Genomic DNA, 57,671 nt, shown 5'->3' with positions numbered 1-57,671 from the left:
GCCTTTAATAGATCCAGTATTTGAGCTTGAATCGTCACATCTAGAGCCGTTGTCGGTTCATCTGCAATTAAAATAGATGGTTTACAGGACAATGCAATGGCAATCATGACACGTTGACGCATTCCACCAGACAATTGATGAGGGAATTGTCTTACCACACGTTCCGGATTAGAAATACCTACCTGATTCAATAATTCTATTACTCTCTTCTCGCGCTGTTGCTTTGAGAGTTTTGAATGATACATGAGCCCTTCTGCAATTTGTTCTCCAATCCGCATTAACGGATTGAGAGCTGAAAGGGGGTCTTGAAAAATAAAACCTATATCATTACCGCGTAATCTATTAAATTTCTGTTCATTTAGTTTCGTTAAATTTTGATTATTATAAAGAATTTCACCCGTAACCTTTGTGTTAATTTCATTGTGCAAGCCTACAATAGTAGTTGCTAATGTACTTTTACCACAACCCGATTCCCCAACGATTGCTAATACTTCATTTTTTTTAAGCGAAAGTGAGACATCATCTACAGCAGCGTGGTAAGTTTCTTTAATACGGAAACTTGTAGTGAGATTTCTAATTGTTAATAGGTCATTTGCTGTATTCAAACAATCTCCCCTTTCTTAATAATAAAATTACGCTAATGTTTCAGAGTGTTTATCCTTCCGTTCAACTGACTGCATAGCCACCATTGCTCCTCGAATCAACAATGCAAATTCACGCTTTTGTTGAGGTGTCAACATTTTTAAATAAGTATCTAACTGTTTAACAGCTTCTATTTCTTCTACTGTAAGGATTCGATCACGCATTTCACTCATCCCTTTCATATTCGATTGACGTTGATACCGTCGTATAAGCTTTAAACTTGAATAAGTTTTCGTCTTATCACCTCATTGGGTTGAATATATATTCTATTGAGTTAAAAGTCAATGTGTTTCAATTAAAAAATATTGCAATGAGTTAAAAAGTAATATACGATAACTGTAAGAAAGGGGAAATACTTTTGAATGAGCGCTTAAAGTCACTAAGAAAGAGTCTTGGATTAAATCAAAAAGAAATGGGCCACAGACTGAAACTTTCACAAACGCATATTTCTTCTTTAGAAAACGGGGCTAGAGAGGTAACGGATAGAATAATTTCTGATATTTGTCGAGTATTCAATGTAAACGAAAATTGGCTACACACTGGCGAAGGCGATATGTTTGTCCAATCCGCTACTTTTTCCTTAGATGAATACGCACAAAAAAACCAGCTCTCTGAATTAGAACTGGATATCATTAAGAGTTATATGGATTTAAATAAAGAAGTGCGTCAAAGCATTCTTAACACCGCACAACAGATTTTTGGAAGACATGCAGAGACTACAGCTACTAAAATTGAGGTAGAAATAGCAAATTATCGTTCGGAAGTAGAGACTGAGAAAAAAACAAGAACGTTATCAGCTTCACAAAGGCGCGAAACCAGTTAAGAAAGTTCAACTATTGGCGATAAAAAAGGTTTTGAATGGTTAATGAGTGAATGGGCTTAACGACATTCGAACAAATCATTTACATCAGTGTTCTAATGAGATTGTGAAAACTCAGCCATCTCGTATTGTAATGGAACATTTAAATGTAAATTATATATCTGATCTTGTAGATGAAAGCTGGATAGAGATTTGAGCGCAGGCATTAACTTAGCAAATTATTCAATCTAAGGAGTTTAACTGAAACTCATCTACCCCTACCTACGAACATAAATATTCATGTAAATAAAAATTAGACACCTTTAAAAGTAAGAGCTAATTACTTTTAAAGGTGTCTAATTATCTTTAATAACAAATTCTAAGTTTAACCAATTACCTTCTTGATTTTGGATTTAATGCATCTTTTAATCCTTCTCCAATGAAGTTGATCGACAAAATAACTAGTGAAATGGCTGCTGCAGGTGGTACCCACATCCACAGCTTTCCTTTTAGTACCTCTGAGTTTCTAGCCTCAAATAACATATTGCCCCAGCTTGGAGTATCAGCTGGTACGCCAAATCCTAAAAAGCTTAAACTGGATTCAGCAACAATGGTTACGGCCATTAATAATGTTGCTTGTACAATAATCGTCGAGGCAACGTTTGGCAATAAGTGCTTAATGATTATTTTTGAAGGTTTACAACCAATTGATTGCGCTGCTAATATATATTCATTTTCCTTTTCAGCTAGCACCCTACTACGCACTATCCTTGCAACACTTCCCCAGGTTAAAAGGGAAATGACAATTATTAATGTCCATAAACCAGATACTTTTCCTGAAAGAATCGTATTTAAAACAATGACAAATACTAAAAATGGAAACATTAATACGAAGTCAGTAAATCGCATTAACATTTGATCTATTTTTCCCCCAAAATACCCTGAAATCGAACCAACCATAGTTCCGATTATAACAATAAAAAACATACAGCCTAATCCAACTACTAAAGAGGATCTTCCCGCGTAGAGCATTCTAGTAAAAACATCACGTCCATTCGAATCCGTTCCTAACCAATGCTCACTTGATGGAGGCAAACCAATTTTCATAAAATCGACACGTACAATATCTTTTGTTGTAATATATGGAGCTAAAAACGATAGAATGATAACTATTAGTAGAAAGATAAGACTAATCATCGCTAATTTATTTTTAAAGAACTTCCGTCTCGCTATCACCCATGGCGAGGGGCTTTTTTTCGGTGTTTTTGGAGTTAAAACTTCTTGATTAGTTACCATTGTCATAATACCCCCTCCTTAATCTAGTCTAATACGCGGATCTACCACACCATATAATATATCCGCTACCAAATTTCCAAAAAGTGTTAAAAACGAAAGTAACATAGTTATCGACATCATCACTGCATAATCTCTTCTTCCAACTGATTCTAAGAAGAGTGCACCTATTCCAGGATAAGTAAAGATCGTTTCTGTTATTACGGCACCACTAATCAATGTTGCGATATCAAAACCAAGAAACGTAATAATCGGAATGATCGAATTGCGTAAAATATGTTTGTTATAAATTTTTGATTCCTTTGTTCCTTTTGCTCTTGCAGTTCTGACAAAATCTTTTCTACTATTTTCAATAATGTCATTTCGTAAAAATTGTGTATAGGACGCTGTTCCCATTAATCCTAATATAAGTGCCGGTAATAAAACATGATGGAACCTACTCAAGTAATATTCCCAAGTTCCTGCTTCCATACCTACACCTATGGAGCCAGTGAAAGGGAACCATCCTAGTTTAAAGGAGAAAAAGTAAATAGCAACAATTCCTGCAACAAATGATGGAATTGCTAAAGCTAAATAATTATAAGTCGCAATCAAATTATCCCCAAGTGTATAAGGTTTTCTTCCAGCATACATCCCCATAATAAACGCAAAAATGTACGTGAAAATTAATGATGTTAATGCCAAGAATATTGTATTAGGTATCCTCTGAGCAATAATCTCTGCAGCTGGTTTTTTATAAACAGTCGATTTTCCAAAATCCCCTTGTGCTAAATTAGAAATCCATCTACCATATTGCTTGATAATCGGATCATTATAGCCTAATTTTTCTCTCATTTCTTCGATGTATTGTGGATTCGTATTAGACGGATTGATTTCTCCACCAAACGGATCTCCTGGCATCATTTTAGCTAAAAAGAATACCACCAACGAAATAAGGAGTAGCAATGGGATCATGCCTAGTAATCTTCGAAGTGTGTATTGAAGCATATGACGTCTCCTTATCTAGAAATTTACTAACTAGGCCCAATTCATGAAGTGGACCTAGTTAGTAGGTTTAGTTAGTTTACAATTTATTCCTTAATGTACCATTTGTAAACATCTGTTTGGAAACCAACAGCGTTGATATGAACACCTTCTAATCGTTTATTAATGCCATATAAATCAAAGTTTTCCCATAATGGAAGTGCTGGTAATTCTTCATTGAAGTATTTTTGCCATTCCACATAAGTTTGCTTACGCTTCTCTTTGTCAAATCCTTCTTCACTTAAGCCTTTATCTAATAATTCTTGGTTTTTAGCATCTACATAGCGACCATAGTTCCATTCTGCATTGTTACCCCATAATCCAGTTGGGTCAAGATCTGAACCAGTACTCCAAGAACCGAAGAATGCTTCTAATGCAGCATCATCATTATCTTTCATATCATTGTATAAGTTGAATTCTATTAATGTACCAGTAGCTAATTCTGTTTTCACTCCGATATCATTCCAACCTTGAATAATCGCTTGAGAGCGACCCTCAAAGGCAGCAGGACCTGCATAGTGACCAAACGAAATTTTAAATGGCTTACCTTTAGGATCTTCTACAAATCCATCGCCATCTTTATCTTCATAACCTGCAGACTTAAGTAGCTCTTTAGCCTTTTCTGGATTATATTCATATTGATTTAAGTCAGATTCCTCTGCAGCAATCCAGAAGGCACGCGGAATTACAGTATTCGCAACATCAGCTTTTCCTTCTAAGAAAGCATCGATCATTGCTGGACGGTTAATTGCGTATAATAGTGCTTGACGCAATTCTTTTGATTTAAACTTATCAAAATCTGCTACATTTTTAAGAGTAGCTTTATCACGATGACCAAAACGAAGACCGATATATGAGTAACTTACACCATTCGTTTCTTCAATGCGTACGTTATCTAATGCTGACAATTCTTTAACAGCTTGTGGTCTAATATCCATGATGTCAATATCTCCGTTTTGGAACGCACCAACTGCCAATGATGGGTCAATTACTTTTACAATTATCCCATCAAGCTGTGGCTTGCCCTTCCAGTAATCATCAAAACGCTCTAATTCAGAATATTCACCAGCTACAACCTTTTTCACTTTAAACGGCCCTAAGCCAACTGGATTTTCACGAACTTGTTTCGACTCGCTTAAGTCTTTAACAGCAATGCCTTCATAATGTTTTTTTGGCATTGGCTTATCCCAAAGATTTTCCAAATTATTTAATTTCACTTTTTCAAAAATAATTTTTACAGTGTAGGGATCAACGACTTCAATTCCTTCGATTTTGTCAGCTTTCCCTTCTTTTTTTGCTGTTGCACCTTTGATGTTCTCAACATAATTGAATCGTGGGCCATCGTAATCCTTATCAGCTAGTGTCTCTAATGCAAATACCCAGTCATCAACAGTTAACTCCTCACCATTGTGCCATTTTACACCTTTCTTAAGGTTAAACGTATACGTTAATTTATCCTCACTAATGTCCCAAGTTGCTAAATTAGGAACATATTCTAAGTTATCATTTACATCATAAATACCATCCATTGTGAAATTTTGGATATAAGAATCTACAATACTTCCATTAAAGGCAGGATCAAATACGCCTTCAGGTGCTTGGTCAGTACCAAAAGTTACAACTCCACCTTTTGCTGTTTCACTAGTCTTCGTGGAATCTCCCTTGTCTTTTTCCTTATCTTTGTCAGTTGTTGCGTTGTCGCTATTACATGCGGCTAAAAACAATGCCATAACTAGCATAAGCATGAAAGCCCATAATGCTGATTTTTTCATTCTTTATCCCCCCGTGAATTTTATTTTGAAAATAATTAATACACTATTCTCTTGTTATTTTTTAATATAAATGGCATGCAACTCTATGCCCCTGCTTCACCTCCTTTAAGGTTGGTTTTGATAATGAACACTCTGCCATAGCCTTCGGACACCGTGGATGGAAAGGACACCCCTTTGGCGGATTAGCCGGACTAGGGATATCACCTTCTAATACTATACGACTACTCTTTTTCCTTGGATCAGGTACTGGTATTGCGGATATTAATGCCTGTGTATAAGGATGCAATGGTTCCTCATAAATATGTTCCTTATCTGCAATCTCCACAATATTTCCTAAATACATAACACCGATTCGATCACTCATATGTTTTACAACACTTAAATCATGTGCAATAAATAAAAATGTTAAGTCAAACTCATCCTGCAACTCTTTTAGCAGATTAAGAACCTGAGATTGTACAGATACGTCTAAGGCTGAAACTGGTTCATCTGCTATAATTAGTTTTGGCCTAAGCGCAAGTGCTCTCGCAATACCAATGCGTTGACGCTGACCACCTGAAAATTCATGTGCATACTTGTAATAAGCATCTTCTGGTAAACCTACTTTTTGTAAAAGCTCCATCACTTCATTTTTTAAAGATTTCAGTGATTTTTTATGGAAATTCATGATTGGTTCAGCTATGATACTACCTACCATTTGCATCGGGTTTAACGATGCATAGGGATCTTGAAATACCATTTGGATATCTTTCCTTATTTCCCTTAATGATTTCCCATGTAACTTCGTAATATCCTGACCGTTAAAAATGATTTTTCCATCCGTTGAATCTAACAATCTTAAAATAGTGCGACCAGTTGTAGATTTTCCACAACCAGATTCGCCAACCAACCCTAATGTTTCACCGCTTTTTATGGAAAAAGAAATATTATCAACTGCTTTAACATGGCCAATCGTATGTTTGAAAAATCCACCTTTAATCGGGTAATAGGTTTTTAAATTAATTAACTCCAATAAATTTTCTTTATTTTGTTTCATTGCTGTTTGCTCCATGTTGTCAGCTCACACCCTTTCTAGAATTACTGCCTTCAAAAAGTAAACAAGAGACTTCATGATTGTCACCCACGTTGACAAGTTGCGGCGAAACTTTGCTACATTCAGGCAAAGCCGACGGGCATCTATCAACAAAACGGCAGCCTAGTTGAGGCATATTTTTTAAAGAAGGTACTATACCTTTAATAGTCGTTAACTCATTCACTTCTATATCTATCCTCGGAATCGACGCCATCAAGAGTTTCGTATAAGGGTGTTTGGGATTGTAAAACAAATTATCAACATTTGTCCGTTCTACAATCTTCCCTGCATACATAACAATTACTTCATCACACATTTCCGCAACTACACCTAAATCGTGAGTTATCAATACAATAGACATGTTATTTTTCTCTTGAATATTTTTCAATAATTCTAGTATTTGAGCTTGTACAGTTACATCAAGTGCAGTAGTTGGTTCATCCGCTATTAAAAGTCTAGGCTGACAAGCGATGGCAATAGCAATCATTACCCTTTGTCTCATACCGCCTGACAATTGATGAGGGTATTCATCTACAATTTTTTCAGCTCTTGGAATACCAACCTGTTTTAATAAATCAATCGCTTTATTTTTAGCCTCAGCCTTCGAAATCTTACTATGATTAAGCATAATTTCTTCAATTTGTGAGCCTATAGTAAAAACTGGGTTTAAGGATGTCATAGGTTCTTGGAAAATCATGCTTATATCTTTTCCCCTAATTTTATTCATCTCGTCGCTCGAATGACTTTCTATGTTTTTCCCATGGAATTTTATTTCCCCGCCAGTGATTTGACCAATTCCTTTAGGAAGCAGCTGCATAATAGAAAGAGACATTACACTTTTCCCACATCCAGATTCACCAACTACTCCAACGATCTGACCTGATTTAACCGAAAATGAAACATCATCCACTGCATGATATATTTCTCCATCTATATCAAAGCCAGTTTTAAGGTTTTTCACTTCTAACATTAAGCTCATTTTATATCACACCTTTTAAAAGTTTTTACTTAACTACTGCTGCAAATGTAGAGAGTTAGATACCGCGCGCTAAGAATTTTTCACAAAAATTCACTTTTAGGCATTCGTTTTATTGATTTAATATTCCGAAAAAAACGCCGATTTTGATAAACTTATTTCACAATCATATCGAAATAAAAAATCATCAATTTAAAATACTTTTAAAAAATATTATTTCTCCTTTATAAAGAATTAAAAATAAGTACCAAATAATATAATATTCAGATAATTAAGTATGCTATCATTTTATCTAGAAATCATACATATAATCAAGTGAATTTTTACATTTCTTATATTCTTATATACAAACTAAACCATACAACTATTCCGATTTTACTCAATAAATTTATTTTTCTCTTAAATGAAAACTTGCTTAATCTTCACTTTATCGGTTTAAAGTATTATTTTTTTATTATCACAATATAGTAAATAATTTATTTACTCTTTTTAAATCCCCCTCACAATATTTAAATTTATTAGAATTTTTTTATTATTAAAGCTTTTCAGACGATTTTTTATAATTTACCATAGTTATACTCATTACCCAATCACTATCAATGTATAATTTTTTCTTTTATCGCATTAACTCCCTGAAGCAAATAATGTTACCGCAAAAAAATAATTTAATCCAATTTCTCAAGAGATTTTTTTTACGGACTTCTTCTTCCTTTTTTTGTGTAAAAAAACAAATAATTTCTTTACTTAAAATAGATATTATTCTTGATTCCGGTTTAATTTGATGAAAGTACTATCCCTAGCGCAAAGATTATTTTTTCTTGCCCCTTTTGGTTAAGCAAGTTCAACACTTTTAAACAGGCCTATATACAATTTAATTTTTTGCTGCTTTTTATCGTGATTGCACTTTTAATCGCTGACTACATTTTCGTGTTTCCGAGTGTGATACCCATCTAAGAATCAAGAAGGAAAATTACTATTTACATTATTTCGGATATCCAATTTACCGAACATTTCTTAAGTTTTTCATAATACATTGGCGATTGACTCCCCTTATTTTAACGATGTGATTCGCTCATTACACTAAAAACGTAACAATATACGTTGGAGTAGAAATGTCTATATTGTAAAAAAAAAGAAAACAATTTATCATAAAACTATTAAAGTACTACTTCCTCTTATAGAGATTATATGTAAGAAAGGATAGGTGACATGTATACATATGAAAAATCGCGTTGTCCAATTGCTATTTGTATTTACAATAGCAGCAATTATGCTCATATTCTTAAATAAGTCCGTTATTCCCTTATCTACCTTAATTGGTTTACTATGGCCTATCACACTTATTGGGATTGCCTTCATTATTTTTATTGAAAATCGTTCCCCGCAAAGTACATTGGCTTGGTTTTTAGTATTAACCATTCTCCCTGTTATCGGTTTACTTCTGTACTTACTATTCGGAAGAAGTCGCTGGAGAAGAAAGAAACATTTATCTCGTTCAGAAGAAAAAAGAAAGTTATTCCGTGAACTTTTAGCAGGAAGAAGTTTTAATTTAGAACCCTCTTGCCCTTTAAATGAACGATCCACCTATTTAGCACAGGTTATCCAAAAATTTGGCGGCGGTCCTCTAGCTAATGATACAGCAACAAAGCTCTTAACAAACGGAGATGAAGCATTTACTGAAATCCTACAAGCGATTGAAAATGCTACACATCATATTCATATTCAATACTATATTTATCGATCAGATGAAATCGGCACTTCAATTCGAGATGCCTTAATAAGAAAAGCAAAATCTGGTGTGATCGTACGTTTTCTTTACGATGGACTTGGAAGTAGTAAATTACGTAGGAGTTTCTTACAACCAATGAAAGACGCAGGAATTGAAGTAGTCGAGTTTGATTCTATTCTTTCACCTTGGCTATTAGAAACCGTCAATTATCGTAACCACCGTAAAATTGTTATTGTAGATGGGGCAATTGGGTTTACAGGTGGACTCAATGTCGGGGATGAATATCTCGGTCGTTCGAAGAAGTTTCCTATTTGGCGTGATAGCCATTTAAAAATAGAAGGAAAAGCATTATATAAACTACAGTCCATTTTCCTAGAAGATTTTCTCTATGCCACTAGTAATTTAAATACTGCGTCTTGGAATCAATTTATGGATAACTCATACTTTCCAAGTCAAGGAACTCATCAGGCAGAAGGTGCCGTACAAATCGTTGCAAGTGGACCTAGCTCAGAAGATACAAGTATTCGGAATGCTTTATTGAAAATTATGGGCTCTGCAAAAAAATCCATTTGGATTGCTACTCCATACTTCATTCCTGATCAGGAAACATTAACATTATTACGTTTGAGTGCACTTTCCGGAGTAGATGTCCGTATTTTATATCCTGGAAAAGGCGATAGTATCATTAGTGATCAAGCATCCCAATCATACTTTACTCCACTCTTAAAAGCAGGCGTCTCCATTTACCGCCTTAAAGATGCTTTTATGCATGCTAAGATTGTACTTGTTGATGATGAAGTTGCAACAATTGGTACAGCAAATATGGATATTCGTAGTTTTGAGCTAAATTATGAACTCATTGCAGTCTTATATGAAACGAAAACGGTTCTAGATATTAAAAATGATTTTGAACAAGATTTTAAAGACTCCATAGAAATTACATGGGCGTCATTTCAAAAGCGAAGTATTCAAAAACGCATGCTTGAATCTCTTACGCGACTCATTTCACCGCTACTGTAAATGATTAAATAAAGTGTAGTTCTCCGTCAAAGCGAGGGGTTGATTTCCGTTCCGGCTGGGCGCTTTGTTGCTGCCGCTTCGCTTTCGCACAGAGCAAAGCTTCCTGGGGGCGTCCGATGAGCCGCTTCACTCGCGATGCTCGCTCCAGGGTCTCGGGCCAACACGATGTTGGTCACGAAGGCGTTATCACAGGATGTGATGTTCTTAGCCTTCGTTCCCCTATCGCTAATCCCCAAGGAGTCGCCCAGCCTCCACTCCAATCAACCACTTCACATATCGTGTATCTCTTATTGCGTGTTATTCTACTTTTTTTAAGAAATCACCTATCTCAAGCACTTCAACATTAGCAAAAATTCTTCTGACCTTTCAGACTGTAAACAAACTCGAAAATATATTGAGTCTGTAGACGGTCTTTATTATGACGCAATAGTTTTTCAACAAATGAAAGGGTGGTATGAATTTTTTCATACCACCCTTTTTTATAATCAATTATGCCTCGGCATAATTGCGTCCGGAATCAGCTTTGTGCTTGCACAAAGAATTAAAGCTCGCCCGCTTTTAATTTTCCATGCCAGTCTTTTAAGAATGGAATATCTTCTTCTTGAATAGCGCCTGATTCGTTCGCTGCTTCAATTAAATAATCGAAATTTGTTAGCGATACATACTGAATGCCTGCCTCTTCAAATGCTTGTTCAGCACGTGGAAGATTGTAAGTGTAGACACAAACAACGCCTAGTACTTCACAACCTGCAGCGCGTAAGGCTTCTACAGCTGTGATCGATGAGCCGCCTGTAGAAACGATGTCTTCTACTACAACGACTTTCTGACCTGCTGCGTATTTTCCTTCGATTTGGTTACCACGGCCATGCTCTTTTGCTTTAGAGCGTACATAAACCATCGGTAAATCTAAAATATCACTTACCCAAGCGGCATGTGGAATGCCTGCTGTTGCTGTACCTGCTACGATTTCTGTTGGTCCAAAGTTTTCTTTAATTAGAGATGCTAGACCGTTTGCTAATTGCTTACGAATTACAGGGTCAGAGATTGTTAAGCGTGTATCACAGTAGATTGGGGATTTAATGCCTGATGCCCATGTGAATAGTTCTGTTGGATTTAATTCTACTGCGCCTACTTTTAACATAGCGTGTGCGATTTCATTTTGTAATGTCATATTTATGCCTCCCATAATTCACTTACGATTTTATATGCTGCTACTGGATCTTGTGCACCTGTAACGGCACGTCCAACGACGATTAACGAAGAACCGTCACGTTTTGCGCCGTCTGGTGTTGCAATGCGCTTTTGATCGTGTGCGTCGCCACCTGCTAATCGGATACCAGGTGTCACACGTAAGAAATCTTCACCGCACACTTCAGCAATTGCTTTTGCCTCATGTACAGAGCAGACAACACCATTTAAACCAGCTTGTTTTGTTAAGCTTGCATAATGTAATACAGATTCCTGTAGAGATAAAGAAATTTTTTGCTCTGCTTGCATTTGCTCTTCTGTTGTAGAAGTCAGCTGTGTTACAGCAATTAATGCTGCACGTTCACGTCCTGCAGGTGTACCCGCTTCAAGACCCTCAAGTGCTGCCTCCATCATCGGACGTCCGCCTGCCGCATGAACGTTGACTAAATCTACGCCTAATTTTGCTAGACCTTTCATAGCAGAGCCAACTGTATTAGGAATATCGTGTAGCTTTAAATCAAGGAAAATATCATGACCTAGATCTTTTACTTTTCGTACAATATCTGGCCCTTCCTGCATATATAATTCCATACCAATTTTTACGAAAAGAGGCTCATTAAAATGCTTTAGAAAGTTGACTACTTCTGTTTCTCCAGGGAAATCTAGTGCAAGTATTGGTTTTGTATTCATGAACGATGGCTCCTTCCGATAATTTCTGAAATATGCTCTACTCCTAATTGATCGAGCTTTGCTGGTAGTTCATCAATTATATTTGGACAAACGAAGTGATCCACAAAGTTTGCTGTTCCAACAGCAACTGCAGATGCGCCGGCTGACATAAAGTCTATAACATCCTGCGCTTCTGTCACGCCACCCATCCCAATAATCGGAATATTGACAGCCTTATACACCTCATAGACCATACGAATCGCAACTGGCTTTACGGCTGGACCTGATAAGCCGCCTGTACCATTAGCAATCACTGGCTTGCCTGTACGCTCGTCTAAACGCATACCGATAAGTGTATTAATCATTGTAATGCCATCTGCACCACCAGCTTCAACAGCTTGTGCAATTTCTACGATATTCGTTACATTAGGGGACAATTTCACGTATACAGGTACTTCAGAAACAGCTTTGACAGCTTTCACTAGCTCACGTGCAGTTGCTGGGTCTGTACCAAATTGAATACCACCACATTTAACGTTCGGACAAGAAATGTTCAGTTCTAATGCTTTCACATTAGGCGCAGTCGAAATGCGTTGCGCTACTTCTACGTAGTCAGCTGTCTCTGTACCAGCAACATTTGCAATAATTGGCACATCATACGCTTCTAGAAACTTTAATTCTTCGTTCATTACTTTTTCGATACCGGGATTTTGTAAACCAATGGCATTCAGCATTCCTGCTGCTGTTTCAGCGACACGTGGAGTTGGATTGCCCGGACGTGTTTCCACAGTCGTAGCTTTAATCATAATAGCGCCAAGTTTTGATAAATCATAAAGCTGCGCATATTCACGTCCAAAGCCAAAGCAACCTGAAGCTGGCATTATTGGATTTTTTAAATCTATACCTGGTAATTGAATGTTTAAACGACTCATAATGCCACCGTACCTTTCGGGAAAACTGGACCGTCAGAGCATACTTTGACATAGTCTTTTGCTACTTGATCTGTTGTTTTACATACACATGCAAAACAAGCACCGATACCACAGCCCATACGCTCTTCAAATGATAAATAACCTTCTTTTTCTGGATAGAAGCCTTCAAGTGCTTTTAACATTGGTAGAGGACCGCATGAATAAAAGACATCGAATTCAGGTGCTTGAGACTCTAAAACATTTGTCACAAAGCCTTTTGTTCCTTTAGAGCCGTCAACTGTTACATAATGCGTTTCTCCAAGGGCACTGAATTCTTCCTCGTAGAAGCATACATCTTCCGTTTGAAAGCCAAGCACATGAATTGTTTTAACACCACGTGCGTTCAATTGCTTGGAAAGCTCGTGTAATGGAGGTACACCGATTCCTCCACCAACTAGTAGGGCTGTGCCTCCCTCTTTTACTGCTTCTACCGGGAACCCATTACCGATTGGACCAAGAACATCGACTAGCTGTCCTTCACGATTTGTCGCTAAAACTTGTGTTCCGCGACCTTCCGCACGATAAATCATTGTAAATTCGTTGTTGTCTTTATCTATGTTTGCAATACTAATTGGTCGACGTAAAAGCGGCTCCATTGAATCTGACACCTTTACATGGACAAACTGGCCAGGTGTCATATCCTGAACCAGTTCTCCACGAAGTGTCAATTCGAAAATGTTTGTCGCAATTTGCTTTTGAGAGACGACCGTCATTTTCTCTTGACGAATCATATTAATGTACTACCTCCGCTTTTGGCATTTGTTCTGCTGTGAATGTCATTGATTCAATAACACGGACCATTGCTTCTGCTGTGTCTAATGAAGTGAAGCAAGGTACGCCGTTTTCTACAGACTCACGGCGAATTCGGAAGCCATCACGTGCAGGCTGCTTACCTTTCGTTAATGTGTTAACTACAAGCTGTGCCTCACCGTTTTGAATTAAATCGATTAATGTTTCACCTTTTGCACCGATTTTGCCAACTACATCTGTGCGTACGCCAGCCGCTTCAAACGCTTGAGCTGTACCTTCAGTAGCGACAATACGATAGCCTACTGTTGAGAAGCGTTTTGCAAGTGCAATTGCTTCCTCTTTATCTTTATCGGACACAGTGAACAATACTGTGCCTTCTGTACGAATTTCCATACCTGCTGCAACTAAGCCCTTGTAAAGTGCTTTTTCTAATGTTGCATCTTTACCCATTACTTCACCTGTTGATTTCATTTCAGGTCCTAAAGTAATGTCAACACGACGTAATTTAGCGAATGAGAATACTGGTACTTTTACGAAGACACCTTTTTGCTCAGCTGCTAAGCCTGTTGGATAGCCTTGTTCTACGATTGATTTACCAAGAATCGCTTTCGTTGCAATATTCGCCATCGGAATGTTTGTAATTTTACTTAAGAACGGTACTGTACGAGATGAACGTGGGTTAACCTCGATCACGTATACTTCACCTTGTGAAATAACATACTGAATGTTCATTAAGCCTACGATGCCAAGACCTTTTGCAAGGCGAGTTGTATAATCCACTAACGTATCTTTTTGCGTTTGCGTTAATTTTTGTGGAGGGTATACAGAGATGGAGTCACCAGAGTGAACCCCTGCACGCTCGATATGCTCCATAATACCTGGGATTAATACATTTTCACCGTCACAAATGGCATCTACTTCAATTTCCTGACCCGTTAAGTAGCGGTCTACTAATACTGGATGATCAGGAGATGCTTCTACTGCGTTTTCCATATAGTGTTTTAATTCCTCTTGGTTGTAGACAATTTCCATCGCACGTCCACCTAGTACGTATGAAGGACGAACTAGTACAGGGAAGCCTAGACGTTCACTAATAGCAAGTGCTTCTTCCGTAGATACAGCTGTTTGACCTAGTGGCTGCGGAATGTTCAAGTCGCGTAATGCTTGCTCGAATTTGTCTCGGTTTTCTGCACGGTCGATATCTTCAAGTGTTGTACCTAGGATTTTTATGCCATTGGCAACTAATTTATCAGCAAGATTAATAGCTGTTTGACCACCGAATTGTACAACTACACCGATTGGTTGCTCTAGGTCGATAATATGCATAACATCTTCGATTGTTAATGGCTCGAAGTATAATTTATCTGAAATCGAGAAGTCAGTGGATACTGTCTCTGGATTCGAGTTAATAATAATCGCTTCGTAGCCTGCTTCTTGAATTGCCCATACTGAGTGTACTGTTGCGTAGTCGAATTCTACCCCTTGACCAATGCGGATTGGACCAGAACCAAGTACCACAACTGATGGCTTGTCAGATTTAATCGACTCGTTTTCGTCCTCATATGTGCCATAGAAGTATGGTGTTTCAGATTCAAACTCTGCTGCACAAGTATCAACCATTTTATATACCGGGATAATGCCATTTTCTTTACGATATGCATATACTTCCTCTGGCGTTGTTTCCCAAAGCTCAGCAACTTTTTTATCTGCAAAGCCTAGACGTTTTGCTGTACGTAATACTTCTTTATCGTTTTTATTGTCAGCAAGTGTTTGCTCCATATCTACGATGTTTTTGAATTTATTTAAGAAGAATAAGTCAATGGCAGACCATTCATGGATTTGCTCAATTGTTACACCGCGACGAAGTGCTTCACCGATGAAGAATAGACGCTCGTCACCTGCTTTGCGGATACGTTTTTCAATCCAAGTATCAGTGTTTTCTTCTGCATGTTTCAGCTCTAAGTGAACTTGGCCAGTTTCAAGAGAGCGCACTGCTTTTAGCATAGCTTCTTCAAATGTACGACCAAGTGCCATTACTTCACCAGTCGCTTTCATTTGTGTACCAAGATTACGCTTTGCTGATTCGAATTTATCGAATGGCCAGCGCGGAATTTTCGCCACGATGTAATCTAGAGCCGGCTCGAAGCAAGCATATGTTGAACCTGTTACAGGGTTTTTGATTTCATCTAATGTTAAACCAACTGCGATTTTTGCTGCTAGCTTTGCAATTGGGTAACCTGTTGCTTTTGACGCTAACGCTGATGAACGCGATACACGAGGGTTTACTTCGATCACATAGTAATTGAAGCTATATGGATCAAGAGCTAACTGTACGTTACAGCCACCTTCGATTTTCAGTGCACGGATAATATCTAAAGAGATATTACGTAGCATTTGGTTTTCACGATCTGAAAGTGTTTGTGTAGGTGCCACTACAATAGAGTCACCTGTATGAATACCCACTGGGTCAACGTTTTCCATGTTACATACAACGATGGCGTTGTCAGCAGCATCACGCATTACTTCATATTCGATTTCTTTATAACCAGCGATTGATTTTTCTAGTAAACATTGTGTTACAGGAGAATATTTTAGACCAGATGTAACGATTTCCTCTAGATCTTGATCGTTGTAGCAAATACCGCCGCCTGTACCACCAAGTGTGAAGGCAGGACGAACAATTACTGGGTAACCAATTCTCGCTACAAAGTTTTTCGCTTCGTCTAAGTTATGGATAATATCTGATTCAGGTACTGGAGCACCTAGCTCGTACATTAAATTTCGGAAAAGATCGCGGTCTTCCGCTTTATGGATAGCTTCTAATTTTGTACCAAGAATTTCAATATCAAGCTCATCTAAAATCCCTGATTTATCTAATTCAATGGCCATATTTAAACCTGTTTGACCACCAAGTGTTGGTAGGATAGCATCTGGACGCTCTTTACGTAAAATACGTGATACAAACTCAAGTGTGATTGGCTCAATATATACTTTGTCGGCAATTTCTGTATCTGTCATAATTGTCGCAGGGTTTGAGTTTATTAAAATAACGCGGTAACCTTCTTCTTTTAAAGAAAGACAAGCTTGTGTTCCTGCGTAGTCAAATTCTGCTGCTTGTCCGATCACGATTGGACCTGATCCGATTACTAAAATAGTTTCAATATCTGTACGTTTAGGCATGTTGTTTCCCCTTCCCTGCTTCTACTTCCATCATTTCGATAAATTCATCAAATAAGTGATTTGAATCCTCTGGACCCGGTGATGCTTCTGGGTGATATTGCACTGTGAAGACTGGATATTTTTTGTGACGTACACCTTCACAAGTACCATCATTTAATGCGATATGTGTTATTTCTAAATCTGTATCTTTTAATGAATCGATGTCGATTGCATAACCATGATTTTGAGATGTTAAGTCTGTACGGCCTGTGCGTAAATCTTTTACTGGATGGTTACCACCACGGTGACCGAATGGTAATTTATAGCTTCGCGCACCACATGCTAGTGAGAAGATTTGGTGACCTAAGCAAATACCGAACATCGGCACTTTTCCAATTAAATTGCGTACTGTTTCAATGCCTTCTTCAACGTCTTCAGGGTTACCTGGACCGTTTGACAGCATAATTCCATCTGGATGCCATGCTAAAATTTCCTCTGCTGAAGTATTGTAAGGGACAACGAGTACGTCGCAATCACGTTTGTTTAACTCACGAAGAATTCCGTGCTTCATACCATAATCTATTAATACGACGCGTTTGCCACGACCTGGTGATGGGTAGGCTGCTTTCGGTGATACTTCACGAACATGATGTGTAATCGCTGGTGTTGTCTGTAATTTTGCTACGATTTCATCCACATTCACTTCTTCATCAGCCGCTGTTAAAATAGCCTTTACTGAACCTTTACTGCGAATAATGCGTGTTAATTTTCGTGTATCGATTCCTTCAATCCCCGGGATATCCTTGGATGTTAAGTACTCATCTACTGTTAAGTCACAGCGGAAGTTTGAAGGTGTTTTTGCTAATTCACGGACTACAAATCCACGAATAGCCGGTGAGATCGATTCAAAATCATCACGGTTAATACCGTAATTACCGATTAAAGGGTAAGTTAACGTTACGATTTGTCCGTAGAATGAAGGATCTGAAATTGTTTCCTGATAACCTGTCATCCCTGTTGTGAATACAACCTCACCTTGTGAAGCGCGCTCACTACCGAACGCTGTACCTGTAAATACTGTGCCATCTTCTAAAATAAGTAAACGTTTTTTCATTACTCTGCCTCCTGGTATACGATATTGCCTTCAAAAATTGTAAGGACTGGCCATCCTTTTGCAGTCCACCCATTGAATGGTGTATTGCGTCCTTTTGATACAAAGCCTTCTGCATCAATTGTTTGCTCTTTATTTAAATCAATTAAAATCATATCTGCTGAAGCTCCAACTTCTAATGTGCCATATGGTAAATCAAAAATTTGAGCTGCCTTTACAGACATCCAGTCAATCAACTGTTTTAATGTCCATTTCCCTGTTTCTACAAACTGTGTGTAAAGCAGTGGGAAAGCTGTTTCGAAGCCTACAATGCCGAATGGAGCCCCAACCATACCACAGCATTTTTCTTCTACTGTATGTGGAGCATGATCTGTAGCGATACAATCGATTGTACCGTCTAGCAGCGCTGCGTGAAGTGAGTCTTTATCATCTACTCCACGTAACGGAGGATTCATTTTCCAGTTCGCATCATCTGATGGAATATCCATTTCCTCAAGTAATAAATGGTGTGGGCAAACTTCTGCCGTGACACGAATTCCTGCTGCTTTTGCATCACGTACTGCACGTACAGATTCCTTTGTTGATACGTGACATACGTGGTAGCGTGCTCCAGCTGCTTCTGCCAGTAGAACATCTCGTGCAATTTGAACGGATTCACAAATCGATGGAATTCCTGGTAAACCAAGCTCTTTATTACGCTTCCCTTCATGCATCACACCATCGTATATTAATGAGTTATCTTCACAGTGTGCGACAACAACCACATCGTGCTGTGCTGCATCCTTCATTTGCTCATACATTGTTGATGCAAGCTGGATCCCAACACCATCATCTGAAAATGCGACAGCCCCATGTGCTTTTAATTCTTCAATATTTGTACGAACCTCACCTGAGATGTCCCTTGTTAATGAGCCGTATGGAAGTACTCGAATAGCTGCACTTTCTTTAATAAGACCATTAATCAACTGCATGTTTTCTACTGAATCTGGCACTGGTTTTGTATTTGGCATCGCGCAAATTGTTGTAAAGCCGCCTTTTGCTGCTGATGCTGAACCTGTAGCAATTGTTTCTTTATGTTCAAACCCCGGCTCACGTAAATGTGTGTGAACATCGACAAAGCCTGGTGCAACAACTAAACCATTTCCTTCGATTACTTCTGCGCCTGCTACATCTACGTTTTGACCTATTGCAGTAATTTTGCCATCTGCCATAGCGATATTTACTGTATATAACTCGCCTTGTTCATTTACCATTTGTACATTTTGAAGAACTTTTGTCATGTTACTCTCTCCCCTTTAAAATTGTTTCAATGATAGCCATTCGTGTATAAACACCATTTCGAACCTGCTCGAAAATTCTAGAACGCTCGCATTCTACTAGCTCAGAAGCAATTTCTACATCACGATTGACCGGTGCTGGATGCATGATAATTGCCTTTTCTTTCATTTGTTTCTCACGTTCAATTGTTAAACCGTACTCTTCATGATAGCTCTCTTTTGAGAAGCTTTTATTAACCTTATGACGTTCATGCTGCACACGAAGTAACATAATCACATCGCTTATTTCGATTAAATCATCCCAAGAATGATGTGCTTCAAAACTGCCTGCCCAGTCTTCTGGACAAAGGAAATGAACATTTGCTCCTAGTCGCTGTAACGCTAACGCATTCGATTTTGCTACACGACTATGGCATATATCTCCAGCGATTGTCACATTTAACCCTTCAAAAGAACCAAACTCTTTTTTGATTGTATAAAGATCTAATAGTGATTGAGATGGATGCTGACCAGTGCCGTCACCTCCGTTAATAATTGACACATTGATGCCTTCAAGTAGTTCATTGTAATATGCATCTTCCTTTGCACGAATGACTACTGCGTCCAAACCAATCATTTCTAACGTCTTTACTGTATCGTATAATGTCTCTCCTTTAGAGACGCTCGAAAAGCTACCGTCAAATGGGATAACAGTACATCCAACTTGACGCTCTGCCATTTCAAAGCTTGTTTTCGTGCGCGTACTTGGTTCAAAAAATAAATTTGCAACGTTGTATGGGCGAGATAACGATGATGCTTCACCATTCTCAAAAGCCTGCGCACGATCTAGAATGTGGTTAATTTCTTCAATTGTTAAATGTTCCATCGATAATAAGTTCTTCATTGTAACCTCCGTAGCGTGTGTTTCATGAACGTTTATGTATAACGTTCTGTAAAATAAAAGCCCCGTTGATGTCATCAACGAGGCATAAGGAGGCGCAACAAACTACAGCAGGATCCATCCCTACTTTTAGACTGTCTACAACTTCCCTTTTTTTGCCTCTCTGGACAATTCATTAAAAGGTACTTTTATGAATTTTTATTTTGATTGTGCGGTATTGGTATATCCGCTTCTTTTTTACCCGGTAGAATGGCATTTAAAAGAACACCGATAATCGCTGCTAATGCCATTCCTTCGATACTTAATGATTCTGAAACAACGAACTTCGCACCACCGATACCGATGACTAAAATAACGGAAGCAATGACCAAGTTACGACTATTACCAAAGTCGATATGATTATCCACTAACATTCGTAATCCACTTGCTGCAATTATACCGAAGAGTAAGATGGACACCCCACCAAGTACAGCTGTTGGAATTGTTGCAATAACTGCCATTGCTTTCCCGAAGAATGACAGTAAAATGGCTACGACTGCTGCACCTGCAATGACATACACACTGTAAATACGAGTGATAGCAAGGACACCGATATTTTCACCGTAAGTTGTTTTCGGCGGACCACCGATTAATGCACTAATAAATGTTCCAATCCCATCACCTAAAAGTGAGCGGTGTAAGCCTGGCTCTTTAATATAATCTCGATTTACAACTTTACCTAATACTAACTGGTGACCAATATGCTCGGAAATCGTTACGATAACGATTGGCACCATTGTTAGGAGCAGCGTAGTTGTGATTTCAAACTCATAGTGAACACCTGGGATTAAGAAGTCAGGTAGTGCAAAGAAATCAGCTTTCGCAATTGGTGAATAATCAACAATGTCGATCATCATTGAGTAAACATATCCTACGATTAAGCCAATTAAGATTGGCATTGTACTTAAAATGCCTTTAAAGGCAATCGTGAAAATAATGGCTGTAAATAAAGTCACTAACGCTGCCGAGAAGTGTAAAAAGTTATATTTACCATCTACATTCATCGCCATATTGACCGCTGTCCCTGATAATCCAAGTCCAATTACCATAATGACAGGTCCTACTACAATCGGCGGTAAAATTTTCATGATCCATTTATAGCCGCTTTTCCAAATGATTAGAGATACAATACCATATGTTATTCCGACTGCCATAGCACCAATCATCGCATGACCTGGATTTACACTGGAACCATCTTTATTTAAACCACCTGCTGCTAGTAAAATCGGTGCAATAAAGGCAAATGATGATCCTAAATAAGCAGGTACTTGAAATTTCGTAATTAATAAGAAGAACAGTGTAGCAATCCCACTCGTTAAAAGGGCAATCGCTGGACTAAGACCAACCAACTGAGGAACTAAGATCGTTGATCCAAACATGGCAAACATGTGCTGGAAACTTAATGTCACTAGTTGGACTGGAGTCGGCTTATCCTTAATATCTAATACTGCATTTGACATAATGTTTCCTCACTTTAAGTTAGTCTTCTTTATAAATAATGACGCAATCTTCTCCGTCTACCTCTTGTAAATTTACGACAATACGTTCAGCTCCAGATGTCGGAACATTTTTACCAACATAATCAGCTCTTATTGGTAGCTCTCTATGACCTCTGTCGATCAGGACTGCAAGTTGTATTTGACCTGGTCGCCCTCGATCCATCACTGCATCTAGCGCTGCGCGTACTGTACGCCCCGTATAAAGTACATCATCGACTAAAATAATTTTTTGATTGACGATCACATAATCAATATCTACTTGCTCAACATGTGCCTGTTCATTATCATGCTTTGTCGTTAAATCGTCTCGATAGAGGGTAATGTCAAGCTCCCCCGTACGGATTGGTTTGCCTTCAATTTTTTCAATTCGTTCTGCTAGGCGTCTCGCAAGATAGGCACCTCGTGTTTTAATACCAACTAAAATACATTCGTCGATCCCTTTATTGCGTTCAATAATTTCGTGTGCAATGCGTGTTAACGCTCTTGCCATAGATGGGCCATCTAATAACTCATTTTGTGCCATGTAAGTTTCCTCCTCTCTTCTATCTATTATTGGGTCATGTGTCCATAAAAAAACCTCTCGAGGCGAATAGCCTGAGAGGGTTATATACGTGTTTAAATAGCATGTTGAAAAAATTTGCAGCACAAATTTTTCGCAACACTTTCACATGTACCTTCTCAGCCTCTCTGGACTGCCATTAAAGGTGAATATTTAGTTAAGTTGTTCATTCACTTTCGTTAGTATAGACCTTCTTTATCTATACGTCAATGCCTATTTCTTAAATCTAGTAATAATTGTTCATAATCAGCAGGAATTTGCACTTCGAACTGCAAATATTCACCTGATGTAGGATGATCAAAGCCTAATACACCCGCGTGTAATACTTGTCCACCAAAGTCGATTGTCTTTTTCGGTCCATATTTTGGGTCACCAACAAGTGGGAATCCAATATAATTCATATGGACACGAATTTGGTGAGTGCGTCCTGTTTCTAAACGACACTCTACTAGAGTATAGTCGCCAAAGCGTTCGATAACTTGGAAATGGGTTACTGCATGCTTACCTTTGTCGACAACTGCTTGTTTTTGACGATCTTTTTGGTCTCGACCAATAGGAGCATCAATTGTTCCTTTATCATGCGCAATATGCCCGTGAACGAGCGCAGTATATTTACGTGTCACTGTTTTATTGACTAACTGATTCACTAACGATTCATGAGCTGCATCATTTTTAGCCACCATCAATAATCCTGATGTATCTTTATCAATACGATGCACAATTCCTGGACGCATAACGCCATTGATACCCGATAAATCCTTACAATGATACATTAAACCATTAACGAGTGTACCCGACATATGTCCAGGTGCTGGATGGACAACCATGCCCTTTGGTTTATTTACAACAAGGACATCTGCATCCTCATAAACAATATCAAGATCTAAGTTTTCAGCAATGACATCTAATGGCTCTGCTTCAGGTACATCGACTTCTACAATATCCCCTACTTTTACCTTATACTTCGCCTTTACAGTCTCTCCATTTACTTTGATATTACCATCAGTAATCCAATTACCAATTTGTGTACGCGACCACTCTGATTGCACACTTGAAAGCGCCTTATCAATGCGCTCTCCCTTTTGTTGTTCTTCCATTGTATATGATACTTGCGTCATTACTTCACCTGTTTCTTTCCTTTTTTATCTTCCATGAATATGCCAATCATTAATATTACTACCGCCATCGTTAAAGCTGCATCTGCAATATTGAAGATTGGGAAATCATAATTAATTACTGGAATTAATACACTTACAAAATCGACCACTTCACCTCTAAATATACGGTCAATAAAATTCCCTACAGCTCCGCCTAATAAAAGCATTAAGCCCACTTGAAAAATAGGTTTACCTTTAGCCTCTTTATGATAAAAGTATAGAATGGCACCAATAACACCTATCGTGACAATGCTAAATAACCACATTTGGCCTTCTAACATTCCCCATGCTGCTCCTCTATTTCGATGAGACAATATCCCAAACCACGGATCCCATACTGAAATTCGTTCACCAAACTCCATATTTTTCACAATTAGCCATTTTGTCCATTGATCTAAAAGAATCACGAATGCGGCCAATCCATAATATTTATACACAGACATTCCTCCGTTCGCTCAACATCTAACCTATTCTACCATAACAGCCCATCACAGAATAACTAATATAGCATGAAAATATGGAGGAAACACCACCAAATCAGTTACATAAAGCATTATCTCAAAAAGCAATGACATTCTGTCTGTCGTTTTGGCGATTCTATCTGGCACTTTGCCTCTTCTTTCCGTCGCTTTGATGGTTCTATCCACGATTTTGATGGTTCTATCCACGATTTTGATGGTTCTATCCACGACTTTGGCTGGGCTATCCACGATTTTGATGGTTCTATCCACGACTTTGATTGTTCTATCCGCTTTGACTTCTATCCGTCACTTCAGCCTTTCTATCCGTCGCTTTGACCTTTCTATCTGTCGCTTTACCAGCTCTATCCGTCGCTGTTATTTCTGAATAAAAAAGCTATTGCCATCACTTCATAAGTAATGGCAATAGCTTTTCAATTTTTATTCAATATTATACCGTTTAGGCTGTTTCAGACTCTTTTGAATGCACACGCTTCATGAAATCATTGACATCAGCTGGTACTTTTCGATCTAATAATGACACAATAACAACGGATAAGAAGCCTACAGGTACTGTGACGATGCCAGGGATTTTAAATTGTAAGAAGCTTGGTAATGTTCCTGGTAGAAAGATCATCCACATCGATACACCAAGACCAATGAGTAAACCTGCAATTGCTCCTTTTTCTGTCATTCCTCTCCACCAAATACCTAAAATAAATATTGGTGTAAATGTACTCGCCGCTACAGTAAAGGCAAGTGCCACTAAATGGCCAATGGATGCATCCTTCACTAACAAGCCCAATGCTCCATATAAAATACCTAATAAAACAATGGCTACTTTCCCTGCAATTACTCGTTGTTTTTCTGTAATATCCTTTTTCATAACACTTGCATATAAATCATGGGCTAATGCACCTGAGCTTGTAATAAATAAGCCCGATAAATTTGAGAATATGGCTGCAAAAGCACCTGCTATGACTAGTCCAAGCAGCCATTTCCCTCCTAGTGCAAGTGCTGTTGTAGGAATAACCATATTGTTCCCACCAAGCACTAGATCACGCATAACTTCCTCACTTGCTGTACCCGAGATAAAAATAGAACGTCCTACAACACCTAAGTAAACAGCTAATAAGAAAAACGCACTGGCAATCCCAATCGCCATTAATGCTGATTTTCGAGCCGCCTTCGCACTTGGATTCGTATAAAATCTTAGTAAAATATGTGGCAGACCAATTGTACCTAGCGCTAAACCGATTGTCATACTGATAGTTTGCCAAAATGTCGGGAAATAAGAACCAGTTCCTGTCCAAGCAGCACCATCAAAATTAACATTATTTCCATCTAAGGCATATGGTGATGTTCCTGTAATAGGACCGCTAAATGAATTAATAGCAGCTAAAATCTTATCGTAATGCAAACCACTATACATTGCCGCAATCAACATAACAACAAACGCTCCAAGGCGAATCCAAAGCTCTAAAGCCTGGTTGATTGTTGTTCCTTTCATACCGCCTATTCCCACATAGAAAATCATGACAATACACGTAAAGATAATGCCAAATTCGTATGAAGTCCCGAAAAACATACTTAAAATTTGTGCCGCCCCTAATAATTGTGGCGCTGCATAAAAACCAGAAATCGCTAAAACCACAGCTACCGCTACTAGCCGAGCTCGTCTACTATGAAAACGATAAGCTAAAAAATCGGCAACGGTAAATGCTCCAAAACGTCTTAACGGACCTGCCACAAAAATAGCTAGCAACGTCAATCCAATGGAGAAGCAAAATGCATAGTAAGCACCGTCATACCCTAATTGGAAAGTCAAACCTGCTATTCCAAGAAATGTAGCTGCACTTAAATAGTCTCCCCCAATTGCCGAACCATTTGTAAACCATCCAAAACTTCGTCCCCCAACAAAGAAATCGGATGCCGTTGCATTTCTTTTCGTTAAATACGTAATGTATACAATTGTCCCCATTAAAGCAATAGTCAATAACATCTTCGGTTCTAATAAAGCTTTCATCATTCTACATATCCCCCCTTAGCTAAAACTACTTATTAAGTATTTCGTATTTCTTAAGGCGCTTCTCGTACAATGCTGTATGCACATAGGCAATAACAAAGGCCATTAGCATCATCACTACGGTTGTCACAAACCATGTCACTGTCATACCACCTAAAATTTTCTTGAAAGCAAGCTCTGGGGCGAACCAGTTCATAACCGGAATGCTAAAAATTAAAATGAAATAAAATACCGTTAAGCTAAAACCTGTAGTAAACTCATCTTTCATAATTTTGTTAGTAGTTGCATCTAGTGGTGGAAGATCCTTTACATCGATAGTTCCAGCTTCCACGTATTCATAATCATGACTCCCTACTTCTGCCATATTTCAACTCCCCCTTCCTTTATCAGTAAATAATTGTCTGAAATTTCAAATTATTATTCACTACAATTATTTTATTCTATTTAATCTATAAAATAGGTACAAAATATTGCTGTATTAGTACAAAAAAATGCTATTTTAAGTTAAACTATTTTTATTATTTTCCATTTATCATAGAAGGGAGATGTTAGCATTTTAAATATTGTTTGGTACATTGAAAATTCAACTGAACAACAACAGATGGACTACTGGCTAGAAGAATTCTTACCTAATACCTTTATTACCTGTGAAGAACCCCAAACAGAGATTTCCGCCATCATTGTCTATGAAATTAACCGATTATTTGACTGGGTAAAGATAAACCGGTTAAAAAGAAATTATCCTAATAGTATAATTGTCCCTATTGTTGCAGAACACCTTACCTACTCAACTGGTATAGCCATAGAACTAAATTTGACTGCACTTCTCATAAAGCCGTTACAGAAAGCGAAATTTCTACGAATTGTTAAAAAGCTTTATACGTCCTATAAAGCAAAACAAGCAAGTACTCTTACAATGCTTGAGTTATCACAGCAAATTTCGCAAGACCATACTTCGCCATTCCGAGAAGCTTTTTTAAAACGACTTATACGCGGAGAGGTTGAAAGTGAGCAGGAAATAATACAGTCTTCCTCTTTTTTATCGAGGCATTGTATCCCAAATATCGTGTTTTTAATCCAGGGTTATATAGATGTGAATGAAGGTCAACCTTTCCCTCATGATGCAAGCAGTGTGATAACAAATGTATTTCACCAAAACTTTGCTAGTAAAGTACCTCTATCTTTTTTACATTTTGAACGTTATTTACTGTTGCTGATGCGCATTCCTAATGAATACACATCATTTAAGCATTGGTCTGAGGGGGTAACTTGTTTACTTGAGGTTATTGAAACGTTAAAAAAAGATTATTGCATCCATCTTTTTATAGGGATTGGTGGCGTTTTTCAGGACGCTATGCAAGTCAATGAATCCTATAGCCAAGCTCGAAAAGCACGGAGGAAGCCTCCTGTCCATAGTGTTCATATACGATTTTATGAGGATTTAACAAAGCAAGAACAGCTCCAAAAAGCTATCCAATATATCGAGGAGCACTATGATGAACAACTTGCGATTAGTGACGTTGCCAAATATAGCAATTTTAGTGCTACTCATTTTAGCAGATTGTTTAAAAAAGAAATTGGTCGCAATTTTGTTGATTATGTAGCCTTTACACGTATCATCAAGTCACTACCGTATTTGCGAAAATACGATTACACCATTGAAAAGATCTCCTTCATCTGTGGCTTCAACACACCTAATTATTTCAGCCTTACGTTTAAGAAATATGTCGGTATATCTCCAACTGACTACCGCAATACGCAAGAAATATTATTTAAATAGTGCATTCAAATTTCTGAAGAAATCACTCCATACAAAAAAGAATCTGCTAGACCTCTGATGAAAAGTAAACAACGCAAGCCCCCCCATCTTCAAGGAGACTTGCGTTATTAATTACATAGAATGCAGATTCTTATTTTATACCTGTTTGTTTATATTAAGCGTAATACTTTTCTACAACTTCTGCACAACGCGCACACACTGTTGAATGTGCTTCATTTGAACCGACTGTTTCAGAAATAGACCAGCAACGCTCACATTTTTCACCTGTTGCCTTTTCTACAACGATCGATGCATGTTCTAGAGCTAATGCATCTGCAGGTGCAGCTTCTATTGAAGCTACTTCAAAGGCAGAAACAATTGAAAGCTGTGCAAAATTAATGCTTGCATCATTTAATAATGCTGCCACATCTTCTTTCGCATAAACTGTCACTTTCGCTTCAAGTGATTTACCGATTGTTTTTGCATTACGAGCTTCCTCTAATGCTTTTAAAATATCATCACGAACATCAATAATTTTTACCCATTTTTCACGTAGACTTTCGAAGTTTTCATGTTCATTTACCTCTGGGAAGTCTGTTAATTGTACAGATACCTCTTCTACAACACCTTGAGCATGTAAGTAAGACCACATCTCGTCACTTGTATGAGGGATAATAGGTGACATTACTTTTACTAATGTCATTAATGTGTCATAAATAACCGTTTGCATTGCACGGCGGTCTTTGTTGTCATGACCTTCGATGTACACAACATCTTTTGCAATATCTAAATAGAATGAAGATAATTCTACGGCAACAAAGTTATTCACCGCATGATACACTGCTGCGAAATCATAGCGATCATATGCAGCACGTACAGTTTTTAAAACATCCTGTAGGCGCATATAAACGTACTGATCCATTTCACGAAGGTCTTCATATGCTACACGATCTTTCGTCGCATCGAAATCAGCTACATTTCCGTGTAAGAAACGGAAAGTGTTACGGATTTTTCGATAAACCTCAGATACTTGCTTCAACATATCCATTGAGATACGAACGTCAGCTGTATAATCTACAGAAGCAACCCATAAACGAAGAATATCTGCTCCGTATTGGTCCATTACCTTTTTCGGGATAATGACATTCCCTAAAGACTTACTCATTTTACGACCTTCACCATCTAGAACGAAACCATGTGTTAATAGTCCCTTATATGGTGCATAGCCATTAATAGCTACAGAAGTAATTAATGATGAGTTAAACCATCCACGGTGTTGGTCAGAACCCTCTAAATATAGATCAGCTGGATACTTCATACCACGTTCTACTAGCACACCTTGGTGAGAAGAACCTGAGTCAAACCAAACGTCCATAATATCATTTTCTTTTGTAAATTCCCCGTTCGGGCTACCAGAGTGTGTGAAGCCTTCAGGTAATAATTCTTTAGCTGTTTTTTGGAACCAAATATTTGACCCATGTTCACGGAATAAAGCCGAGATATGGGCAATTGTTTCTGGTGTAATAATTGGCTCACCATTTTCAGCATAGAAAATTGGAATTGGCACACCCCATGCACGTTGACGTGAAATTACCCAGTCTCCACGGTCACGAATCATATTATAAAGACGAGTTTCACCCCAAGCAGGTGTAAATGTTGTTGATTTTACAGCATCTAGTAACTCATCACGGAATGCATCAACTGACGCAAACCATTGTGGTGTTGCACGATAAATAACTGGTTTTTTCGTACGCCAGTCATGTGGATATGAGTGTGTAAAGAAGTTAAGCTTTTCTAATGCGCCGACTTCTTTCAATTTTTCTGTAACCAATTTGTTTGCATCATTGTAGAATACACCTTCAAAACCAGGTGCTTCATCTGTATAGCAGCCACTATTATCAACAGGGCTAAGAATTGGTAGACCATATTGCTTACTAATATGATAGTCATCTTCCCCGTGTCCTGGTGCTGTATGAACACAGCCAGTACCCGCTTCAGCAGTTACGTGCTCTCCAATCATTACAAGCGATTCACGGTCATAGAATGGATGCTGTGCAACAACTCGGTCTAATGCTTCACCTTTAACTTCTTGAACAACTTCATACGCTTCCCATTCAAGTTCGTTAGCAACTGTTTCTAATAATTCTTTTGCAATGATGAATTTTTTATCTGCAACTGCAACAACTACATAGATAAATTCAGGGTTTACAGAAATCCCTAAGTTCGCTGGAATCGTCCAAGGTGTTGTTGTCCAAATGATCATTTTAGCGTCTGCTGGGACAACACCTTTAGCATCTTTAAGCGCAAAGCTTACATAAATAGAAGCCGATTTAACATCTTTATATTCAATCTCTGCTTCTGCCAGTGCAGATTCAGATGATGGAGACCAATAAACTGGTTTTAAACCTTTATAAATATAGCCTTTTTCAGCCATCTTGCCGAATACTTCGATTTGACGTGCTTCAAATTCAGGCTTTAATGTAATATATGGATTTTCCCAATCACCACGAACACCTAAACGGCGGAATTGTGTACGTTGGTTGTCAATTTGCTCGTACGCATACTCTGCACATAATTTACGGAATTCAGCAACAGACATTTCTTTGCGCTTGACACCTTTGTTCGTAAGTGCTTGCTCAATTGGTAAACCATGTGTATCCCAACCTGGAATATAGTTTACATGGTAACCATTCATAGAGCGATGACGCGTAATCATATCTTTCAACACTTTATTTAAAGCGTGACCGATATGGATATCACCATTTGCATATGGAGGTCCATCGTGTAACACATATTCAGGACGTCCTTCTGTACGCTCCATCTGCAATTTATTAATGTCCATTCCGTCCCATTTTTCTTGCATCTTTGGTTCATTTGCCGGTAAGTTTCCACGCATTGGGAAATCTGTTTTTGGCATTAATAAAGTATCTTTGTATTCAACCATTTTTCAATTCCTCCTTTATGTTTACAAACAAAAAACAAATGCATTTAGGCGATCATACACTTACGACAGTTATTAGGCTTATTATAACGTGTGGTTGATTTCCGTTCCGGCTGGACGCTTTCCTGGAGTCGCCCAGTCGTAACGAAGATCAACATATATACATGACATACGTTTTGTGAAATACCATCCTCTAGTTCTAGTTATCAGCAAAATCAACACGTTTTAACAATGGAAGTATAAGTTCAAACACAGGATTTATCCATTTCACACTAATAGAAATGAAGCCAACCGCCATTTGAACATAAAAAAGCCTCTCAATCCCTGAAAGGGACGAGAAGCTTATACTCGCGGTACCACCCTAATTGTAGCACAAAAAAATTGCACTACCACTTAAAGCACATTAACGTCGTGCATCACGAAATAACTTACTACCTTCAGTTATTTAGCTCCGAAGTGATGTTCATTGTTAGTTGCTTGTTTGGGCTCACACTATCCCCAAATCGCTTAACTACGCCTAACAAATACTGTCTTCGTCTCTGCCTGTTTGCATATGTGTTCAAAATAATTACTATTACCATAGTATATGAAAATCATACAATCACGTCAAGTTTCACTTATTGCTTCCTAATGTCTACAAATAGATAGATTAAACTTGATCGGCTTCTTGTGCTTCTTCAACAGATGATTGAATTTCAGTAAGGTCAATATCATATTGTAGCAAATGATCCCAGTCATCCGCATTTAGTAAATCAAGCTGTGCCTCGACAAGCATTTTAAAACGATTACGGAATACTTTTGATTGCTTTTTCAGCTCATCAATTTCAATTGTTACTTTACGAGCCTTCGTTAAGGCCTCATTAATAATACGATCAGCATTTTTTTCTGCTTCTTTTACAATGAGTTTAGCTTCTTTTTGAGAATTTCTTCGTACTTCGTCAGCTGCCTCTTGCGCAACAACAATTGACTTTTGTAACGTTTCCTCTAAAGTATTAAAATGTCTCGCTTGTTCTAAGGAAATTTCCAGTTGTCTGTCTACTTCCTTCTTTTCACGTAACAAAATCTCATAGTCTTTAATAATTTGATCTAAAAATTCATTTACTTCATCTTCAGCATAGCCTCTGAAGGATTTAGTAAACTCCTTATTATGTATATCAGTAGGTGATAACGGCATACGATCCTTCTCTCCTTTACATGTACATTCATACTTTCTATTATACAATTGTTCCAACAACTTAGCAGTAAAAATTAATGAAATTTACTTGATTTTCAGCTTTTTTGGGTCAATCGACCGATTTGTAAACGAATTTTATCTTTTTTTGTACGACCTTCAGTCATCATAATTTTTATTCGACCGCTTCCACGTACAGATAAAATATCTCCTTCTTGTAATTCAAAGGCAACAGTATCCCGTTCAGTCCAATTGACACGTACCTTTTTACCTGTAATTAAAGCTTGTGCCTTCTGGCGAGAGGTTTTTAAAACCGTTGAGATAATAACATCCAGACGCATAGAAGAAACAGTATGAGACTCTTCTAACCACTCTTCCTCATTTTGTAGCAGTGTCTCTGTCTCTTCAATCGATTCTACATGTACCTTTACTTTGCCGATGCCTGTTAAATGTAAGCGTACATATTCCGCTACCTCATTCGCTACTACAAATTGTACTAGATGTTCATTTACACGAATATCACCGAATTTGCCACGATTCAGTCCTAAAGATAATAAAGCTCCAAGAACATCCGGATGTCGTAGTTGGACAAATTTCACAGGGTAATGAATCGTAAATACGGTAAGCTGAAAATCTTCTTCCACAGGCTCATAATAAGTAGGATAAATCAGCATGCGTTGTCTTTCTGCATTATCAAAGAGCCCAGCATTAGCTGTTTTCAATGTATCATACTGTCCAATAATCGATGTAACAATAAAACGTTGACGAGGATCTAGAAAATCCGTAAGCTTCGGAGCATATCGATCCTCTACCTCATGCTGCCAGCTCACAACCTGTTCAATAAATGGCTGTTCATCTTTTCTAAAATGCTGTATTAAATGCTCCATATAACTTCACCTCTATTATCACTCTTTTACTTGTACAATTCATTGGTATTTTAAGGATTATTAAAAATAGGCTTTTGATATTTCATAAAAATATGTACTTGATTGCACATTATACGCTGGTAGGACGCTTTCTGCGGGGATAGTTCAAACCCCGATCTCCACTTATTCTTTTGAATTCTAGGGAATCACCACTAAATAAGCAACCATTTTTGTTAAATGTAGTATTCCCCATAAATAAAAAATCCCCACCGTTTGTGAGGATTTTTTTTAAATGAACATCTCGTAAATTTTTAAAATAACAATAAAAAGTCCTTTTTGAATATAATTAAGGAGAAATATTGCTACGATAGGTGAAATATCAATCATGCCGATTGGCGGAATAAATTTTCTGAAAATTCCAAGGTAAGGTTCACATACTTTTGCTAACATACGTCCAACTGATGAATTCTGAACAGCAGGTACCCAAGACATTAACACATATGCGACTAGCATTAGTGAATACACATAAAATGCTATAGACACATACTTCAAGATTAAATAAAAAGTCATATATACTACAATCCTCGCTATTAATTATCGTCTAAAATAAAATTCGAAATTTCGCCAGACACTTCTACATTTTCTGGTGTGCATAGGAAAATGTCTTTACCGATTCTTTGAATATCACCGCCGAGTGCATAAACTGTGCCACTTAAAAAATCAATAATCCGTACACCTTGTTCTCGTTCAATTCGTTGTAAATTGACGATTGTTGCACGCCTATTTTTTAAATGTTCTGCAATGTCCTGCGCTTCGGCATAAACTCTAGGTTCAACTAATACCACTTTTGCTCCTTTTGAATTCATTGCTGCCTGCAAACTGACAATATTATTTGTAGGTGTTGTACTCTGCGGAAAAATTTCTTGAACCGGTGCCTTACGCTCCTTCATCATTTTTTTTGGCTTTACCGATTGGATCTGCTGCTGTTGTTGTACGGATTGTTGCTGTTGAATAGGAGCTTGAGTGATTTCTTCTTCCATTTCTTCCTCAAGATAAAAGAAATTTTTAATTTTATTTTTCATGCTCATCCTGTTCCCCTCTTTCATTTCCAACAAGAGCCGTTCCAACTCGAACAAATGTAGCCCCTTCTTCTACCGCAATTTCAAAGTCATTAGACATGCCCATTGATAACTCGGTACAAGGTGCGTGTGCGAATCCTTGCTCGGCTATTTGCTGTTGACATTGTTTTAATTGCTTAAAAACAGAGCGAATAATTGTATCCTCATCTGTATTCGGTGCCATTGTCATTAAACCAACGACTTGAACTTTCGTAAAACTCTTTAATGATTCAATAAAAGGCAGGACTTCTTCAATCGATAAACCATGTTTTGACTCTTCGCCTGATACATTAACTTGTACAAAGCATTTGACAGGTTTGTCTGCTCTTTTTTCAATTTCTTGCGCTAAACTCAAACGATCTAATGAATGTAAATAATCAATACTGTTAATGACCTGTCTTACCTTACGTGTTTGTAAAGAACCGATAAAATGCCAATGTACATCAGCTTGAATCGCTTCAGTTTTACGATTTAAGCCTTCAGGACGGTTCTCTCCTAAATGAATAAGGCCTGCATCAATCGCTTCTTGTGTTCTTTCTACAGAAACTTCTTTTGTCACTGCAATAATTTGAACTTTCTCTGCTTCACGATTTGCGTGTTTTCTTGCTGCTTGTATAAGATCATTAATTTTCTTCAAATTTGTTAAGATTTTAGTCACTGTTTTTCCCAACTTTACAACAATAGTTTCTTATATTGTAACAAGCAATGCTTGAATTATCAATGAATAGCCTGACCTATGTGAAAGTACATTTTACCCTGGCAATACTTTAAAATGCTGCTTAGATTTTTTATCTACTTAGAAATTTTGCCCTTTAGGATATTGCTTTTACTAAAATGACATCCTTTCCAACTACAAGTACATCTTTCATATACACTTTTCTAACAGATTCTTCCCCGCGAAAAAGGCCTAGATATTTACGGGGTTCTGCAATCATAAAAGCCGTTACATAGCCTGTTTCTTTGGATACCTCTGCATCTACCACAAACCCTAAAAAGCGTCCGTTGCCTGCTTCAATCACTTCTTTTTGCTGTAACATCGAGAAACGCATTTTATCCCTCCTAAATCAATTACTCTCAACATCGTTTTTATCTCAACAAACTATGTTTTCTCTTTATATTTATGTGTTTATTGTTGTTTAAATGAAAATGAAATGATTTAGGAATCTCTATTTGGCAAAACGAAGGGGTTGATTTCCGTTCCAGGCTACTCGCTTTCCTGTGGGCGAGCGCCGAGCCGCTTCCTCCGCTGCGCTCCGTGCAGGGTCTCGCCTGTCTCGCTTTCCCACGGGAGTCGAGAAGCCTTCCACTCCAATCAGCGATAGCGTAGAATTTTTATAAATTTTATTCATTTCAATAGTGGATGTATGACAACACCTTAATATAAACAGAATAGACTAATAACAATGACGTGATTGTATATCTATTGTTGCTGTCGCACATAAAGAACATTGCTAAAGTTACGTTTTATCACTTAAATTATAGCGATATGGAAGAGGATTTATGCTATGTGAATTCGTTGATTGGAGTGGAGACTGGGCGACTCCTCGGGGATCAGCGTCACAGATGAGACCCTGCAGCGAGCACCGCGAGTGAAGCGGCTCATCGGACGCCCCCAGGAAAGCGCCCAGTCGGAACGGAAATCAACCACACGTTTTGCTAAAAATCCATAGTTTATTTTATTAACATAAATAAAATGCGCACCCTAGAATTCGGGTGCGCATTGTTTTTTACTTATAATCTTTCTGCATTGTTTCAATCGCATTTTTTTCTAGACGTGAAATTTGCGCTTGAGAAATCCCCAACTCTTTTGCAATTTCAGTTTGTGTCTCACCGTAATAAAAACGCTTTGCAACAATCATTTGTTGACGATCATCTAACTTTTGTAAACTTTCCTTTACCGACACGTAGGCAACCCATTGATCTTCTGATACATCATCATCACGTAATTGATCCATCATATAAACAGCGTCTCCGCCGTCTGAATAAATGGGCTCCTGTAAGGAAACTGGGTCTTGAATGGCATCCAAAGCAAATAAAACATCTTCCTTTTTCATGTCAATCATTTCTGCAATTTCTTCAATCGTTGGTTCTCGTAAATTATCAGTTATCCATTGCTCTTTTGCCTGCATCGCCTTATAGGCAATATCTCTTAGAGAACGAGAAACACGCAATGCATGATGATCACGCAGATGGCGACGAATTTCACCAATGATCATTGGCACGGCATATGTTGAAAATCGTACATTATGCTTCAAATCGAAATGATCAATGGCTTTCATGAGGCCAATACAGCCTACCTGAAATAAATCATCTGCCTGTTCACCCCTGTAGGCAAATCTACCGACAATACTAAGCACTAACCTTAAATTGCACATGACAAGCTCTTCCCTAATCTCAGTTTCTCCAGCTTGTAAACGAATGAATAGTTCCTTCATTTCCTCGTGCTTTAAAATTGGCAAAGTCGATGTATCTAAGCCGCAAAGATCTACTTTAGTTCGCATATTCGATTCCTCCGGATGTTATTCTCTGACTAAACCGTTACATCAGTTTGTCCGAGAGAAACGAGAATATGCACAAAAGATACGACCAATTTTAGGTAGGTTAAATTTCCCTCTTTAAGATATTGGCTGATTCAAATTTTCACGTAAATCTTGAATAATTTTCTTCTCTAATCGGGAAATATATGATTGCGAAATACCTAAATGATCAGCAACTTCTTTTTGAGTCATTTCAATTTTTCCATTGAGACCGAAACGACATTCCATAATATATCTTTCACGCGCGCCTAGTAAATTAATGGCATGAAACATATGTTGACGCTCAATTTTCTTCTCTACATTGTCTAAAATAATATGCTCTTCCGTTCCTAAAATATCAGACAATAACAATTCATTTCCATCAGCATCTGAGTTTAATGGTTCATCTAATGAAACTTCACCCTTCATGCGACTTGTTTTACGTAAATGCATTAAAATTTCATTTTCAATACAACGTGATGCGTATGTGGCAAGCTTGATATTTTTATCAGTATTGAACGTTTCAATCGCCTTAATTAAACCGATCGAGCCAATGCTTATTAAATCCTCAATCGGTGTTCCCGTATTATCAAAACGTCTAGCAATATAAACAACAAGACGTAAATTACGTTCAATTAGTGTATCTCTAGCTCGTAAATCACCATTCATAAAGGATGCAATGACTGTAACTTCTTCTTCTCGACTTAATGGCACTGGCAATGAATCATTTCCCCCTATATAGTACGTTTCACGACTCCGAAACTTACTCCAAAATTTTTTCAAGCTAGCAAGTAGCCTAAGAAGCAATAGTTCTCCCCCTCTATGAGTTATTTGAAAGCGCTGAAAAATGTAAAATTGCTGCTGTGCTGTGCGGAAAATTTTTAGCCTTTTTTGTTAAAACGATATATTCATTCGTTTTCACTTGTGAGTGCTCCCCTTTTATATGCCACTCCTCAAAGCGGAAACCTAGTACAACCGATTGCTGTTGCACTGTATTGACATGAATAAATCGAATATAACGCTGATAATCTTCTGAAAACATGGATACATTATACGGATCAGTTTCTTGCCATTCTATCAATGATTTGCAAAATGCTGCAGGTAGATGTGAGCGTAATGCTGCATAAGAGACAAAGTGAACAGGTTTTCCTGATAGCGGCTCAATTGCTTGATTCCCCGTATCTACAAATGCAGAAAGCGGTATCGTGATATCAAAAATCTTTAACGTCGTATCAAACACAAACTGACCACTTAACCGCTCAAGCTTTACAAATCCCCATTGCTTATAAAAAGCAACAAGATTACCAACAGCTAATAGTAGGCAAATAATAATAAAATGGACAACAGAAAGATTTTTTAAATACGGTTGTAATGCTGTTAATAATCCACCGATTATGATTGTTGCTGTTAAAACAATCGGTCCTTGTTTTTGAAAGCTTCGAATCTTAAAGCGAAAAGCTATGCCGATTAGTAAGATAAAGCTCAGTATCGTCATCAACAGCATTTGACCACCTATTACAGCTACAAAACTACTACAAATAGAACTCATTAATAATCTCGTGTTCTTTACAAAAACTCCTGTTACTTTCGCTGTAAACGTAAGTATCGCTAGATTAAAAAGTGTATTAATGAGCACCAGCCATTCTCCATACATAACAGCCGCCTCCTACTTACAAAGTTAGCATGTTACACCCACAAATATTGTCAAACAATCGCATCATTTCATAAAAATGTTTTGACAAAATACATCCTTTCCTTACACATTTGAACATAATTAATTTTTAAGTCACTGAAAATATCAAGGGAATTTTTATAATGTAGTAGCACTTTAAGTGAGATTGATTTCTGTTCCAGGATACTCGTTTTGCTAGAGAGTGAGCATCGATCTGCTTCGTTAACACTTCGTTTTTGCGCCGGAAACATTTGTTGTTGAAGTTTCTTTTTATCAGTTATCACTTTAAATTATAGAGTGCCATGCCAGAAGATACATTCTATGTAAAGTGGTTGATTGGAGTGGAGACTGGGCGACTCCTCGGGGATCAGCGTCACAGATGAGACCCTGCAGCGAGCACCGCGAGTGAAGCGGCTCATCGGACGCCCCCAGGAAAGCGCCCAGTCGGAACGGAAATCACCCCCTCGCTTTGCAAAAGAGCCAAAATTAATAGTTTTCAACAACACAAAAAAGCTCGTATTTCACAAATGTAAAATACGAGCTTTTTAAAGTTCGGATGCTGACTTATCCGCGATTTTTACGATTGCGTAAAAATGCTGGTACTTCTAGCGTGTCATCCTGTACATAATTTTGTTGATTTTGACGTGGTTGTTCTTGCTGCACATGCACATCTTGACGTTGCTCACGAATCGGAGCTTGCTGTTGCTGTGTAGCTTGTCTATTTGTATTTAACGTTGGTCGTGAAGTATTACGCTGTTGCTGTAGAGCTTCCTCTGAGAAACCAGTCGCAATTACTGTCACAATGATTTCATCTTTTAGATTTTCGTTAATAACAGAACCGAAAATCATATTTACTTCTTCATCTGATGCTGATGCTACAATATCTGCAGCCTCTTGTACTTCAAATAAGCTAAGATTTGAGCCACCAGTAATATTCATAAGAACACCTTTAGCGCCATCAATTGATGATTCAAGTAAAGGACTTGAAATAGCTTTCTTAGCCGCTTCTGCAGCACGGTTTTCACCTGTAGCAATACCAATACCCATTAACGCTGAACCTTTGTTAGACATAATTGTTTTTACGTCTGCAAAGTCTAAGTTAATAAGACCTGGCGTTGCAATTAAATCTGAAATACCTTGTACACCTTGTCGTAAAACATTATCTGCTTCACGGAATGCTTCTAGCATTGGTGTAGATTTATCGACAATTTGTAATAACTTGTCGTTCGGAATAACGATTAAAGTATCAACAGACTCCTTCATGCCACCGATACCACCGATAGCTTGTGTTTGTCGTTTGCGACCTTCAAACGTAAATGGACGCGTTACAACACCGACTGTAAGAGCTCCTAAATCGCGAGCAATTTGTGCGATTACTGGCGCGGCACCAGTACCAGTTCCTCCGCCCATACCAGCTGTAACGAATACCATATCTGCACCACGAAGAACTTCTTCTAATTGCTCACGGCTCTCTTCTGCAGCTTTTTTCCCTACTTCAGGATTTGCACCTGCACCTAATCCACGTGTAAGTTTCGTACCAATTTGTAGCTTTATTTCTGCTTTCGATAAATTTAACGCCTGTGCATCAGTGTTTACTGCGATAAAGTCAACACCTTGTACACCATGTTCTATCATTCGATTGACAGCGTTGTTACCGCCGCCACCAACACCAATAACTTTTATTACTGCAAGTTGATCAACACTTGTATCAAATTCTAACATTTCTTTTTCCTCCCACGGTAACTCGACTCTGTATCATTCATTACGCATTCAAGATCAATTATGCCTCGGTATAATTGCGTCCGGAATCGGCTTTGTGCTGGCACAAAGAACTCCTTTCCGATTCCGTGACATCCGCCGGAGGCATTAACTTCTTTCAGCAGGTGATTGGACATCTGCTGAAAAGTAGCTTAAATCCGCATTCATCTCTCACCACCTATAGAGGTGGGAGACTTCTGCTGAAAGAAGTTAATCAAAAAACTTATCAAATAATTTTTTTGCTCTTCCGATTACGCTTCCTTTTGGATCTGAAGGTGTAGCATATTCTTGCTTTTTAGGTGTGGCTGCAGGAGATCCTACAACTGCATATTCAATAGGCTGCGTATTAGTACTTTTTCCATAAAAATCATCTTCTAAATAGGCGTAACGAATAAGTCCAACTGCCGTCGTAAATGAAGGCTCTCTAACGCCAATATAGTCAGGTGTATATATTCTAACACGAGTTTGAAGAATCTGACGTGCCAGTTGAGCAATACCGTCAAGCTTTGCAACGCCCCCGGTCAATACAACACCGCCTGGTAAATCTCTAACACCTAGACGGGCTAACTCGTCAATGACTAATTCAAATAATTCTTCCAAACGAGCGCCAACTATTTCTGAAATATAGCGCTGGCTGTACTGATCTGTTGAATCTGTCCCTACCACCGGTACTTCGAAGAGTTCCTCATCAGATGCGTCATCATAATAGGCATGTCCAAATTGATGTTTAATTTGTTCTGCCTGTTCTGTTGGTGTTTTTAAGACAATTGAAATATCTTTTGTAATATGATCGCCACCAATAGGAATGACACCTGTATGTGTTAATAGTCCCTCTTCAAATACTGCGATAGTAGTTGAACCGCCTCCTAAATCAACAAAAGCGGTACCTTGGTTTTTTTCATCCTCCGATAATGCAAAAAACCCTGCTGCTAATGGTTGCAAATATATTTCTCGAATGCTTAGACCTGCACGTTCTACACAACGTAGAACATTGTGTAAAAGTGTTTTTGAAGTAGTAATCATCGTGGCATCCATTTCTAAACGAATGCCAATCATGCCTCGTGGATCTTTAATCTCATCTAAATTATCCACAATAAACTGTCTTGGAATAATATTCACTAATTCACGTTCAGGAGGTATGGACATGACTTGTGCAGATTCTACTACTCTATCTAAATCATCATCCGTAATTTCTCTATTTTCACTATTTACAGCGACTACTCCTTTAACTAGCTGTAACATCGTTTGGTTAGCTGGAACACCTAAAACGACTTCATTAATTTGATATCCTGTCATTCGTTCAGCTTGTTCTACTGCTTTTCGAATAGATTGAACTGTTGCATCAATATCAACAATTGCACCTTTTCGAACTCCATTCGACTTTACATTTCCGACCCCAATTACATGTAATTGACCGTCGCTCATTTCACCTATTAATACCTTGATAGAGGATGATCCTATATCAAGAGAAATATATAAATCTTGCTGATTCAATTCGCTGCACCTCCTCGAAAAAATGCTCTTATTCTCATTCTATTGTAAATTCGGCATAATGTCTAAGCAAATCGAGTATTTTGCTCAATTTTTCTCTCATTCTATGGAATTTTTATTCCTTTTATGACGTTTCTCATCCAACCTAGTTAGTAAAATACGCCTAATGATTGCTATATTTTGGAACAAACGTACTCCAAAAGCGAAAATGGCAGCTAAGTACAAATCTATTCCTAAATACACACCTAAAAAGGCTAATCCTGCTGCCAGAATTATATTAAAAAAGAATCCTGATACAAATACTTTATCGTCATATACTTGCTGTAATTGAGCACGAATTCCGCCAAATAATGTATCTAAGGCTGCTAAAACAGCTATTGACAGATAATTTTCATATATAGAGGGTATTTGTATATTTGTTAACAAGCCCAGGGCAAGTCCAAATATCAAACCTAAAAATGGTAGCCACATATATTATTCTCCTTTTTTCACCTCTGTTAAATAATCATTTGTCAATGGCTGATCAAATGCTGGGATTGTTAAATGCTCAGTTGGTTCCTCTATTATTAAATTAAAGTTATCCAAATAAAAGGAATCAATAAATGTGGAAGCCTGTAATGAATTGTACATTTTTTGCGCTTCCTTAAATGAGCTTGTCCCAACATAAATTTCAAAGGGTGGTGCGGACAGTGGTACACTGTTCACTGTCGTCTTTCCATTTATGTCTCGAATGGCTGTTGTCTGGATAACGCGATTTCCATCTATCGAGACACTCGCTGCATTGTTTTTAAACAGAGCATTAAGTAATTGGGTTAGTAAATCAGGTGAAATTTCTTTGATTTCATACCCCATTTCTACCAATTCGGGTGCTGGTTCAACTCGCAGTACAACTCCGGGTCCTGTGACTTCCGTTAACCCGGCCTGTAGCTTTAAACTATTCAGCGTTTGATATAATGCCGACTGTAAATTTGCTTTCTCAGATTGCTCATAGCGACCCACTACTTCATTAAGTGAACGAATTTCTGCTAATAATGTGGAATGCCTTTGCTTTTCTTCTGCTAATTCCTCTCTTATGGCCCAAATATCTCGTGTATCTCGCTCAGCTGGTTGCTTTATGGTATTGTATTGTACCGCTATCATCAAACCGATAATAAATAGCACGATCGTTATTCGGGTATACATATTTTTTTTCAAAATAGCCCCTCCTAGACGTATCGTAACCCCTCACAGATTTACGCCTTAGATCTTGAATTAGAAAAATCGTTTAACTTTCTACTTTTGCTTTGGGCATCGTAAGCTTTTGATCTTCTTCTAATGATACAATAATATTGTCATTTAATAATTGATCCACAACGCCACCATTTAAGTTTAAGGAAGCTTTGAATGTTGCTGAATTTCCTACAGCCTCGATGATGAATGGAGCTGGATGTTGCTTGCCATCAATCGTAATGACTGGCCCGTTACAGCGTATATAAGAATTCGCCAAAACACGTTGACCATTAATAGCAATTGCTTGAGCGCCAGAAATTTTAAGCTCATTGAGCAGTTTAAAAATATGGCTTTCATGCACGATATAATCATTAGGATTTGCAGACTTTGGATCGTAATCACCATCTTGAAGAGTGATACGTATCCCTTTTCCTTCTGAATTCAAATCACCTAACAACAAGCGTAAATCCTCTGCCTCTTCAACAAGCTTTGTATAATCCTTTTTGCTAGCGACGAATGATTTTTCATACTTACGAATTTTTTCCTCTAAAGCATTCGCTTCTTCTGATAATTCTTTATTGCGCTCTTGTTGTGCAATTAACTCCTCACGATAAGAATCCTCCTGCTCTAAAAGCTTTGGATCGGTCGAACCTGCATCTCGATTATCTTTTGCCTGGTTGTAGGAATAGCCAATGATAAACCCCATAGTCACACAAACAATAAGCAACTGAAATTGTTTTCTTGATAAGAAAGTTTCTTTGCTATTCTTTTTCTTGTTGTTCATCTTTTTCCACTTCCTGGTTGGCCGCATCGTTATCTATATCAATAGCTGCTTGGTTGTACTCATTATTGAAAGGACGATAATACGAGCCGACCTCTAAATCGATGACCCCCTTCTCCAAATTTGAAATTTGTGCCACAAGCGAAGGGTAATGATTTAGCTTTTCTGCTAATGTTTGAATAACAGCTCGAACTTCATAGCCATCATTCATATAGAGCTTGATTGCATTAGGGTTTGTATTATTACTGTTCGTATTGATTTGAGAAATGAGTGTTAGTACTTCAGGATTTAATTGTGCTAACTGCTTTACAAGTTTCTTAATTGTCTTTTCGCCAGTTATGCCGATAAATACAGGTGCATCAATCGGGATTTCATCTCCAGCTTGATCAAAGCGCTTACCATTTTCAAGCAATGGATAATAAGTACCGTCACCAGCTAAGTACGCAACTTTTTTCCATTCTTTAATTTCTATAGCTACGCCTTGAAGCCAATTACGTTTAACATGTGCTTCTTTCACCCATTTATCCTTTAGTAATAATTTCTCTACCTCTTCTTCTTTAAAACCCCACATTGACTTCCCAGTTGCAAGAGAACTTGTCTTCAAATAATATTCTTCTTCTACTAATCGAGCGCCGTTGACTGTTATTTGGTTGATTTTACTGTAAGGAGATTGAAAATAAAGGAGTACTGCTAACACGATAAAGAAAAGTAATATTAGCACTATAAATTTCCGATTTGTACGCTTTTTTCGTCGCTTTTTTAGCGTAGGTATGCGATCTTCTATGTCAATTACCTTCTCCAAAAAGTACTCCTCCTTTATATTTATTTCGCTAATTGATAAATAATACCTATTATTAGCCACATTGTTACTAAAGATGTTCCTCCATAGCTGATAAAAGGCAATGTGACACCTGTTACAGGCACTAAGCCAATCACTACTGCTATATTTAGAAACGCTTGTACGGCCAACATTGTTACAAGTCCAATGATCGCGTAATAAGATGTTCTTGTTTTAGCCCGCACTGCAAATTTATAGCCTGCATAAATCGTCAGTACGAAAAGTGCTAAAATAACAAGTCCACCAAATAATCCGACCTCTTCAAGAATTATTGCGTAAATAAAGTCATTTTGTGGTTCTGGTAAATATAAAAACTTTTGCCTACTTTGTCCAAAGCCATGCCCGAAAATCCCAGCAGGACCTATAGCCATTAACGACTGTACAGCCTGAAACCCACTTCCTAAAGGATCGAGCCACGGATCAATAAATGCCTCAATCCGCTTTAGTCGGTATGGCGCTGTAACAATCAAGCCTATTAATCCAGCAATCCCAACAATCAAAAACATCGCATAAAGCTTTAAAGGATACCCTGCCACAAAAAACAATAAAAACACAGAAACAACGAGAATAAATACTGAACCAAAATCAGGCTGTAGCATAATAAGTACAACAGGCAATAATAAGATTAACCCATGCCGCCAATTAACAATCGACGTACCCGTTTTATGCTGTGCTAAAATATGGCTCATGTATACAATGACGGTAATTTTCGTTAGCTCAGCTGGCTGGATTGTTAACGGACCTACACCAATCCAGCTTTGAGAACCATTTCGTACAAGTCCAATTCCAGGTATAAGTACAAGGACTAGTAAAATTAACGAAAATATATAGGCCATTTTCCAAAAGGACTGCTCTTTCAAAATATTTAATCGAATAGTGATTAAAAACACTACAATGGCTACGGCAAAGTATAGACTTTGCTTCATATAAAACGGCATTTTTCCACTATAATGAACGGCACTCCAATAGGTACCTGCAGAATAGACGAAAATAATGCCGATTATAGAAAGCATCAATGTTGTGACGAGCAATAAATAGCTTTCTTTCCCTCTCAGTAATGCCATCCTTCCAAGTCAAGTATATTCTAAAATAGTTACAGGCTCATTACAGCTTCATTACAGCATCAATAAAAACATCGCCTCGTATTTCAAAGCTGTCATATTGATCCCAGCTTGCGCAAGCCGGAGATAACAGAATAACATCGCCATCTGTTGACATCGGCGCCGCATAATGTACTGCATCCTCAACGTTTTGGGCAATGACAGTTTGCTGTACACCACACGATTTTGCAAATTCTACAAAACGTAGTCCTGTTTCTCCAAAGGCAACTACACCTTTTACATGGCTCATGCATGGACGTAATTCTTCAAACGAATGTCCTCGATCTAATCCACCTGCAAGTAAAATAACAGGTGCTTGGAATGCATCTAAAGCACTTTTTGTAGCTAAGCAGTTTGTTGCTTTAGAGTCGTTGTAAATTTTGCGTCCGTTCCATTCACGCACAAACTGAGTACGGTGACGAACGCCTCCAAACTTCGCTAACACTTCTTCCATTTTAGCTTTGTCACAGCCGACTAAAATACAAGCTGCGACAGCTGCTAAAATATTTTCTAAGTTATGCTTACCAGGCAAAGCGATATTTGCTCGATCTAAATACGGCTCACCTTGCCAGTAAATTGTTGTGTCATCCGCACTAATTCCTTCATCCGTGCGTCCATTAGAACTAAATGGTACCTTTTTAGCATTTGATTTTGCTGCATAGCCAACAACAATCGGCTGATCGGCATTATAGATAAAATAATCGCTTTCATCTTGATTACATGTAACACCAAATTTTGCCTCTGCATAGTTATCAAATGTCCCATGATAATCAAGATGTGCATCATAAAGATTTGTTAATATAGCAATCTTCGGCTTAAACGTTTTCGTCCCCATTAATTGGAAAGATGATAACTCTGTAACAATTACATTATCCTTTTGTGCTTCTCTTGCAACACCACATGCAACTGTTCCTATATTCCCTGCAATTAACGGTTTTAAACTACCGTTATTCAGCATGTCGAAAATTAATGTTGTCGTAGTTGTTTTACCGTTTGATCCTGTAATACCGATAAACGGCGCTTCACTAATTAAATAAGCTAGCTCAATTTCTGTCCAAACGGGGATTCCACGGCTTATTGCATCCGCTACTATTTTGTTGCTATAAGGAATCCCTGGATTTTTCACAACTATTTCAAAGCCTTCATCCAGTAAATCTTCTGGATGACGCCCACAAATAACTGTAATCCCCTTTTGCAATAGGCCTTGCGCATCTGGGCTTTCGTCAAATGGTTTTGAATCATTAACCGTTACAAAGGCGCCAAGCTCATGTAAAATCTCAGCTGCAGCCACACCACTTTTAGCTAAACCTAAAACAAGGACTTTTTTATGTTGTAAATCTGTAAAATTTCTCATAAGAACGCCTCCGATAAAACTCCAATCAATGCTACTGCTAAAGCAGTTGACCAAAATACAAGTACTACCTTCCATTCTGACCAACCTGATAATTCAAAATGATGATGAATAGGACTCATTTTAAAAATACGTTTTTTACGAAGTTTGAAGCTTCCTACCTGTAAAATAACGGATAATGTTTCAATAACAAACACTAATCCAATTAATAACAGCAAGAATTCTGCTTTTTCTAAAACAGAGACCATGGCTAATGCTCCACCTAATGCTAGCGAACCTGTATCTCCCATAAACACTTTTGCAGGATTCGCATTAAAAAGTAAAAAGCCTAATAATGCACCTGTTACTGCGAATGTAAATAAGGCGATATCAGCTTGGTCTTGGAACAGAGCAATAACACCAAATGCTGCAAAAGCAATCGACGCAGTACCCGCTACAAGCCCATCTATGCCATCTGTTAAATTCACTGCATTTGAGAAGCCAACTAACCAGAAAATTAAAAAGGCTACATAGAAAATACCAAGATCAATCGTCCAATCTGTAAATGGTATAGCAAGTGATGTATCAAACGATCCATGTAGTAAGAAATAGGCCAAGACTGCAATGACAATTTGACCAATAAGCTTTTGAAGTGATGTTAGTCCTAAATTACGTTTAAAAACAACCTTTAAGCTATCATCTAACAAGCCGATTAACCCAAACCCTACTAATACTAGTAATAGTACGATGGTTTGTGTTGTAAATAAATCTAAATAGCTACCTACTCCAACAGTAGTGAGGATAATGGCAATTAAGAAAATAATGCCACCCATTGTTGGAGTACCAGCTTTCTTCATATGGGATTTTGGTCCCTCCTCACGAATACTTTGACCGAATTTTAATCGGCGAAGAAGTGGAATACTGATTGGTGCCAGGATAACTGTTACTATAAAAGCAAGAGCTAAAATGGTAAGCGTTGTTGCGAGTTTCATTGATAAATCTCCTTTAAATCTCGTTTCACTTTCTTCTTGAAGAAAAAAGCACAAACTTTCATGTATTTATTACTACCCTTCATAATAATAGTGGTTCTTTCCCATTTTTTAAAGGTAAAGTTAATTAGTTTTCTAAATAAAGATGAATGGTGCCATCTTGTTTGATAACACTATCCACTTCAGGCAGCTGATTGCCAATTTTAGTCCCTTCTCCATGCCATTCAATGCGGAATGGATAATGTTGCTTGGCAATATCGTCCTTCGTTTGACCAATAAAACTTGGTACCTTCACAGTGATTGGGTCACCCCAACGATAATCCTTTTCAAGCTGTTCCTTCGATTTTTCAATGCCAACAAAAGGTGCAACATCCTCAATAATTTGACCAACGATTGGAGCTGCTATCACACCACCAAACTGTGTTCCCTTTTTCGGGTTATCTACTGCTACATAAACGACAATTTGCGGATTATCCGCAGGTGCGAAGCCAATAAACGATACGATATATTCGCCGTCTTTATAACGGCCATTCTCTACCTTTTGTGCTGTACCTGTTTTGCCGCCGATTCGTAATCCATCTCGGTAAGCTTGACGTCCTGAGCCCTTTGCGACAACAGATTCTAATGCACCCCGAACCTTTGCAGACGTCTCCTCACGAATAACCTGTTTTTTAACTTCCGGTTTAGTCTCTTTTATCACTTCACCAGTATTAGGGTTAAAAACCTTCTTCACAACATATGGCGTATAAAGCTTGCCCCCATTTATTGCTGCGGCTACTGCTTGCACTTGTTGAATGGGTGTAACAGCAACCCCTTGACCAAATGACGTTGTGGCCTGCTCAACAGGTCCAAAAGCCTCCTTAGAAAATAAAATCCCTGAAGCTTCACCAGCAATGTTAGAACCTGTTTTTGTACCAAAACCAAAATCTTTAACATACTGTAGTAGTTTTTCATTACCTATTCGCTGACCTAATTCAATAAAGCCCGGGTTACAAGAATTTTCTACCACTTCAAGGAAGGTTTCAGATCCATGACCCTCACGCTTCCAACAACGTAACCTTGCTCCTGCAACCATTGAATAGCCTGGATCATAAAAAGTATCCTTCTCTAAATCCACTACACCTTCTTCTAAAGCAGCACTAAGGGTTATAATTTTGAACGTTGACCCGGGCTCATATGTCATCCAAACTGGTAAATTCCGATTGTAGATAGCAGGCTCTACCGTTTGGTATTCTGCTGGATTAAAGGTAGGATATGAGGCTAACGCTAAGATTTCGCCAGTGTTTGGATTCATAGCAATTGCCATTGCTTGGTCAGCATCATAACGCTTCATCGCCTGTGATAATTCACGTTCAACGACCTGTTGTGCATCTACATCTATCGTTAGCTCGATCGTTGCGCCATCTTCACCAGCCTTCCAGGCACTCTTTACGTTCGGTAAATTATTCCCTTTCGCATCTGTAAAGATTCGTATGGCCGAAGAATTAGCCTGTAACAGCTTATCGTATTCATATTCTATTCCCGCTAAACCTTGTGCATCATAGCCTGTGAAACCTAAAAAACGAGATAGTAGGGTACCATATGGATAATCTCTTGAATAATCGACACCACTATATAATCCCTCAATCTGCATACCTTGTAACTCCACAGCTTTTTCATAAGGAATATTTTTTCCTTCAGGTGCCAGCTTTACTAAATATTCTTTCTTCTTCATTTTCCCCAAAAGCTTTTGATCATCTACGCCCAAAACCTGTGCAATTTTTGCCGCTGCCCCTTCAATATCCTTACTTTGAGAAGGCATGAAATATAAAGTTGGTGCAAGCTTATTTGTAACAATATTTTTCCCCTTACGGTCAGTAATATGCCCTCGCTCATTGGCAAAAGGAATTTCTCGGTCCCAATTCTCTTCGGCTTTCTTTGTCAATTCTTTTTGATCTAATACTTGCAAGAAGAAAAGCCTAATAATAATCGCAACGGCTACAAACATAAACAATACGTATAAAATACGCAATCGCTTTTTGGAATGGATAGAAATCCACTTCATTCGACATCACACCTTGTTTTTTACAACGTATGAAATAAAGTGGGCTTCTATTCAGTGTTTAATTCTGTTTCACCCTCAGATGGGGTCTCTACTTCTTTGATAAAGCTTTCAGCTGGCGTTTTCAGCTTCACAACAATCGGTGAACGATCTGAGATTACAGTACCTGCCGAGACACTCTGACTAGCTACAAAGCCCTCTCCAACGACCTCAATTTCTAAATTTGCCAATGCTTTAAAAGCAAGTACATTACGCAACGACCAATTGGTGAAGTCTGGTAGTATTACATCACCTGCTGTCTTTAAAAACACAAAATTACCTTTCACAAGTTTTTGTGGACCTTTTGGATATTGGTCAATAATTTTACCGCCACCACCAACAATAATTGGCTGCAGACCATCATTTTGAAGTTCTACTTGTATAGCTTCAGCACTTTTACCTGTGTAATCTTGTATTTTTGTATCGTCAACATGCTGTACATCTTCAGGATTTACATTTAAATACTTCAAACTATTTAACATAACTGGGTTAAATACTTTTGAAACTGGTATAGAACCAGCATCACCCTTTAACTTTGGCCTTTTTACTGAGACATACATAATGAGCTGAGGGTCATCTACAGGAGCCATCCCTAAGAAAGAATACAGAAATTCATTTGATCCCCAAGAATACCTACCATTTCCTAAAGGAATTTGGGCAGTACCTGTTTTCCCTGCAACTTCATATTCATCAAGTATAAAATCTGCCGCTGTACCTTTCTCAGCTGTTAACGTAGAGGCAAGAATTTCTTTTACTTGCTTCGCTGTGTCGGCAGAAACTGGTTGTCCCTTTACAACCGGCTCATGCTTTTTAATCGTTTTTCCTGTTGAAGGGTCAACAATACGATCTATCACATACGGTTGCATCATTTTCCCGTCATTCGCAATCGCTGTCAATGCTTGAATTAATTGAATCGGAGTTACCGTAGAACCTTGACCGAACGTTGTTGTCACTCGTTCTACTGGATATTTCGATAAAAGTTTTCCCGATGCTTCATTTGGTAAATCAATACCTGTTTTTTTACCAAACCCAAATCGATCTAAATAGTCAAAAAAGTCATCCTCACCTATAAGCTTTAATAAATGTGCCATTGCGGTATTGGATGAACGTTGGAAGCCTTGTAAATAAGAAATATAACCCCAACCAACTTTATTGTAATCATTAATTACACGATCAAGGACTCTGTATTGACCTGATGGATAGTACTTATTCGGATCCCAAACCCCTTTATCAATAGCCGAAGCGAGCGTGAACGTTTTCATCGTCGAACCTGGTTCTATGGTCTCTTCAATAGCCTCGTTCAGCCACTTCATATTATCGCCCTCACGTGTATCAGGATTAAACGTAGGTCGTTGAGTCATCGCTAGGATTTTACCGGTTTTTGGATCTGCCACAACAGCTGTCATCGATTCAGGGTTATACTCCTTTTCAACCGCTGTCATCGCTTCCTCTAAAAAGCTTTCAATTGTTTTATCAATTGTTAAATAAATGTCATCACCGTTTTTTGCGGGTGTCACCATTTTTTCACTATTCGGTAATAGATAACTGAATGCATCTGTCTCGTATTCTACTTTACCGTCTTTTCCGGTTAGTTCTTTGTTGTAGGTAAGCTCCAGACCCATATTCCCTTTTGTCGTGAACGTACCATCCTTATTCTCCTCTTTTAGTGCGAAACCAATTAAGTGCGAGGCAAAGATACCATTTGGATAATAACGTTTTAAATCGTTTACAAATAAAATCCCTGGTAAATTCTTCTCTTTGATTTTACTCATCGTCTCATGACTTAATCCACGGCCCGCACCGCCAAATTCAACTTGATAAGGCTTTTCGCCATCATTTTTTACTCTAGTAAGCTGTTTATAGATTGCTTTTTCGTCCATTGAAATATATTCTGCTAATATTTTTGCAGTTTTTTCTGGATCTACTACATGTCGAGGTTTTTTAGCATCCGTCGTAGCTTTTTGATTGACGATTGCGATTAATCGATAACTAAGTGTATCCTCCGCAATGACTTGACCATTTGCATCATAAATCTTTCCCCGATTTGCTGTTATTACACTTTCTTTACTATATTTCGCAGCAGCCTTCGCCGCAAGCTCTTGACCTTCCACTTCACCTGTTGCCTGTAACGTTACCATTCTCGTGAACAATAGAAAAAAGAGCCCTCCATAAAAAATAAATAATAGAAAGGCTCCCCATTGGAATCGAAATCTCTTTTTTTTCATTCTCCCGGCACTACCTTTACACTTTTCTCATTTTGAGTTAAACCGAGTTCTTTAGCTTTTTTCAATGTGTTTTCGTATGTAGACAGTTCACTTACTTGAACTGTCAAGTCTACATTCTGTTTAGTAATCTCATCTGCTTCAGTTTCGATTTTTTGAATGTCCATGCTGGTTGTCTGAATGGCTGCTTGCTTATTTAACACTAGTACTGACATTACAGCGATAATGCTAACTAAAGCAATTAGCATTGTTTTTTCAAACTTCTGGTTCGTTTTTTTACGACGTTTGATAGTGGGTTGTGGACTAGGGGGTGTTTTCGGTTGTTGCACTTGTTGTTGCTGGTGCTGCCTTACACGAACTGCTGCCATTTACTCACTCCCTTTGTCGTTAATTTTTTCTACCACTCTAAGCTTTGCTGAGCGAGCGCGATTGTTTACGGCTAATTCTTCATCAGAAGGAACGGTCGGCTTTCTCGTGATAAGCTTTAAAGTTGGCTTCATGTAATCAGGAATCACTGGTAAATTTGGTGGTAATTCCGGTAATGATGACGCTTCCTTAAAAATAGTCTTGCATAGGCGGTCCTCCAATGAATGGAACGTAATGACACTAATGCGTCCACCTACGTTTATCATATCAATCGCATCGACTAATGAATCCTCTGCCGCGCCTAGCTCATCGTTAACAGCAATTCGTATTGCCTGGAATATGCGCTTCGCTGGATGTCCACCTTTACGGCGAGCCGCTGCTGGAATACCCTCTTTAATAAGTTCTACAAGTTGGCTGGTTGTTTCGATTGGCGCTACCTTACGTGCCTCTTCGATTTTACGAGCAACTTGCTTTGAAAACTTCTCTTCTCCATAACGGAAAAATATACGTACTAAATCTTCATATGCCCATTCATTCACGACATGAAATGCTGTAAGTTGTGCCGTTTGATCCATGCGCATATCTAAAGGTGCATCATGGTGATAACTAAAGCCTCGTTCTGGTGTATCAAGCTGTGGTGAAGATACGCCTAAATCATATAAAACACCATCAACTTGCTCAATACCAATCGCTAATAGCTCTTCTTTTAAATAACGGAAATTCGAATGGACAAATGTCACACGTTCAATATATGGTGCCAATCGAATTTTTGCATTATTAATAGCTGTCATATCTTGATCAAAGCAAATTAAACGCCCTTTTTCAGATAATTGTTGTACTAAATATTCACTGTGTCCTGCCCCACCTAACGTACAGTCCACATACACACCATCAGGATCGATGTTCAACCCATCAACAGTTTCTCTTAATAACACGGTTGTATGATCGAACATACCACTCGCTCCCTTCAGGCCTTAACTTCATACAGCTGACACTTACGTGTCAAAAAAAGTTAAAAATCAAAGCCAATCATATTTTCTGCAATTTCATTAAAGGATTGCTCCGACTCACTAAAGTAAGTCTCCCAAGCATCTTTCGCCCATATTTCAATCCGATTCGAAACTCCTAACACTACACATTCTTTTACAAGATGTGCATGCTGCATAAGAGTTGAAGGAATGTTAATGCGCCCCTGCTTGTCTATCTCTACTTCCGTTGCTCCAGAAAAGAAAAACCTTGCAAATGCACGTGTATCTTTTTTGGTCATCGGTAAGCCCTTTAATTTTTCTTCGAGTTTTCGCCATTCATCCATAGGATAGCCAAATAAACAATTATCAAGTCCGCGTGTTACAACAAACGTTTCACCTAAGGCTTCACGAAATTTTGCGGGCACGATTAATCGTCCTTTTGCATCAACAGAGTGTTGATATTCTCCCATGAACATGCTATTCACCCCACTTTATTAAATAATGTACCACATCCCCCCACTTTCCTCCACTTTTTTTAAAAAAAACTTGACATTATAACAATTAATGTGTGATTAGACCTTTTGCCAATTATTGAATCCATGCTAAATGACTCAAAAAAAGAGCTATCCTTAGTAGGATAGCTCTCTATTTACTATATATATCGACATTTCCCATCAAATTCACATTGTATCAAATTATTAATTAGGTATAAAGATACAAATATTGGATTATAAATAAATTATATAGTGATGATTACCAACGCTATAATTTTGTTTCAGCATTTCAGTAATTAACTTAGGTCCAAACTCATTAAAATATTGATACGGACTATAAGTTCTTTCCTGGAATCCTTCATTTGGATACAACTCATTTTGTAGCGTCATAAATTTTCGGATCGTCGTTTCATGCTTGTTAAGAACAGTTTGTTCAACCTTTTGCTGTAAATACTCAAATTGCTTTAGGTGATTCTCTTTATTTTTCTCAAGTATTTTATCTAGTAATAGATGTTGCTCTTCTAAATAAAGTTGAAGTGCATCATATTTTTCTAAAAGCTCTCGTTGCATCGTTTGAATTTGGCGCTTCGCTTCAGTATCCTGTATGTCAGCAACATACTGTTCTTTAAGCTGCAACGCTTTACCATCCCAAACTTCAGCAACATTCAAACAATATTCACGTAGAAGTTGTTCTACGTGACGTGTGACAAGTGTGATATGAAGACGCGGAGCAAAAATCGGCATTTGTAAGCCTAATACCGAAAATGCATCCTTCAATGTCGCCCAGTAGGCAAGCTCCCCTGGTCCACCAACAAATGCTAGCACAGGCAAAGTCATTTCCTGCATCAATGGACGCGTCACTACGTTATTACTTAACTGCTCAGGATGTTCTTCAGCAATTTTTAAAACTTCTTCATGAGAAAGCTTGATATTTGCAGCTAGATTGACAAATTGCTGATTTTTTCTTTCTAAAAGATGACGCTCTTCATCTTCTACATAGAATAAATTGGCCGCTTCGTTTGTTGCCAAAATAGGCTTGCCATAGCCTGCACGTTCAAGCTCCACTTCCCTCTCCGTTACCACTCTAGCAATTTCTTCATTTTTATGAATGATACGAGTAAAATTCCTACTTTCATATTGACGGAATTTAAAGTCCGCTGCATCAATCATCAATAAACCTTCATCTTTAAACAAGTGGTTCATAAGTTGCGCAAAGAAGTCCGTAAACGTGTCACTCTTATTAAGAGTATCCACTAATTGTTTAACAAGCATTTCAGTGAATTCTGTTTCACCCATATCCTTCACAATAGTATTTATTAATTGCGTCATGGATTCTTTGTTTATTCTTGTTTCAGAAGCCATTGTTTTACGTCTCGAGCGTTCACCGTATGCACGTTTTTTAATATCTACACCACGCACTGTATACGTATGGTTAATTTCCTCTAAATCATGATCTTCTCCAGCTATCCAAAAAACAGGAACAACCGGTCGCTGTAGCTTTACACTTTGCTCTTTCGCTAATGTAATAACCGAAATTGCCTTATGCACCGAGTAAAGAGGGCCCGTTAAGATACCGGCTTGTTGCCCACCAACAACCGCAACAGCTCCTTGCTCTAGTTGCTGCAAATGTTCATTCGCTTTCTTTGAAATACCAAGCGGCTCCATAAATTGACGTATGATGGCTGTTAACTCTTTTTGATCATACGCATGCTGATCTAGATATTGCGCACGTTTTTCAAAAGATTTATCGTTATATTCGTATTCAAAAAATTCATGGATGGCAGTATTCGGTGACCAATAATCTGCTAGCAAACGATTTTTTATGGGTACTTGGATTGACTCCAGTTTCATTTAACACAAACTCCTCTACCTAAATCATGTTCTTACTCTTTAATAAGCAAATTTGAAATAAAATAAATTCTCAGGGTGTTGATAAACCATTTTTCCACCCTAAGGCTCCGATTTCCGCTACGTACTACTCACTTTCCCGCGGGAATCAAGTAGCCCTACATTACAATCAGTTTAAATGGGCATATATTAGCAAACATCAACAAAAAACCTTTCAGTCAATAATAAACCTATAACTCCCCCATCAACACGCCTGATAAATTCCTTAAATACTTATTATGCAATTTATCCATAGAAAGTTTAAAACGACATTTTCCAACAAACATTCAGAAACGTCGTCAAATGCTTGAATACTTTGCAATTTTACTTCATATTTTTTGCACATTTAGAGTTATTACTAAAAAAACAATTTATAATGCTATTATTTTAACGCTTATGGCTTCAACATGAAAAGAAAATGCTTAGACTGCCTGTAAATATTCTAAAACAGATCGAATAACACCTACTAAACAAATAACAATATACGCCGCACTTAGTACTAAAAATTGAAAGCGCCAAATTTTTCTAAGTAGCGATTTTACTTCAATCTCCTTTTTCGTTCGCCAATCAATATATGTAAAAATTATTGCCATCACTACTGCCAGTGTTACTAATAGTGCGCTAACATTAACATTCCAAAGCACCCTAATTGCTAGTGGCACTGAAAAAAACAAACACAACGTTGTCACGTCCGATGCCACTCCGATAGCATGAGTGCCTCGAATTTTAACCTTTCGACTAAATAAATAAACAATCACAAAAAGGAGGATTGGACAAAAAATAATGATACTTATCATAATATGTAAAAAATCTTTCAACGTCTTTCACCGCTCTCCTCTATCGCAAGTACTTGGTGATATAAAGTACGTAAAGTTGGCAAATCGTGACCATTTGCTAGAGCTTTTTCTAGTATTACTCCTACAATCGTGTCAATTTCGCTTTTTCTCCCTTGCATCCGATCCGCTAGCATAGAAGATGTATTACTTGCTGTTTTTTCACATAAGTCTATCACCTTGAAAAAAGGTATAGCTTGTTCTATGCCTTCAAAAGCATCCGTTATTTCTCGATAGAGTGTTTGCATTAATAGAAAAGCTTGCTTATTCGTTACTAACTCTCCATTCTTCACTTGCAGTATAGCCGTCAATGGATTAATCAAGCAGTTGAATACAGCTTTCTCAAATAACATTTGTTCCGCATTAGCAACTAGTTCAACTGGATATAAGGAATTTCTTAGTTGTAACAAATCGTTAAATGCATCACTATTACCTCGCTCTATCGCAATTCTACAAGCACCTACACCTCTATGTTGCACAGTCGTCTGATCGATCAATTGAGCCCCGAAGGATACAGAACAAAAGGCAATATTCTTTTGCGGCAAACGTAGTGCCTCGTCAAAATGTGCTAAACCATTTTGCATAAACAACAACGATACCGTGCTCGGTAACGCAGATAATTGTTTGTAAAGCTCCTGTAATTGACCGTATTTAACAGCAATTACAATTAAATCTTGTCGTGGTAGTTCCTCTAATTTCGTAGTTGAAGCAACTTTTTGCACAGTTTTCGTTCCATCAACATTCACTCGCGTTAAACACTTCGCACGAAGTTCATCTACTTGTCCCTGCCTTCTTGCCACCAACGTTACAGACATACCAGACTCAGCTATAAAACTTGCCGTTAACTGACCTACAGCTCCCGCACCAATAATCGCTACATCCACAATACATCACACCTCCCCCATTTACAATGGACGATCAAACCTAAGAGAACGCCCTCAGCATATGCGTCCGGAATCAGCCGCTACCGTCCATCATTATACAATCCATTTTGTTCCTCTTTACAGAAGGAGGTGCCTTAGAAATCATTCTAAGGCACCTCCTATGCAGGTTCTTTTATTATACAGGATTGGCTAAGTGTTTATAATATATAAAGTGAAACTTTTTGTACCTGTCGCTTCTCTTTCAGTACAGATAAATTACTGCCCGTTAATGCGGGATAAAGTGAAACTTTAATCAGTGGTTTTTTTCCACTGATTATTAGTCTTCTACG

Annotated in this window: 52 protein-coding genes and 1 other annotated feature (1 of these 53 running past the window's edge); of the genes, 3 read left to right on the top strand and 49 right to left on the bottom strand. The window is 38.0% G+C overall.

All coding sequences use genetic code 11. The features are described 5' to 3' along the window. Together ACQKMI_RS08225 and ACQKMI_RS08220 are read right to left on the bottom strand one after the other, a co-directional pair. Positions 1–605: the 5' portion of an ABC transporter ATP-binding protein gene (locus ACQKMI_RS08225; RefSeq protein WP_427488114.1), read on the bottom strand. It extends 409 nt beyond the left edge of the window; only the first 605 of its 1,014 coding nucleotides appear in the window; its start codon is at positions 603–605; the stop codon falls past the left edge of the window. A gap of 27 nt (positions 606–632) precedes the next feature. After that, positions 633–806 (bottom strand): hypothetical protein, encoded by a 174-nt coding sequence (locus tag ACQKMI_RS08220; RefSeq protein ID WP_427488113.1) that lies wholly within the window; start codon positions 804–806, stop codon positions 633–635. Positions 807–1,000: 194 nt separating this feature from the next. Between ACQKMI_RS08220 and ACQKMI_RS08215 the strand changes: the two genes are divergently transcribed. Then, complete coding sequence (locus ACQKMI_RS08215; RefSeq protein WP_427488112.1) at positions 1,001–1,465, top strand: helix-turn-helix domain-containing protein; 465 nt, start codon at positions 1,001–1,003, stop codon at positions 1,463–1,465. Positions 1,466–1,834: 369 nt separating this feature from the next. On the opposite strand, the gene opp4C is transcribed toward ACQKMI_RS08215, so the two are convergent. The 5 genes from opp4C to ACQKMI_RS08190 form a co-directional block, all read right to left on the bottom strand. Continuing rightward, positions 1,835–2,743 (bottom strand): oligopeptide ABC transporter permease, encoded by a 909-nt coding sequence (gene opp4C / locus ACQKMI_RS08210; protein WP_427488111.1) that lies wholly within the window; start codon positions 2,741–2,743, stop codon positions 1,835–1,837. Between the two features lie 12 nt (positions 2,744–2,755). Further along, entirely contained in the window at positions 2,756–3,721 is a 966-nt protein-coding gene (gene opp4B, locus ACQKMI_RS08205) for an oligopeptide ABC transporter permease (protein WP_427488110.1), read from the bottom strand. A gap of 83 nt (positions 3,722–3,804) precedes the next feature. After that, on the bottom strand, positions 3,805–5,529 hold the full coding sequence (gene opp4A, locus ACQKMI_RS08200; protein ID WP_427488109.1) for an oligopeptide ABC transporter substrate-binding protein: 1,725 nt from the start codon (positions 5,527–5,529) through the stop codon (positions 3,805–3,807). A gap of 61 nt (positions 5,530–5,590) precedes the next feature. Further along, on the bottom strand, positions 5,591–6,580 hold the full coding sequence (locus ACQKMI_RS08195; RefSeq protein ID WP_427488108.1) for an ABC transporter ATP-binding protein: 990 nt from the start codon (positions 6,578–6,580) through the stop codon (positions 5,591–5,593). Between the two features lie 4 nt (positions 6,581–6,584). Next, positions 6,585–7,580 (bottom strand): ABC transporter ATP-binding protein, encoded by a 996-nt coding sequence (locus ACQKMI_RS08190; protein ID WP_427488107.1) that lies wholly within the window; start codon positions 7,578–7,580, stop codon positions 6,585–6,587. Positions 7,581–8,796: 1,216 nt separating this feature from the next. Here ACQKMI_RS08190 and ACQKMI_RS08185 point away from each other — a divergent pair. Then, the gene (locus ACQKMI_RS08185) at positions 8,797–10,326 is read left to right on the top strand and encodes a cardiolipin synthase (RefSeq protein WP_427488106.1); all 1,530 of its coding nucleotides are present in this window, start codon (positions 8,797–8,799) and stop codon (positions 10,324–10,326) included. A gap of 541 nt (positions 10,327–10,867) precedes the next feature. Here ACQKMI_RS08185 and pyrE read toward each other — a convergent pair. From pyrE to ACQKMI_RS08110, 15 genes are all read right to left on the bottom strand, one after another. Next, positions 10,868–11,497 carry an orotate phosphoribosyltransferase gene (pyrE, locus tag ACQKMI_RS08180; RefSeq protein WP_427415724.1) on the bottom strand — a complete coding sequence of 210 codons (630 nt, stop codon included), beginning with the start codon at positions 11,495–11,497 and terminating at the stop codon, positions 10,868–10,870. Between the two features lie 2 nt (positions 11,498–11,499). Beyond that, a complete protein-coding gene (gene pyrF / locus ACQKMI_RS08175; protein WP_427488105.1) occupies positions 11,500–12,204 on the bottom strand; it encodes an orotidine-5'-phosphate decarboxylase in 705 nt (234 codons plus the stop codon). After that, the gene (locus ACQKMI_RS08170; protein ID WP_427488104.1) at positions 12,201–13,115 is read right to left on the bottom strand and encodes a dihydroorotate dehydrogenase; all 915 of its coding nucleotides are present in this window, start codon (positions 13,113–13,115) and stop codon (positions 12,201–12,203) included. The genes pyrF and ACQKMI_RS08170 overlap by 4 nt, the downstream gene beginning before the upstream one ends. Continuing rightward, entirely contained in the window at positions 13,112–13,885 is a 774-nt protein-coding gene (locus ACQKMI_RS08165) for a dihydroorotate dehydrogenase electron transfer subunit (protein ID WP_427488103.1), read from the bottom strand. Before ACQKMI_RS08165 ends, ACQKMI_RS08170 begins: the two co-directional genes overlap by 4 nt. Before the next feature lies 1 nt (position 13,886). Then, entirely contained in the window at positions 13,887–17,084 is a 3,198-nt protein-coding gene (carB, locus tag ACQKMI_RS08160) for a carbamoyl-phosphate synthase large subunit (RefSeq protein WP_427488102.1), read from the bottom strand. Further along, a complete protein-coding gene (locus ACQKMI_RS08155) occupies positions 17,077–18,177 on the bottom strand; it encodes a carbamoyl phosphate synthase small subunit (protein ID WP_427488101.1) in 1,101 nt (366 codons plus the stop codon). Before ACQKMI_RS08155 ends, carB begins: the two co-directional genes overlap by 8 nt. Continuing rightward, positions 18,177–19,454, bottom strand: coding sequence for a dihydroorotase (locus ACQKMI_RS08150; RefSeq protein WP_427415729.1), 1,278 nt, complete (start codon positions 19,452–19,454; stop codon positions 18,177–18,179). Before ACQKMI_RS08150 ends, ACQKMI_RS08155 begins: the two co-directional genes overlap by 1 nt. Before the next feature lies 1 nt (position 19,455). After that, the gene (locus ACQKMI_RS08145) at positions 19,456–20,334 is read right to left on the bottom strand and encodes an aspartate carbamoyltransferase catalytic subunit (protein ID WP_427488100.1); all 879 of its coding nucleotides are present in this window, start codon (positions 20,332–20,334) and stop codon (positions 19,456–19,458) included. Positions 20,335–20,519: 185 nt separating this feature from the next. Further along, positions 20,520–21,830 carry a solute carrier family 23 protein gene (locus ACQKMI_RS08140; RefSeq protein WP_427488099.1) on the bottom strand — a complete coding sequence of 437 codons (1,311 nt, stop codon included), beginning with the start codon at positions 21,828–21,830 and terminating at the stop codon, positions 20,520–20,522. Positions 21,831–21,849: 19 nt separating this feature from the next. Further along, positions 21,850–22,419, bottom strand: a complete 570-nt coding sequence (gene pyrR, locus ACQKMI_RS08135; RefSeq protein WP_427488423.1) for a bifunctional pyr operon transcriptional regulator/uracil phosphoribosyltransferase PyrR — start codon at positions 22,417–22,419, stop codon at positions 21,850–21,852. Positions 22,420–22,634: 215 nt separating this feature from the next. Then, entirely contained in the window at positions 22,635–23,546 is a 912-nt protein-coding gene (locus tag ACQKMI_RS08130; protein WP_427488098.1) for an RluA family pseudouridine synthase, read from the bottom strand. After that, positions 23,546–24,022, bottom strand: a complete 477-nt coding sequence (lspA, locus tag ACQKMI_RS08125) for a signal peptidase II (protein WP_427488097.1) — start codon at positions 24,020–24,022, stop codon at positions 23,546–23,548. Before lspA ends, ACQKMI_RS08130 begins: the two co-directional genes overlap by 1 nt. A gap of 51 nt (positions 24,023–24,073) precedes the next feature. Beyond that, on the bottom strand, positions 24,074–24,316 hold the full coding sequence (locus tag ACQKMI_RS08120) for a hypothetical protein (RefSeq protein WP_427488096.1): 243 nt from the start codon (positions 24,314–24,316) through the stop codon (positions 24,074–24,076). A gap of 187 nt (positions 24,317–24,503) precedes the next feature. Continuing rightward, entirely contained in the window at positions 24,504–26,072 is a 1,569-nt protein-coding gene (locus ACQKMI_RS08115) for a cation acetate symporter (protein WP_427488095.1), read from the bottom strand. Between the two features lie 25 nt (positions 26,073–26,097). Further along, entirely contained in the window at positions 26,098–26,433 is a 336-nt protein-coding gene (locus tag ACQKMI_RS08110) for a hypothetical protein (protein WP_323645273.1), read from the bottom strand. Positions 26,434–26,670: 237 nt separating this feature from the next. On the opposite strand from ACQKMI_RS08110, the gene ACQKMI_RS08105 reads away from it, so the two are divergent. Continuing rightward, complete coding sequence (locus tag ACQKMI_RS08105) at positions 26,671–27,849, top strand: AraC family transcriptional regulator (protein WP_427488094.1); 1,179 nt, start codon at positions 26,671–26,673, stop codon at positions 27,847–27,849. A 154-nt stretch (positions 27,850–28,003) separates the two neighbouring features. Here the strand turns inward: ACQKMI_RS08105 and ileS are convergent, their stop codons facing one another. The 27 genes from ileS to ACQKMI_RS07970 form a co-directional block, all read right to left on the bottom strand. Beyond that, on the bottom strand, positions 28,004–30,772 hold the full coding sequence (gene ileS / locus ACQKMI_RS08100; RefSeq protein WP_427488093.1) for an isoleucine--tRNA ligase: 2,769 nt from the start codon (positions 30,770–30,772) through the stop codon (positions 28,004–28,006). Positions 30,773–31,095: 323 nt separating this feature from the next. Next, positions 31,096–31,318 (bottom strand) — a binding site (T-box leader). Between the two features lie 100 nt (positions 31,319–31,418). Then, complete coding sequence (locus ACQKMI_RS08095) at positions 31,419–31,943, bottom strand: DivIVA domain-containing protein (RefSeq protein WP_323645276.1); 525 nt, start codon at positions 31,941–31,943, stop codon at positions 31,419–31,421. A 95-nt stretch (positions 31,944–32,038) separates the two neighbouring features. Further along, on the bottom strand, positions 32,039–32,827 hold the full coding sequence (locus ACQKMI_RS08090; protein WP_427488092.1) for an RNA-binding protein: 789 nt from the start codon (positions 32,825–32,827) through the stop codon (positions 32,039–32,041). 267 nt (positions 32,828–33,094) lie between these two features. Beyond that, positions 33,095–33,376 carry a YggT family protein gene (locus ACQKMI_RS08085; protein WP_323645278.1) on the bottom strand — a complete coding sequence of 94 codons (282 nt, stop codon included), beginning with the start codon at positions 33,374–33,376 and terminating at the stop codon, positions 33,095–33,097. A 20-nt stretch (positions 33,377–33,396) separates the two neighbouring features. Continuing rightward, positions 33,397–33,894 carry a cell division protein SepF gene (locus ACQKMI_RS08080; RefSeq protein WP_427488091.1) on the bottom strand — a complete coding sequence of 166 codons (498 nt, stop codon included), beginning with the start codon at positions 33,892–33,894 and terminating at the stop codon, positions 33,397–33,399. Next, on the bottom strand, positions 33,878–34,561 hold the full coding sequence (locus tag ACQKMI_RS08075; RefSeq protein WP_427488090.1) for a YggS family pyridoxal phosphate-dependent enzyme: 684 nt from the start codon (positions 34,559–34,561) through the stop codon (positions 33,878–33,880). Before ACQKMI_RS08075 ends, ACQKMI_RS08080 begins: the two co-directional genes overlap by 17 nt. A gap of 175 nt (positions 34,562–34,736) precedes the next feature. After that, positions 34,737–34,973 carry a PRC-barrel domain-containing protein gene (locus ACQKMI_RS08070; RefSeq protein WP_079559778.1) on the bottom strand — a complete coding sequence of 79 codons (237 nt, stop codon included), beginning with the start codon at positions 34,971–34,973 and terminating at the stop codon, positions 34,737–34,739. A 678-nt stretch (positions 34,974–35,651) separates the two neighbouring features. Next, on the bottom strand, positions 35,652–36,425 hold the full coding sequence (gene sigG, locus ACQKMI_RS08065) for an RNA polymerase sporulation sigma factor SigG (RefSeq protein ID WP_049668350.1): 774 nt from the start codon (positions 36,423–36,425) through the stop codon (positions 35,652–35,654). A gap of 114 nt (positions 36,426–36,539) precedes the next feature. After that, entirely contained in the window at positions 36,540–37,247 is a 708-nt protein-coding gene (gene sigE / locus ACQKMI_RS08060; protein WP_049668349.1) for an RNA polymerase sporulation sigma factor SigE, read from the bottom strand. Positions 37,248–37,260: 13 nt separating this feature from the next. After that, entirely contained in the window at positions 37,261–38,094 is an 834-nt protein-coding gene (locus tag ACQKMI_RS08055) for a sigma-E processing peptidase SpoIIGA (protein ID WP_427488089.1), read from the bottom strand. A 582-nt stretch (positions 38,095–38,676) separates the two neighbouring features. Further along, positions 38,677–39,834 carry a cell division protein FtsZ gene (gene ftsZ, locus ACQKMI_RS08050; protein WP_427488088.1) on the bottom strand — a complete coding sequence of 386 codons (1,158 nt, stop codon included), beginning with the start codon at positions 39,832–39,834 and terminating at the stop codon, positions 38,677–38,679. 246 nt (positions 39,835–40,080) lie between these two features. Then, positions 40,081–41,364 carry a cell division protein FtsA gene (ftsA, locus tag ACQKMI_RS08045; RefSeq protein WP_427488087.1) on the bottom strand — a complete coding sequence of 428 codons (1,284 nt, stop codon included), beginning with the start codon at positions 41,362–41,364 and terminating at the stop codon, positions 40,081–40,083. A gap of 96 nt (positions 41,365–41,460) precedes the next feature. Then, entirely contained in the window at positions 41,461–41,832 is a 372-nt protein-coding gene (locus ACQKMI_RS08040) for a small basic family protein (protein WP_323645284.1), read from the bottom strand. A 3-nt stretch (positions 41,833–41,835) separates the two neighbouring features. Continuing rightward, positions 41,836–42,555, bottom strand: coding sequence for a DUF881 domain-containing protein (locus ACQKMI_RS08035; protein ID WP_427415749.1), 720 nt, complete (start codon positions 42,553–42,555; stop codon positions 41,836–41,838). A 70-nt stretch (positions 42,556–42,625) separates the two neighbouring features. Beyond that, positions 42,626–43,354 (bottom strand): DUF881 domain-containing protein, encoded by a 729-nt coding sequence (locus ACQKMI_RS08030; protein WP_323645286.1) that lies wholly within the window; start codon positions 43,352–43,354, stop codon positions 42,626–42,628. Then, entirely contained in the window at positions 43,332–44,153 is an 822-nt protein-coding gene (locus ACQKMI_RS08025) for a cell division protein FtsQ/DivIB (protein WP_427488086.1), read from the bottom strand. Before ACQKMI_RS08025 ends, ACQKMI_RS08030 begins: the two co-directional genes overlap by 23 nt. A 20-nt stretch (positions 44,154–44,173) precedes the next feature. Next, positions 44,174–45,253 (bottom strand): putative lipid II flippase FtsW, encoded by a 1,080-nt coding sequence (gene ftsW, locus ACQKMI_RS08020; RefSeq protein WP_427488085.1) that lies wholly within the window; start codon positions 45,251–45,253, stop codon positions 44,174–44,176. Positions 45,254–45,293: 40 nt separating this feature from the next. Then, on the bottom strand, positions 45,294–46,643 hold the full coding sequence (murD, locus tag ACQKMI_RS08015) for a UDP-N-acetylmuramoyl-L-alanine--D-glutamate ligase (protein ID WP_427488084.1): 1,350 nt from the start codon (positions 46,641–46,643) through the stop codon (positions 45,294–45,296). Next, positions 46,640–47,611: a phospho-N-acetylmuramoyl-pentapeptide-transferase gene (mraY, locus tag ACQKMI_RS08010; protein ID WP_427488083.1), complete on the bottom strand. Its 972-nt coding sequence runs from the start codon at positions 47,609–47,611 to the stop codon at positions 46,640–46,642. The genes murD and mraY overlap by 4 nt, the downstream gene beginning before the upstream one ends. 124 nt (positions 47,612–47,735) lie before the next feature. Then, positions 47,736–49,652, bottom strand: coding sequence for a stage V sporulation protein D (locus tag ACQKMI_RS08005; protein ID WP_427488082.1), 1,917 nt, complete (start codon positions 49,650–49,652; stop codon positions 47,736–47,738). A 47-nt stretch (positions 49,653–49,699) separates the two neighbouring features. Then, positions 49,700–51,913, bottom strand: coding sequence for a penicillin-binding transpeptidase domain-containing protein (locus tag ACQKMI_RS08000; protein WP_427488081.1), 2,214 nt, complete (start codon positions 51,911–51,913; stop codon positions 49,700–49,702). Then, entirely contained in the window at positions 51,910–52,278 is a 369-nt protein-coding gene (gene ftsL2 / locus ACQKMI_RS07995) for a cell division protein FtsL (RefSeq protein WP_323645293.1), read from the bottom strand. Before ftsL2 ends, ACQKMI_RS08000 begins: the two co-directional genes overlap by 4 nt. Beyond that, positions 52,279–53,229, bottom strand: coding sequence for a 16S rRNA (cytosine(1402)-N(4))-methyltransferase RsmH (rsmH, locus tag ACQKMI_RS07990; protein WP_427415758.1), 951 nt, complete (start codon positions 53,227–53,229; stop codon positions 52,279–52,281). 59 nt (positions 53,230–53,288) lie between these two features. Continuing rightward, entirely contained in the window at positions 53,289–53,720 is a 432-nt protein-coding gene (gene mraZ, locus ACQKMI_RS07985) for a division/cell wall cluster transcriptional repressor MraZ (RefSeq protein ID WP_068983256.1), read from the bottom strand. A gap of 252 nt (positions 53,721–53,972) precedes the next feature. Continuing rightward, complete coding sequence (gene bshC, locus ACQKMI_RS07980; RefSeq protein ID WP_427488080.1) at positions 53,973–55,589, bottom strand: bacillithiol biosynthesis cysteine-adding enzyme BshC; 1,617 nt, start codon at positions 55,587–55,589, stop codon at positions 53,973–53,975. A gap of 458 nt (positions 55,590–56,047) precedes the next feature. After that, positions 56,048–56,443 carry a DUF3397 domain-containing protein gene (locus ACQKMI_RS07975; protein WP_427488079.1) on the bottom strand — a complete coding sequence of 132 codons (396 nt, stop codon included), beginning with the start codon at positions 56,441–56,443 and terminating at the stop codon, positions 56,048–56,050. Next, complete coding sequence (locus ACQKMI_RS07970) at positions 56,440–57,342, bottom strand: ketopantoate reductase family protein (RefSeq protein ID WP_427488078.1); 903 nt, start codon at positions 57,340–57,342, stop codon at positions 56,440–56,442. The genes ACQKMI_RS07975 and ACQKMI_RS07970 overlap by 4 nt, the downstream gene beginning before the upstream one ends. Positions 57,343–57,671: the final 329 nt, after the last annotated feature.

The sequence above is a fragment of the Lysinibacillus sp. NPDC097214 genome, from assembly GCF_050277945.1.
Lineage (GTDB): Bacteria > Bacillota > Bacilli > Bacillales_A > Planococcaceae > Lysinibacillus > Lysinibacillus xylanilyticus_B.
Note: the sequence above shows the minus strand (reverse complement) of the source record. Positions and strands in the feature narration are given on the sequence as shown.

Bases quoted from the DNA above. Each gene is read 5' to 3' on its own strand.
- ACQKMI_RS08220 (WP_427488113.1), bottom strand. From the start codon at position 806: ATGCGTGATCGAATCCTTACAGTAGAAGAAATAGAAGCTGTTAAACAG.
- opp4C (WP_427488111.1), bottom strand. From the start codon at position 2,743: ATGACAATGGTAACTAATCAAGAAGTTTTAACTCCAAAAACACCGAAA.
- opp4B (WP_427488110.1), bottom strand. From the start codon at position 3,721: ATGCTTCAATACACACTTCGAAGATTACTAGGCATGATCCCATTGCTA.
- opp4A (WP_427488109.1), bottom strand. From the start codon at position 5,529: ATGAAAAAATCAGCATTATGGGCTTTCATGCTTATGCTAGTTATGGCA.
- ACQKMI_RS08195 (WP_427488108.1), bottom strand. From the start codon at position 6,580: ATGGAGCAAACAGCAATGAAACAAAATAAAGAAAATTTATTGGAGTTA.
- ACQKMI_RS08190 (WP_427488107.1), bottom strand. From the start codon at position 7,580: ATGAGCTTAATGTTAGAAGTGAAAAACCTTAAAACTGGCTTTGATATA.
- ACQKMI_RS08185 (WP_427488106.1), top strand. From the start codon at position 8,797: ATGAAAAATCGCGTTGTCCAATTGCTATTTGTATTTACAATAGCAGCA.
- pyrE (WP_427415724.1), bottom strand. From the start codon at position 11,497: ATGACATTACAAAATGAAATCGCACACGCTATGTTAAAAGTAGGCGCA.
- pyrF (WP_427488105.1), bottom strand. From the start codon at position 12,204: ATGAATACAAAACCAATACTTGCACTAGATTTCCCTGGAGAAACAGAA.
- ACQKMI_RS08170 (WP_427488104.1), bottom strand. From the start codon at position 13,115: ATGAGTCGTTTAAACATTCAATTACCAGGTATAGATTTAAAAAATCCA.
- ACQKMI_RS08165 (WP_427488103.1), bottom strand. From the start codon at position 13,885: ATGATTCGTCAAGAGAAAATGACGGTCGTCTCTCAAAAGCAAATTGCG.
- carB (WP_427488102.1), bottom strand. From the start codon at position 17,084: ATGCCTAAACGTACAGATATTGAAACTATTTTAGTAATCGGATCAGGT.
- ACQKMI_RS08155 (WP_427488101.1), bottom strand. From the start codon at position 18,177: ATGAAAAAACGTTTACTTATTTTAGAAGATGGCACAGTATTTACAGGT.
- ACQKMI_RS08150 (WP_427415729.1), bottom strand. From the start codon at position 19,454: ATGACAAAAGTTCTTCAAAATGTACAAATGGTAAATGAACAAGGCGAG.
- ACQKMI_RS08145 (WP_427488100.1), bottom strand. From the start codon at position 20,334: ATGAAGAACTTATTATCGATGGAACATTTAACAATTGAAGAAATTAAC.
- ACQKMI_RS08140 (WP_427488099.1), bottom strand. From the start codon at position 21,830: ATGTCAAATGCAGTATTAGATATTAAGGATAAGCCGACTCCAGTCCAA.
- ACQKMI_RS08130 (WP_427488098.1), bottom strand. From the start codon at position 23,546: ATGACGCAAGTATCATATACAATGGAAGAACAACAAAAGGGAGAGCGC.
- ACQKMI_RS08115 (WP_427488095.1), bottom strand. From the start codon at position 26,072: ATGATGAAAGCTTTATTAGAACCGAAGATGTTATTGACTATTGCTTTA.
- ACQKMI_RS08110 (WP_323645273.1), bottom strand. From the start codon at position 26,433: ATGGCAGAAGTAGGGAGTCATGATTATGAATACGTGGAAGCTGGAACT.
- ACQKMI_RS08105 (WP_427488094.1), top strand. From the start codon at position 26,671: ATGGACTACTGGCTAGAAGAATTCTTACCTAATACCTTTATTACCTGT.
- ileS (WP_427488093.1), bottom strand. From the start codon at position 30,772: ATGGTTGAATACAAAGATACTTTATTAATGCCAAAAACAGATTTCCCA.
- ACQKMI_RS08095 (WP_323645276.1), bottom strand. From the start codon at position 31,943: ATGCCGTTATCACCTACTGATATACATAATAAGGAGTTTACTAAATCC.
- ACQKMI_RS08090 (WP_427488092.1), bottom strand. From the start codon at position 32,827: ATGGAGCATTTAATACAGCATTTTAGAAAAGATGAACAGCCATTTATT.
- ACQKMI_RS08085 (WP_323645278.1), bottom strand. From the start codon at position 33,376: ATGACTTTTTATTTAATCTTGAAGTATGTGTCTATAGCATTTTATGTG.
- ACQKMI_RS08080 (WP_427488091.1), bottom strand. From the start codon at position 33,894: ATGAGCATGAAAAATAAAATTAAAAATTTCTTTTATCTTGAGGAAGAA.
- ACQKMI_RS08070 (WP_079559778.1), bottom strand. From the start codon at position 34,973: ATGCGTTTCTCGATGTTACAGCAAAAAGAAGTGATTGAAGCAGGCAAC.
- sigG (WP_049668350.1), bottom strand. From the start codon at position 36,425: ATGCGAACTAAAGTAGATCTTTGCGGCTTAGATACATCGACTTTGCCA.
- ACQKMI_RS08055 (WP_427488089.1), bottom strand. From the start codon at position 38,094: ATGTATGGAGAATGGCTGGTGCTCATTAATACACTTTTTAATCTAGCG.
- ftsZ (WP_427488088.1), bottom strand. From the start codon at position 39,834: ATGTTAGAATTTGATACAAGTGTTGATCAACTTGCAGTAATAAAAGTT.
- ACQKMI_RS08040 (WP_323645284.1), bottom strand. From the start codon at position 41,832: ATGTGGCTACCATTTTTAGGTTTGATATTTGGACTTGCCCTGGGCTTG.
- ACQKMI_RS08030 (WP_323645286.1), bottom strand. From the start codon at position 43,354: ATGAACAACAAGAAAAAGAATAGCAAAGAAACTTTCTTATCAAGAAAA.
- ftsW (WP_427488085.1), bottom strand. From the start codon at position 45,253: ATGGCATTACTGAGAGGGAAAGAAAGCTATTTATTGCTCGTCACAACA.
- murD (WP_427488084.1), bottom strand. From the start codon at position 46,643: ATGAGAAATTTTACAGATTTACAACATAAAAAAGTCCTTGTTTTAGGT.
- mraY (WP_427488083.1), bottom strand. From the start codon at position 47,611: ATGAAACTCGCAACAACGCTTACCATTTTAGCTCTTGCTTTTATAGTA.
- ACQKMI_RS08005 (WP_427488082.1), bottom strand. From the start codon at position 49,652: ATGAAGTGGATTTCTATCCATTCCAAAAAGCGATTGCGTATTTTATAC.
- ACQKMI_RS08000 (WP_427488081.1), bottom strand. From the start codon at position 51,913: ATGAAAAAAAAGAGATTTCGATTCCAATGGGGAGCCTTTCTATTATTT.
- ftsL2 (WP_323645293.1), bottom strand. From the start codon at position 52,278: ATGGCAGCAGTTCGTGTAAGGCAGCACCAGCAACAACAAGTGCAACAA.
- rsmH (WP_427415758.1), bottom strand. From the start codon at position 53,229: ATGTTCGATCATACAACCGTGTTATTAAGAGAAACTGTTGATGGGTTG.
- mraZ (WP_068983256.1), bottom strand. From the start codon at position 53,720: ATGTTCATGGGAGAATATCAACACTCTGTTGATGCAAAAGGACGATTA.
- bshC (WP_427488080.1), bottom strand. From the start codon at position 55,589: ATGAAACTGGAGTCAATCCAAGTACCCATAAAAAATCGTTTGCTAGCA.